Raw genomic sequence first — 54,734 nt, 5'->3', positions numbered from 1 at the left:
ATCGCCATCACCATGCTCTCCGCGGTGGTGTGGGCCCACCACATGTTCGCCACCGGGGCCGTCCTGCTGCCCTTCTTCTCGGTGATGTCGTTCCTCATCGCGGTGCCCACGGGAGTGAAGTTCTTCAACTGGATCGGCACGATGATCCGCGGCTCGCTGTCCTTCGAGACACCCATGCTGTGGTCGCTCGGCTTCCTCGTGACGTTCCTGCTCGGCGGCATGAGCGGGGTGCTCATCGCCTCGCCGCCCCTGGACTTCCACCTGACGGACTCGTACTTCATCGTCGCCCACCTGCACTACGTGCTGTTCGGCACGGTCGTGTTCGCCATGTTCGCGGGCTTCTACTTCTGGTGGCCCAAGTTCACCGGCAAACTCCTCGACGAACGCCTCGGGAAGATTCACTTCTGGACGCTCTTCGTCGGCTTCCAGACCACGTTCCTCGTCCAGCACTGGCTCGGTGAACGGGGCATGCCGCGCCGCTACGCCGACTACCTCGCCGCGGACGGATTCACCGCCCTCAACACCATCAGCTCCATCGGCGCCTTCCTGCTGGGCCTGTCCACCCTGCCGTTCCTCTACAACGTCTGGCGCACCCGCCAGTACGGCACCCGGGTGGAGCACGACGACCCCTGGGGCTACGGCCGCTCCCTCGAATGGGCCACCTCCTGCCCGCCCCCGCGTCACAACTTCACGGCACTGCCCCGGGTGCGCTCCGAGTCCCCGGCGTTCGACCTGCACCACCCGGACATCACCCGACACGACCAGAGGCACGTGCAGTGAGGACCGAAGCCCGTCTGTTCACCGGTGTCGCGCTCTTCTTCGCCGCCACCGCCGCGCTCTACGGCTGGTGGTCGGCCGAACCGGCCGGCACCGCCGCCCTGACCATCGCCTTCCTGATGGCCTCGCTCGTCGCCTTCTTCTTCCGCGTGCAGCACCGCAAGCGCGGGCCGCGGGCCCAGGACCTCGACGACGCCGAGGTCGCCGACTCCGCGGGCCCGCTGGACTTCTTCCCGCCGCACAGCCCCTGGCCGATCACGATCGCGCTGGGCGCCGTCGTCCTCGCGCTCGGCATCGTCTTCGGCCTGTGGCTCGCCCTGATCGGCTTCGGCGTGCTCGCCCTCGCCGTCTTCGGACTGGTCTTCCAGTACGCCGGCCGGGGCGCTCAGCGCCCCAGCTCGCCCGACGAGGACGGCTCCCGTTCCGGCTCCTCGACGTCGACCCGGTCCCCGTAGTACCACTCGCTGAGCGTCGCCCGCAGCCGCCCGACGTGCGGCGCCTCCGCGTCGGGCGCGGTCCGCGCCAGCGGCTCGGGCTCCTTTCGCGACCGGAGCACGTACCGCTCCTCGGCGCCGAGCGGCTCATGGCTCTCGGCGTAGCCTCCCGCGAGGGTCTGCCGCAGCTCACCCGTCTCCTCGCCCTCGGCCAGCCGTTCGTGCTCCGACTCCTGCATCGCCAGGCAGACCCGCTTGGTCACCATGAAGGAGAGCGGCGGCAGCACCACGAGGGAGATCCGGAAGACCCACGTCAGCAGGTTCAGGGAGACGTCGAAGGTGTGGGCGAGGATGTCGTTGCCGCCCGCGAGGAGCAGCACCGCGTAGAAGACGATCCCGGCGACCCCCAGACCGGTCCGCACCGGCTTGTCCCGGGGCCGGTCGCACAGATGGTGCTCCTCGTGGTCGCCCGTCACCCACCGTTCGAAGAACGGGTACGCGTACAGCACGGCGAACAGGACTCCCGGCAGCACCACAGCGGGGACGAGGACGTTCCACATCACGGTGTGCCCGGCCACCGCCGTCTCGAAGGGCGGCATCAGGCGCAGCGAACCCTCCAGGAAGCCGACGTACCAGTCCGGCTGCGAGCCCGTCGAGACGACGTCGGTGCGGTAGGGGCCGTACGCCCAGATGGGGTTGATCTGCGCCACCGCCGCGAGCACCGTCAGGACCCCGGACACCATGAAGAACAGGCCGGCCGAATTCGCCGCGAACTGGGGGAACATCGGCTTGCCGACGGCGTTGCGCTCGGTGCGGCCCCGGCCCGCCCACTGGGTGTGCTTCAGGTAGAAGACCAGTACGAGGTGGAGGGTGACCAGCGCCAGCAGCAGTCCCGGGACCAGCAGGATGTGCACCGAGTACAGCCGTGGGATGAAATCGTGGCCGGGATACTCGCCGCCGAACACGAACATGCTGATGTACGTCCCCACCACGGGGATGGACAGCATGATGCCCTGCGCGATGCGCAGTCCCGTACCGGACAGCAGGTCGTCGGGGAGCGAGTAGCCGGCGAAGCCCTCGGCGAGCGCCAGCACGAACAGGGTGACGCCGATCAGCCAGTTGACCTCACGCGGACGGCGGAACGCGCCGGTGAAGAAGACCCGCAGCAGATGCACCCCGATGGCCGACAGGAACACCAGGGCCGCCCAGTGGTGCAGCTGGCGGATCAGCAGTCCGCCGCGCACGTCGAAACTGATGTCGAGGGTCGAGCGGTACGCCTCCGTCATGCTCATTCCGAGCAGCGGCTCGTACGAACCGTCGTAGACGACCTCCGTCATCGACGGATGGAAGAAGAGGGTCAGCCAGACCCCGGTCAGCAGCAGGACGACGAAGCTGTAGAGGGCGATCTCGCCCAGCAGGAACGACCAGTGCTCGGGGAAGGCCTTGCGCAGCAGCCCCCCGCCCTCGGACACGGGCAGCCGCCCGTCGGCCCAGTTGACGGCGCGTCCGGCCGCGTCACGGGCCCGCGCGCCGGCGCGGGCCCTTCTTCTCTTCAACAGCACGGCGCATGGGTTCCCCGGCGTCCGTACCGGAAACTACCCGTGTGCGACGGCCGCGCTACGCACCGTCCCCTTCGCCCTGCCCCTGCCGGCTCCCGCACCAGAGCCCGGGCACGGCCGTGGTGGACGTGCCCGGGCCCCTCGAGCCGTACGGGATCCCGCGGAGCCGGACGCCGGACGGGTCAGCGGGCGCCGCCCGGACCGCCACCGCCGAAGGAACCGCTGGTGCCCTCGCCCCAGCGCGGCCGGTCCTGGCCGGACGCGGTGCGGCTGCCCTGGTGCCGGAGCTCGTGCGGCAGCGTGCGGTCGTCGCCCCTCGGCATCTCCTCGGGCTCCCGGTTCTCGCGGACCTCACGGACCGGTCCGCCGTCCGGCATACGGGGCTGCTCCTCCGGGAGGGGCGGCGGCGGCTCCTTGCGCTTCATCCGGCTTCCGAAGACGAAGGCACCGATCAGTACCGCCACCACCACGACGGCCGCGATCACCAGCCAGACACCGGCGGCACCGGAGCCCGCGGCCATGTCCATGCTTGCGCTAGTCATGGAGCGCGGGTACCCCCGGCGGGCCCGGTCAACCAGCTCGGCCCGACCGTGCCGCTCGCGTCCGCGAACGATTGGCCTTCCGGATCGCGTCGAGCAGTTCCGCCTTGGACATCCGGGACCGGCCCGCCACGTCCAGCCGCTTGGCGACCTCGTAGAGGTGTTCCTTCGACGCCTTCTCGTCGACGCCCTCGCCGCTGCGCCCGCCCTGCTGCCGGGGACGGCCCGACCGCGGGTCGGAGGGGCCCTTGCGGCCGCCCTCCTTGCGCTCCCAGTGGTCGCCGACCTTCTCGTACGTGTGCTTGAGCGCCCCGTACGCCACCCGGTGGGCGCGTTCCCCCTCGCCGTACTCCTCGACGGCCGAGTCATGGGCCTTGATCCAGGTCCGCCGGGCTCCCTCGGGGGACCGTTCCAGGGTCGACGGCAGTTCCTGTCGTCCCGGCATGTCGTGCACCTCCGCGCGTCGTCGGTCCTCTCGCCGTGCGTCGCCGGGTGCCCGGCCGCAGTCGGCGAAAACGGGCCACAGCCCTTGGGAACACGGGCCTCGGCGGGTTTGGTGCCGACCACGGCGGCAACCCGCGCGGTGTGACATCGACGACGACTTCCCAAGAGGAACTGTTCCGTTTCCTGGAGGACCGGTTCGCATGTGCACAGGCCTGCACCGAGTGCGCGCGGGCGTGCGCGCTGCGGGCGAGTCTGGTGGACCCGGACGGGACCGAGTACCAGGAACTCGTGCGGCGCAAGGGCATCATGTGCGCGGAGGTGTGCGACGCGACCTGCCGTGTGCTGTCCGAGCAGAACCAGGTGGACGAGACCGCGATACGCCTCCAGCTGGAGTGGTGCATGCAGGTGTGCCTGGAGGGCGCGCACGTCTTCGACAAGCAGCCGGGCGCCGAGGACAGTGCCGAGGCGTGCCGCGCCTGTGCGCGTGCCTGCGGAGAGTTCCTCGCCACGCTGCGTTGAGGTGCCGGGCGGCAGGCCCCGTGCCGTGGGACGCCCCGCCCGGGCCTCCGCACGCCCCCTGACGGGCCGCGGCCTGCCGCAGCCCGCGCCGATCACCCCGGCACCCTGGTCGGCCGCCACGAGGTCGCCGCCGCCCGCGAGCGTGCCCTCGGTCCCGACCATGCCGGCACCCTCGCGAGCCGCGACGACGAGGCGCACTGCCTGGAACGGCTCGGCCGGGGTCCGGCGGCGCCGGAGCCGTACCGCAGGGTGGCGGTGCTCCGACGGGCCGGTGCCGGCTGAGCCGGCTGCCGCTGAAGCGGCCCTGCGCACGGCGAACGACGTCGGCAGCCGGGCCAGGCGCCCCCGGCCACCTGGCACGCCGGTCCGGGCACGCCGCGCGTCCGCCGCCCGCGCGCCGGCCGGTCATTCCGGTGGGTCGGCGCCCTTGAGCCGGCTGCCGCTGAAGCGGCCCTGCGCACGGTGAACGACGTCGGCAGCCGGGCCAGGCGCCCCCGGCCACCTGGCACGCCGGTCCGGACGCGCCGCGCGCTCGCCGCCCGCGCGCCGGCCGGTCATTCCGGTGGGTCGGCGCCCCCTGAGCCGGCTGCCGCTGAAGCGGCCCTGCGCACGGCGAACGACGCCGGCAGCCGGGCACGGCACCCCGGCATCCGGCGCGGCCCCGCTTCCGGCCGGACGGCGCGGCACGCGCGCCGTCCGGCGGTCGGTCCCCTGATCCACCTCTGGCCGCCCGCCTCAGCCTCGTGCTACCAAGAGCCATGACACCGTCCCGCACATCCGGTACCTACGACGTCGTCATCGTCGGCGGCGGTCACAACGGGCTGGTCGCCGCCGCCTATCTGGCCCGCGCCGGGCGCTCCGTGCTGGTGCTGGAGCGGCTCGGCCGCACCGGGGGCGCCGCCGTGTCCACGCGGCCGTTCGCCGGGGTCGACGCGCGGGTGTCCCGGTACTCGTACCTGGTCAGCCTGCTGCCCCGGAAGATCGTGCGGGACCTCGGCCTGGACTTCCGGGTGCGCGGCCGCACCGTCTCCTCGTACACGCCGGCCCACCGGGACGGCCGGCCCACCGGGCTGCTCGTCGGCGGGGGCGAGCGGCGCACCCGGGAGTCGTTCGCCGCGCTCACCGGCTCGGAACGGGAGTACGGGGCCTGGCAGAGGTTCTACGGCATGACCGGCCGCGTCGCGCAGCGGGTCTTCCCGACCCTCACCGAGCCGCTGCCCACCCGGGAGGAGCTGCGCCGCCGGATCGACGACGAGGGCGCCTGGCGAGCCCTGTTCGAGGAGCCCGTCGGTGTCGCGATCGAGGAGCACTTCGCGGACGACCTGGTGCGGGGGGTGGTCCTCACCGACGCGCTGATCGGCACCTTCGCCGACGCCCACGACCCCGGCCTGGGCCAGAACCGCTGCTTCCTCTACCACGTGATCGGCGGCGGCACCGGAGCCTGGGACGTGCCGGTCGGCGGCATGGGCGCCCTCACCGACGCGCTGGCCGGAGCGGCCCGCGCCGCGGGCGCCGTGCTCGCCACCGGGCACGAGGCGGTACGGGTGGACACCGACGGGAGAACGGCCGAGGTCGCCTACCGGTCGGCCGACGGCGAGGCCGTGGCCGCCGCGCGTCACGTCCTGGTGAACGCCTCCCCGCGGGAGCTGGCGGCCCTGACCGGCCAGGCTCCGCCCCCGCCCGCCGAGGGCGCCCAGCTCAAGGTCAACATGCTGCTGAAGCGCCTGCCGGCGCTGCGCGACCCCGCGGTCGACCCGAGCGAGGCCTTCGCGGGGACCTTCCACATCGCGGAGGGTTACGAACATCTGGCCACCGCTTACGCCCGGGCCGCGGCCGGTGACCTGCCCGCCGCCCCGCCCTCCGAGATCTACTGCCACTCGCTGACCGACCCCACGATCCTCGCCCCCGGCCTCGCCGAGCGTGGCCTGCACACCCTCACCCTGTTCGGGCTCCACACCCCCGCCCGCCTCTTCGTCCGCGACAACGACGCCGTCCGCGAGGAACTGCTGAAGTCGACCCTCGCCCAGCTCGACGCCCACCTGGCCGAGCCCCTCGCGGACTGCCTGGCGACCGACGCCGACGGGCGGCCCTGCATCGAGGCCAAGTCGCCGCTGGACCTCGACCACGACCTCCGGCTGCCCGGCGGCCACATCTTCCACCGCGAGCTGTCCTGGCCCCACGCCGCCGAGGGCACCGGCCGCTGGGGAGTGGAGACGGGCCAGGCCAACGTCCTGCTCTGCGGGGCGGGGGCGGTACGCGGGGGAGGGGTCAGCGGGGTGCCGGGACACAACGCCGCGATGGCCGTGCTGGAGCAGACCGGGGGGTGAGCGGCGCATGCGCCGGGCCGGTCTGGGTACCGCGACATAACAGACATTCCGTACGCGAGACCAGCACGACAAGGAGCCCGTCATGGCGGACCTCAGCCCCATCGACCTGCAGAAGGCCCTCAGCGGCATGGACTATCCGGCGGACAAGAAGTCGCTCGTCGACTGCGCCCGCAAGAACAAGGCCGACGACAAGGTCGTCAGCCGCCTCGACGGCCTCAAGGAGAACAGCTTCGACGGGCCGAACGAGGTGCAGAAGGCCGTCTTCAACGGCTGACGGCCCTGCCCGCGGCCTGCCCTAGTCGGCCGACGGCGTCCACCCGGCCGTTTCGATCCGCGCCGCGTCCGCCGGGCGCGCGTCGTCGAACAGGACGTCGCCGGCCGCCTCCGCGCGCAACTCGTCGACGTACGCCCCCCGGCCCACGTAGAGCCGGTCGGTCGCGTACCGCCAGCGCAGGACGAGACCCCGGGCGGCCGGGAGGTCCGCCGTCAGGCGGTGCCACACGCGACCCGACCAGCCGCTGACCGTGCCCGCCGGACGCGGCTGCGGCGCCTCGCCGCCGCGCGTGGTCGTGAAGGGGACGGGCTGCCACGTGGTGCCGCCGTCCGTGGTGGCCTCCAGGGCGAGCACGTCCGCTCCCGGTTCGGTGTCCCACCACAGCGAGCAGTGCAGCCGCGCGTCCCCGGCTGAGGTGTCCAGCGCGGGCAGGGTGAGGGTCGCCGTCGCGGAACTCGCCGTCCCCGAGAACCAGGCGGTACGCCCGTGCGCCGGCCGGACGGGCACGGCGCGCGCCATGTTCGTGCCGGCCGCGACCCGGGGGGCCGAGCCCGAGCGCCAACTGCGCACCGGGTGCACGGAGTTGCCGAGCACCACCAGGAACGAGTCGGTCGTCGGGTCGAGCACCAGCGAGGTGCCCGTGAAACCGGTGTGCCCCGCGGTGCGCGGCGTGGCCATGGCACCCATGTACCAGTGCTGGTAGAGCTCGAAGCCGAGGCCGTGCTCGTCGCCGGGGAAGGCGGTGTTGAAGTCGGTGAACATCAGCTCCACCGACTCCGGCCGCAGGATGCGCGCCCGTCCGTAGGAGCCGCCGTTGAGCAGCGTACGGCCGAGCACCGCCAGATCCCAGGCCGAGGAGAACACGCCCGCGTGGCCGGCGACCCCGCCGAGGCTGAAGGCGTTCTCGTCGTGCACCTCGCCCCACACCAGCCCCCGGTCGAGGCCCGACCAGGGCCGGCGGGCGTCCTCCGTGGCCGCGATCTTCGGTCGCCAGGAGGCGGGCGGGTTGTAGCGGGTGCGGCGCAGACCGAGCGGCGCGGTGATCTCCTCGCGCAGCAGGACGTCCAGGGAGCGGCCCGTGATCTTCTCCAGCACGAACTGGAGCGAGATCATGTTCAGGTCCGAGTAGAGGTAGGCGGTGCCCGGCGGGCTGACGGGCGTCTCGTCGTAGACGAGCCGGACCTTCTCCTCGCGGGTCGGCGCGCTGTACAACGGGATCCAGGCCCGGAACCCGGAGGTGTGGGTGAGGAGCTGGCGGATGGTCACCGCTTGCTTGCCCGCGCGCCCGAAGTCCGGCAGGTACGAGGCGACCGGCGCCTCCAGTTCCAGTGCGCCCCGCTCCATCTGCTGCACGGCGAGGAGCGAGGTGAAGAGCTTGGAGATCGACGCCAGGTCGAACACCGTGTCCTCGGCCATCGGGATCTGCTGCCCGGCCGGGAACTCGACGCCGGTGTCGGTCTTCTCGTCGTACGCCCGGTAGCGCACCGCCATGCCGATCGGCTCGTGCAGCGCCACCGTGCCGCCGCGCCCGGCGAGCAGCACGGCGCCCGCGTACCACGGGTGCGCGGGGGAGGGGCCGAGGAACGCCTCGGCGTCCGTGACCAGTTGCCGCAGATGTCCGCGGAGCAGCCCGGCGCGCTCGGGCGAGCCGCGCCGGAGGGTGGGGCGGGGGGCCTTGTCCGCGACGGCCTCGGCGGGCCCGGCCGCGAACGGGGCGATCGCCAGCGCCCCGCCCAGCGCCAGGGCGCCGGCGCCCAGTTGCCGCCGTGTGAATCCGCTCGTGCCCTGACCGGCCATCGAAGAGCCTCCCGCCGCCGAAGCTGAAAGTATCTTTCCTGGATCGCCGTGCGGAGTGAAACTTTCCTGTCAGCGGCGGGTCGTGTCAATGGGGCGTGCGGGACGCACGGGCCGCGGCCCGCCGGTGGGTCACCGGACGGGCCGCGGGACGGTGCCGCTCAGCATTCGCGCACCCGGACCATCCGCGGCGCGGGCGACGACAGGACGTCCCGCTCGCACCAGCGGGACGTCACCCGTCTCTCCGCGGAGAAGAGCCGGGTCCGGTCCGCGTGTCAGTGTCATGACAGCGCAGGCCGCGGCGCCGCCCCCGCACGTCTTGACCCGCCCTCCGGACCGGCCGAGGATCAGCTCATGACGCCCGGACACCGCAGCACGGTCGACGGGGTGCTGCGGCGCAGCGCCCGACGCACCCCCGCGCGCGTCGCGGTGGAGTACCGCGACCGCTCCTGGACCTACGAGGAGCTCGACAGTGCGGTCTCCCGCGCGGCGAGCGTCCTGCGGGACCAGGGGCTCGCGCCCGGCGACCGGGTCGGCGCCTACGGGCACAACTCGGACGCCTACCTGATCGCCTTCCTCGCCTGCGCCCGCGCCGGACTCGTGCACGTCCCGGTCAACCAGAACCTCACCGGCGACGACCTCGCCTACCTCGTCCGCCAGTCCGGCAGCACACTCGTCCTCACCGACCCGGACCTCGCCGGCCGCCTCCCCGACGGCGTACGCACCCTGCCGCTGCGCGACGCCGACGGCAGCCTGCTCGACCGGCTGGCCGCGGCACCCGCGTACGACGGGCCCGAGCCGGACGGCGAGGACCTGGTGCAGCTGCTCTACACGTCGGGCACCACCGCGCTGCCGAAGGGCGCGATGATGACCCACCGGGCCCTGGTGCACGAGTACGTCAGTGCCATCACCGCCCTCGACCTGGGCGCCGGCGACCGTCCCGTGCACGCGCTGCCCCTCTACCACTCGGCGCAGACGCACGTCTTCCTGCTGCCCTACCTCGCCGTCGGCGCGACGAACATCGTCCTGGACGCACCGGACGGCGACCGCCTCTTCGACCTGATCGAAGCCGGCCGCGTGGACAGTCTGTTCGCGCCGCCCACGGTCTGGATCGGCCTCGCGAACCGGGCCGACTTCGCCACCCGCGGCCTCGACGGCCTGCGCAAGGCCTACTACGGCGCGTCGATCATGCCCGTGCCCGTCCTGGAGCGGCTGCGCGAGCGCCTGCCGCACCTCGCCTTCTACAACTGCTTCGGCCAGAGCGAGATCGGCCCCCTCGCCACCGTCCTCGGCCCCGACGAGCACGAGGGCCGCATGGACTCCTGCGGCCGGCCCGTCCTGTTCGTCGACGCCCGCGTGGTCGACGAGGACGGCAAGGACGTGCCCGACGGCACCCCCGGCGAAGTCGTCTACCGCTCCCCGCAGTTGTGCGAGGGCTACTGGGACAAGCCCGAGGAGACCGAGGCGGCCTTCCGCGGCGGCTGGTTCCACTCCGGCGACCTCGCGGTCCGGGACGCCGACGGCTACCTCACCATCGTCGACCGGGTGAAGGACGTCATCAACTCCGGCGGCGTCCTGGTCGCCTCCCGCCAGATCGAGGACGCCCTGTACACCCACGAGGCCGTCGCCGAGGCCGCCGTGATCGGCCTGCCCGACGCACGCTGGATCGAGGCCGTCACGGCCGTCGTCGTCCGCCGCGGCGAGGTCACGGAGGACGAACTGATCAGCCACGCCCGCGAGAAGCTGACCGCGTTCAAGGCACCCAAGCGCGTCCTGTTCGTGGACACCCTGCCCCGCAACGCCAGCGGCAAGATCCTCAAGAGGGAACTGCGGGACCGGTTCGCCGGTTCCTGACGCCGGCGAACCGGCAACCCCGTTGCGCCCACGGTGCCGGGCCGTCATGATCGGCGCCATGCCGACCTTCTCCGCGCACGACGGGACCGAACTCGCCTACCACCTGCGGGGTGACGGTGACCCGTTGGTCGTTCTGCCGGGCGGGCCCATGCGTGCCTCCGCCTACCTGGGCGACCTCGGCGGCCTGACGGCCCACCGCCGGCTCGTCCTCCTCGACCTGCGCGGCACGGGCGACTCCGCGGTGCCCGACGACCCCGCCACGTACCGCTGCGACCGGCTCGTGGACGACGTGGAGGCCCTCCGGGTCCACCTCGGACTGGAGCGCATGGACGTCCTCGCGCACTCCGCGGGCGGCAGCCTCGCCATGCTGTACGCCGCCCGCCACCCGGCACGCGTCCGGCGGCTCGTCCTGGTCACCGCCACGCCGTGGGCGCTGGGCATGCCGGCGACGGCCGAGGACCGGCTAGAGGCGGCGCTGCTGCGCAAGGACGAGCCCTGGTTCGACCAGGCGTTCGGGCCCTTCCGGGCCTGGTTGGCCGGCACCGGTGACTTCGACCCCGTGTTCGTCCCCTTCTTCCACGGCCGCTGGGACGACGCGAGGCGGGACCACGACGCACGCGGCGAGGAGGAGACCAACGAGGAGGCCGCCGAGGCCTGCCTGTCCCCGGACGCCTTCGACCCGCCCGCCACCCGTGCGGCCCTGGCCCGCTCGGCCGCACGGGTGCTCGTCCTCGCCGGTGAGCTCGACGGCGGCCCCCGCCCGGAGCTCGCCCGCCGCTGCGCCGACGTCTTCCCGCACGCCGAGGTCGCGGTCCAGCCGGACGCCGCGCACTACCCGTGGCTGGACGATCCCCGGTGGTTCGTGCGCCGGGTCGCCGCCTTCCTCGGGAACGGCTGAGGCGCGGGAGCGCGACGGGGTTCCCGCGGGACGCCCGGAGACCGAGGCGCCGGTCTTCCGGAAGGCACGCCCCGCATGGCCTGTCGGCGCTCCGACCCGATCGCTAGGCTGGCCCGCGGACGACGAAACCGGGAGGAGCACGGACGTGGCCGAGAGCACCACCCAACAGCGCCCGCTCATGGGCTGGGACAAGCCGGAGCTGGACCTCAGCAACGCGCAGTGGCAGTCCAGCAGCCGAGGGCTGGGGGATGTCCAGATCGCCTTCGTCGAGGGGTTCATCGCCATGCGGAACAGCGGCAGCCCGCAGAGCCCCTCCCTGATCTTCACCCCGGCGGAGTGGGGTGCGTTCGTGTCGGGAGCGCGGGAGGGGGAGTTCGACCTCACCTGACCCCGGCGCGGAATGCCGGGGGCCGGACACCGTCCGGCCGATCCGGGGTTGTTCCGCCCCATTTTCCGGACACGCGACCGTGAGCGCCCCGTCGCGGCCGACGCCTGAGCGAGGCTGACGCCACGAGGGGGAGGTCGTCCTTCCGGAGGTGAGGAACCCATGAGCACCCTGCCGGTCATCGCGGCGGTCGACGGTTCGCAGGACAGCCTGCGCGCACTGGACTGGGCCGTCGACGCGGCCCGCGGGCGCGCGGCGCCCCTGCGGGTGGTGCACGTGCGGCAGTACGCCTCCTGGGCGCAGGGCGACGTCCTGGTCGCCGGCCCCCCGGACACCGGAGAGGACCCGGTCATCGAGGAGGCCCGGGCCCGTCTGCGGGACCGGGCCGACGCGCCGGTGACGGAGTACCTCGGCATGGAGGGCGTACCGGGCGCCGTGCTGCCCGAGCTGGGCGCCGACGCCCAGCTGCTGGTGCTCGGTTCCCGCGGCCGCGGCGGATTCGCCAGCCTGCTGCTCGGCTCCAACAGCATGGCCGCCGCCCGCGACGCCGAGTGCCCCGTCGTCGTGGTGCCCCGCCCCGGCCGCGAGGTGCACGGCGAGCCACCGGCCGAGCCCGGCCCGCGCGTGGTCGTCGGCCTCCACGTGGACAGCCCCGACGACGCGGTGCTGTCCTTCGCCTTCACCGAGGCCGCGCGGCGCGGCGCCCGGCTCCAGGTGGTCGTCGCCTATCCGTGGCCGGTGCAGACCTGGGCCGCCGCCGGCCAGATGATGCCCCTGGTGATCGACGAGGTCTCCGTCGAGAGCGAGACCCGCGTCCTCGCCGACGGCCTCCTCGCGCCCTACCGGGGACGCCACCACGACGTCCGCGCCGATGCGTTCGTCGTGGCCGGTGACGCGGCGGGACACCTCGTCGCCGCCTCCCGGGACGCCGAACTGGTCGTCGTCGGCCGACACCGCCGGCGCCTGCTGGCCCCCGCCCGCATGATGGGCTCGGTCACCCACGCCGTCCTGCTGCACGCGGCGTCCCCCGTCGCGGTGGTGCCGCCCGCCCCGCCGGAGGAGTGAGCCGCGGTCGGCCGCCCGGGGGGAAACCGGACGCGATCGTCACCGGCACCCCGCGGCCCGGACACCCGCCCGCACTCCGTCCAGGGGGTCCGGCCACGTACCATGGCGGCATGTCGTTCCTCCGCCGCCGCAGCGCCACGCCCGCCGGGCCCGACTTCGACGTACTGGCCATGGACCCCGGCGACTGGCCCGGGAACCTGGGCGCCGGACTGCTCCCCGCGCCCGACGGCAGCTGCCAGGGCGTCTTTCTGCGCTACGACCTGTTCGGCGGGCGCGGCCCCGCGATGATCATCGGCAATCTGCCGGAGGGCTCCCCGGCCCGCGACGTCCCCGAGGGCGAGATCCCCTTCGAGGTGGCCCAGCTGCTGCTGGCGCTGGAGAACGACGAGGAGATCACCGTCGTCGGCAGCGAGGACGTGCCGGTCATGCAGGGCGACAACCTGCTGATCGTGCGCCGCCTCAAGCTCTCCGAGAGCCGGATCTCCTGCGTGCAGTTCGACCGCAGCGACAACGTCCTGGTGACCATCGCCGCCTGGGACCGGCCCATCACCGACGACCTGTACGCCCTGCTGAAGCCGCTCCCGGCGGAGCTTTTCCAGCAGGGCTGAACCGGCCGCTACCGCGCGGTCGTGAGCGTGACGTCCGCGGCCCGCACGTACGCGACCCGGTGACCGTACTGGATCTCGTAGTACCGGTCCTCGCCGGTCACCACCCGGTGGGACGCCTCGTCGAAGGTGACCGCGTAGTAGTACTCGCCGGGCACCTCGTCCCCCACCACGTACGCCTGCCCCTTCGGCAGCGTGTACCGCAGCGGTGACACGGCCTGGACGGGGACGTCCGCCGGGTAGGCGCCCTTCTCCGGGTAAGCACGCCCGTACACCGGGACGCTCTCCAGACCGGCGCGCGGGGTGACCAGCCGGCCCGATGCCGGTACCGCCGCCGGCTCCTTCTTCGGACTGTGGAACCAGGCCTTCTGCCCCAGGTACCAGATGGCCGTCCAGTCCCCCCACCGGTCGGCCACCGCGAACTGCTGGCCCGTGGAGACCCGGGAGGACAGGTCGTTCACCCCGGTCGTCGGGGTGGTGCCGAGACCCACGTCCTTGATCAGGGGCGCGTTCACGTCGTGGTCGGTGTACAGCCGCACCTCGCTGGAACCGTGGTCCGCGCACGGCGCGCCCGCGGTCTCGCAGCCGGTGTACCCGGGACGGTTCGTGTCGTAGTCGGGGCGGATCGTCACCAGCTGCGCCTTCTTGCCGGCGGTCGGCGTGATCGGCCGGCCCAGCAGCTGGAAGTAGTGCCGCCAGTCCCAGTACGGGCCCGGGTCGGTGTGCATGCCGGGAACGGTCGAGGTGGTCGGGCCGGGCACGTTGTCGTGGCCCAGGACGTGCTGCCGGTCCAGCGGGATGTCGTACTTCGCGGCCAGGTACTTCACCAGCCGCGCCGACGACCGGTACATCGCCTCCGTGTACCAGGCGTCCGGGTCCGCGAGGAAGCCCTCGTGCTCCAGGCCGACCGAGTTCGCGTTGACGTACCAGTTACCCGCGTGCCAGGCCACGTCCTTGGCCTTCACATGCTGCGCGATGTGGCCGTCGGTGGAGCGCAGCGTGTAGTTCCAGGAGACGTAGGTCGGGTCCTGCACCATGTTCAGGACCCCGTTCCAGGTCCCCTCCGTGTCGTGCACGACGATGTACCGGATGCGCTGGGAGGCGGGGCGGCCGCCCAGGTCGTGGTTGCCGTAGTCGCCGTCGCCGAACTCCTCGTACGGTGCCGGGATCCACTCGCAGGACACCGACGCCGGGCACTCGGTGCCGGCGGCCGAGGCGGCGCGCAGGCCGGTGTGCGCCAGTTGGGCGGTGTCGGGCGCCACACCGGGGCGGGCGGCCAGGGCGATCCGCTGTCCGGTGTCGGTGGTCCGCCGCTCACCGGCGCGGATCACCCCGTACACGTCGTCGGCGTAGGCCGCCGCCGTGGCGGAGTCGTCGGCGCCCGAGAAGCGGGCCACCGCCCCGTACCAGTCCGCGGGGTCGTCGCTGAGCGGCTCGCCCAGCTCACGCTGGGCGGCGGCCAGCAGTGCGGCACCGCCCGACACGTTCGCGGCCGGGTCGGTGCGCAGGGCGTCCGGGCTCAGCCCGGTCAGTTCGGCCGCCCTCGGCAGCGTGGTCAGCCGGGCCGGCAGCTCCGTGTCCGCCGGAACACTCGCCTCCCGCGGTCGCAGCGGGGCACGGGCGTCGTCGCCGCGCGGGTCCTCGCCGCTCCCACCGTGGTGCGAGGCGCCGGCCAGTGCGGTGCGGGCGTCGGTGAGGTGCATGGGGCCGTAGCCGCCGGTCACGCTGGGCGCGCCGCGGTGCGTGTCCCAGCGGGACTGGAGGTAGGAGACGCCGAGCAGGACCGACTGCGGCACGTGGTACTCGGCCGCGGCGGCGGCGAACGCCCGCTGGAGGTCGTCGGGCGCGGGCGGCGCGGCCGTCCCGGCGGCGGACGGTGCCGCGCCGAGCAGCGGCAGCAGCAGCGCCGCCGCGGCCAGGGCACCTGCCGTCGTACGGACGCGTCTGCCGCGGGCGGGCTCGGGGACGGGGGCGGATCCTCGCAAAGCGGCCTCCTGTGACGGTCGGGCGTAGCGGGGCGTGCGGGACCGGGTGTGAGGTCAGTCGTACCCGGCGGTCCGACGATCCGTCAATCATGCCGACACGGAGGCGATTTCCCACGTCAGCCGGGCTCCGGCGAGTTTCGTGGCGGCGGTCGGCGGGCCTGCGGGGCGTCAGTGGCGTACACCAATGGCCCTCTGCGCAGGGCGCGGACACACGAAAACCGCGGTGCCGCCCTCCAGGGGCGACACCGCGGATTCCCGTCCTCGTCAGCGCGTGCCGACCGCCGCGCGCACGGCCCGCCGGGCCATCTGACAGTCGTCGTGGAGCCGCCGCAGCAGCAGCCGCTGCTCCTCCCCGGAGGGCACGCCCCCCGAGTGAGCCGCTGCCGGGGCCACCGGACCCGCCTCCTGCATCGACCGCTGCACGGCCGTCTCGTACGTACGGATCTCCCGGGTCAGCACGAGCATCAGGTTCACCAGGAACGCGTCGCGTGCCGCGGGCCCCTGCGCCTGGGCGATCTGACTGATCTGCCGGCGGGCCACCGGGGCGTCACCGAGCACCGCCCACAGGGTCGCCAGGTCGTAACCCGGCAGGTACCAGCCCGCGTGCTCCCAGTCGACCAGCACCGGACCGGCCGGTGACATCAGGATGTTGGACAGCAGCGCGTCACCGTGGCAGAACTGGCCCATGCCCTGGCGCCCGGCCGCGTGGGCGATGCCGTGCAACAGCTTCTGCAGGTCGCCCAGGTCCCGGTCGGTGAGCAGGCCGAGCTCGTGGTACCGGGAGATCCGTGCCGCGTAGTCCAGCGGGGCGTCGAACGTCCCGGCCGGCGGCCGCCAGGCGTTCAGCCGGCAGACCGCGCCGAGCGCCGCCCTGATGTCGGTCCGCGGCGGCGCCTCCAGCGGGTGCCGCTGCAGTGCCGCGGGCCGCCCCGGCATCCGCTCGATCACCAGCGTGCCGTTGTCCGGATCCGCCGCGATCAGTCTCGGCACCCGCACCGGCGGGCGGTGCCGGACGAACGAGCGGTATGCCGCTATCTCGTGCCGGATCCGCTCGGCCCACGCGGGGGAGAGGTCCAGTAAACACTTGGCGACCGCCGTGCTGCGCCCGGTGGTGCCGACCAGGAGGACGGACCGCCCGCTGCGGCGCAGCACCTGCACCGGGGCGAACTCCGGGCAGATCCGGTGCACGGAGGCGATCGCCGTGCGCAGCTGGGCGCCCTGGGCACCGGACAGGTCGATTCTGCCGCTGAGCGGTTGCGTGCCGGCTCCCGCGCCGCGCCGCGCCCTGCCGGCACCGAGCACCGGGGCCGCCGGACGCGCGGGGGCGAGATAAGGGCCGCCGCCCGCCGCCGGGCGGGGGTGGAGCGATCGCTGCGGGGCGGACACGGAGGACGATGCTGCGTACATGGGCTGGACAGATCCCTTCGTGTGCCTGCTGTGCCTGCCTGGAGGCGTGCCCGCCGGAACGGGCGCGCCCTCCGAAAAGCCTTCGCGCTACCCGCCCGGCCGCCGGGGGCCACCCTGGGGAGTACCCCCGCGGCGACCGGGTCGAGGTGGCGCATTCCTACCTGACACCCGGCCGCCCGTGGCACACCATCTGGCGCACCCTGGCGAACGGTGGCGAATAGTCGCCCGGCAACCCGCACCGGGCTACTGTCAACTCAGCCGAGAACCTGGGGGCTTGACGTGAGCGGAGAACCCAACACCCGTCTGACGGACCTGTTCGGCCTGGCCGGCTGGTCCAAGGGCGAGCTCGCGAGGCTGGTCAACCGGCAGGCGGCGGCCATGGGCCACCCCCAGCTGGCGACCGACACCTCGCGGGTGCGGCGGTGGATCGACATGGGAGAGATCCCGCGCGATCCGGTGCCGCGGGTGCTGGCGGTTCTGTTCACCGAGCGTCTCGGCCGTGTCGTGACCATCGAGGACCTCGGTCTGGTCCGGCACGGGCGCGCGGGGAAACGGCAGGGCGGCGGGAGCGAGGAACATCCCGACGGAGTGCCGTGGGCGCCCGAGCGGACTGCGGCGGTCCTCACCGAATTCACGGGAATGGACCTCATGCTCAACCGACGCGGCTTGGTGGGCGCGGGCGCCGCGCTCGCCGCGGGCTCCGCACTCAGCAGCGCCATGCACGACTGGCTGCACACCGACCCTGCCCTGGCTGCCGACGCACCCCACTTCACCGATCCCCTGCACGCCGACCCCGTCGGGTACGACCGCTACGAGGCCGCCCCCATCGGGTCGCAGGAGATCGAGGAACTGGAGCGCTCGGTGGAGGTGTTCCGCGCCTGGGACGCCGCCCGGGGCGGTGGTCTCCAGCGCAAGGCGGTGGTGGGCCAGCTCAACGAGGTGGGCGGCATCCTCGCCTACCATCATCCGCCCCACCTGCAAAGGCGCCTGTGGGGCGTGGCCGCCAACCTGGCCGTACTCGCGGGCTGGATGTCGCACGACGTCGGCCTGGAGCCCACGGCCCAGAAGTACTTCGTCATCGCCGCCCATGCCGCGAGAGAGGGCGGTGACCGGCCCCGGGCCGGCGAGGCTCTGTCCCGGGCGGCCCGCCAGATGGTGCACCTGGGCCGGCCCGACGACGCGCTGGACCTGATGAAGCTCGCCCAGTCCGGCTCCGGCGAGCAGGTACTGCCCCGCACCATGGCGATGTTCCACACCATCGAGGCGTGGGCGCAGGCTTCCATGGGCAAGGGCCAGGCGATGCGCCGCACCCTCGGGCGGGCGGAGGACCTGTTCGTCTCCGACAAGAGCGACGTGCCGCCGCCGAGTTGGATGCAGTTGTTCAACGAGGCGGACCTGTACGGCATGCAGGCCTTGGCCTACCGCACGCTCGCGGAGTTCGAGCCGGACGCCGCGGCGCACGCCCAGCACTACGCGGACAAGGCGCTGGCGCTGCGGGTCGACGCACAGGAGCGGTCGAAGATCTTCGACCATCTCTCCATGGCGTCCGCCTGTTTCATCGCCGACGATCCGGAGCAGGCGGCCGGGTACGCGCGCCTGGCGCTGGTGTCGATGGGGTCCAACTCCTCGCGCCGCACCTGGGACCGGCTGCGCCAGATGTACCGGCTCACCGCCCAGTACGCCGGCTATCCGAAGATCCAGGAACTGCGGGAGGAGATCGAACTCGCCCTGCCCAAGGGGAAGTCGTCCAAGGGCAGGGGGAGGGGCGGGAACACCGCTCAGGCGTAGCGGACGGCGCGTTCGCTACGCCGGCACCCGGACGACCAGCACGCAGGTGTCGTCCAGCCCGCCGGACGGGCCGGATCCACCGAGTGCCTCCGTGACGGCCCGTAGACCGTCCCGCGCCGAGCGCGCCCCGGTCAGCAGGGGAGCCAGGGCGAGGAGGCGGTGCACGGCCGTCGGCTCGGACCCGTCCGTGTGCAGGAGCAGCAGGTCGCCGGCCTCGAGCGTCGTCGTGGCGCTCCCGTCCAGCTCGCGCCCCGTCCCGCCGCGGAACAGCAGCGGGGCGGGGCCTCCGGCGTGTGCCCACGTCAGGGTGCGGGTGAGGGGCCGGTAACCGCAGTACACCGCGGCGCGCACGGGCGGCAGGGTGGTGGTCTCCAGTAAGCGGGCGAGCCGGTCCGGCAGTTCGGAGGGTCGCGCGCCCGCCGTCGCCAGGCCACGCAGGGCGCTGATCACCATCGCCGGCGCCTGCGCCGGGGCGGTGTCCGGTCGCGCGAGGGCGCCGACGCTGAACAGCGTCCCGTCGTCGGTCAGGGGACACGCGTCGTACCAGCCGCCGCTGTCCGGCGTGCCGGCGGGTGCCGGCAGGTACCCGCCGGCCAGGTCCAGGCCGGGCCGCCCCTGCTCCGGGAACCGCAGGAGGGCGTGCCAGGGCGGTGGCACGGCCTCCTGCGGTTCTACCGCGGCCCGCTGCTCGATGGCCGCGTCCCGCGGGCGGCGGCAGAGCGAGTCACGGGTCTCGCTCACCACCCGCTGGCTGCGGCGCAGTTCGCTGACGTCCCGCAGTACCGCCCACATCGAGGCGGTGCTGCCGTCGGCGTCGAGCACGGGCTCGCCCATCATGTGCACGGTCCGTACGGTGCCGTCGGGGCGCACGACGCGGAACTCCCCGTCGATGGGCCGGGCGTCCACGAGACAGTCCGTGACCATCGCGGTCAGCTTCGACCGGTCCTCGGTGACCACCAGGGACGGCAGTTCGTCGAGGCTGAGGGGGGCGGCGGCCGGGTCGAGACCGAGGATCCGGAAGAGCTCGCCGGACCAGTCGGCCTCGTCGGTCAGCAGGTTCCATTCTGCGCTGCCGACCCGGCTGAGCAGCGAACCGGACCGTGGCGCGGGGGCCGGCCCGTCCCGCAACTGCGCCAAGTGCTCGTCGAGATCGCTGAGCTGGTGCAGTGCCAGGTCGTACAGCGCCCGCTGCCAGCGGTCCCGGGGGTCCGCCGCGTCGTGCCGGGTGTCCCGTCGCACGGCGTCCACGTCGCCCCGCAGCCGCCGCGCCTGCGAAATCAGTGCCTCGACCGAGCCGCGTCCCGGTGGCTGGGCGGCTGGGCGGTCCGCGGAGAGATGGGACGACATGACGCACTCCGATGTGCAGACGGTACGACCTGGGCGGATCCGAGGGGTGGCGGAAGGACCGTTACGACTGTTGCACAGCCCGCGACGCCCTGTAAGGGATTCGGCGACACACGATACGGTGGTGCTTCCGGCATATGCCAGCGTCTTCCCGGAGTGACTTCCGCGCGCGGACGACGTACGCCCGCCGGCCCGTCAAGTCGTAGCGCTTCTACGCGACTTGAGGTCCACCGGCGCCCAGGGGCGTCGTCGCCCAGGCGTTCGTCGGACACCCGTTCTAGGTCGGTGTGTGCAGTGCCGGACGCGGCGCCGGTTCGACCGTGGTCCGCACCCCCGTCTCCAGGGCCCGGACTCCCGCCTCGGCGACCACGGAGGCCGCGTATCCGTCCCAGGCGCTCGCGCCGGTGACCCGCCCGCGCCGGGTGGCGTCGACCCACTCCTGCACCTCGCGGTCGTAGGCGTCCGCGAAGCGTACGAGGTAGTCCTGCGGCACCTCCTCCCGGGCGCCGCCCGCCGCGGTCACCACCATGGTGTGCGCCTCGCCGATCCGCGCGCTGCCCGCCTCGCAGACGGCCTCGCAGCGGACCTCGTAGCCGAAGCCGCAGTTGACGAACACCTCCACGTCGACCAGCGCGCCCCGATCGGTCTCGAAGAGCACGAACTGCGGGTCGAGCAGCCCCTCGGGCGCGCCCGAGGACGGCCGGGGCCGCAGCACGGTCACCGCGGTCAGTTCCTGGCCCAGCAGCCAGCGGGCGGCGTCGATCTCGTGCGAGACCGAGCTGTTGACCAGCATCGCGGAGGTGAAGTGCGGCGGGGAGGACACGTTGCGGTGCACGCAGTGCAGCATCAGCGGACGGCCCAGCCGGCCGCCGTCCAGCAGGGACTTCAGCCGCAGGTACTCAGGGTCGTGGCGCCGCATGAAACCGATCTGCGCCAGCCTGCGGCCGAGCCGCGCCTCCGCCTCCACCACGCGCAGCGCGCCCGCGGAGTCGGGCACCATCGGCTTCTCGCACAGCACCGGCAGGCCGCGCGCGAAGGCGGCCAGCAGGGCCTCCTCGTGCGCCTCGCCGGGCGAGGCGATCAGCACGGCCTCGACACCGGGCGCGTCGAGAACGGCCTCGGCATCGCCGTGCACGGTGACCCCGTCGATCCCGGCCGCGGCGTCCCGCGCCCGCTCGACGTCGGGGTCCGCCACGGCGGCGACCCTGGCACCGCTCACCACGGCGTCGAGGCGCCGTATGTGATCGGCGCCCATGTGTCCCGCGCCCAGGACCGCGACCCCCAGAAGTCCGCTCACGCTCCGCCCGCTCCTTCCCTGTCCGCCGTGCATCCGCCGGGGCGGATGCGTGTACGGCGAACAGGGTTTCACGGCCGTCAAGGCCCCGCGGCGGGTGTCAGTACCGCAGCACCCCGGCGATGCCCTCCACGTCGACCAGCGCACCGTCCGGCACGAACTGGACGTCGGCGCCGGTGTCCAGGCACTGCTCGACGATCTCGTCCACGATGTCCTCGCGGGCGTCGAGATCGCCGCTGTCCGCCGGCATCAGGTGTTCGCCGTCGTCCCGCATCGTCACCCGGAAGTTCTCCTCGACGGCGAGCAGCCGGACGCGCCCGGTGTGCGCGCTCTCCCACAGCTCGTCGACGCCCGCCGCGAAGTCCTTGCGCCCCCGGGCCGCCTCCAGCTCCCGGGCCACGGCCTCGACGGAGCCGCGGGCCTCCGCGTCCAGGACCGGCCGGACCGCCTGCCACACGGCTTCCGCGGTGCCGTGGGCGAGGCCGCCGTGCGGCACGGTCACGGCGTCCGCCGCGACCCCGCCGGCCTCCGCGAGAAGGGACAGCGCGGCCTCCGGTCCGGTGATGTACAGCGGCCGGGGGTGCGCGCGCATCACCTTGTCCATCGCGGTGCCGGCCTCGCGCAGGAACCGCACGGTCCGCTCGTCGCGGAAGGCGCTGGGCGAGCCGCCGGTCCGCTCCTGGCGCTCGGGGTCGAAGTTCTCCAGCGGCCGGTCCATCGGGAAGCCGCCGGTGCGCTCCTCGACGACCCGGTCCCCGCCGCCGTTCCACAGCGCGACGCGGTCCGCGGCGACCGACAGCACCCAGAACGGCCGCTCGGAGGCCTGCGCGGCGACGAGGTTGCGGGTCAGGAAGGTGTCCGAGAGCACCACGCGCTCGGGCACGGAACGGGCCAGTGTCCAGACCTGGTGCTCCCCGGGGGCGGCGAAGATCGCCAGTCCGTCCTCGGCGTGCGTCAGATCGACTTCGGCGAGGGCCCGGTCCAGTTCCCGGGCGACCTCGAGGCGGCGTTCCCGGGTGACGGCGGGATCCTCCTCCAGCTGCTTCTTGGCCTCGGCGACCGCATTGCGCAGCCGGACCGAGTCCTGGGCGTTGTCCGGTTCGCGGCGGTGTGTCGGCGTCAGCACGGACACCGCCGGATACGGGCGGGGCCGACGTAGCGCGGCAAGGGTTGCGGGACTCAGATCGTGCTCCATGTCAGCACCATAGAGCGGTTGGACGTATCGGGCATTCGGAGCAATCGGCACACCGTCGGGGTGCCCTCGCCCCTGCCCCGTCACCGGCGGCTCAGTCCTCCTCGTCCTCGGCCCCGCAGGAGCTGCCGTCGGGCGGCAGGGAGCCGTAGAGGAGGAAGTCGTCGACCTTGCGGTGCACGCAGTCGGAGGACGCGTAACCGGTGTGCCCCTCGCCCTTGTTGTCGAGCACCACCGCCGACGGGCCGAGCCGCTCGGCCGTCTCCACGGTCCAGCGGTACGGCGTCGCCGGGTCACCGCGGGTGCCGACCAGCAGCATCTTCGCCGTGTGGACGTCCTTCACGTCCTCGCGGATGTAGTCGGTGCCCTTGGGGCGGCCGTAACACATCAACACCTGGGTGAGCCGGTACCGCCCGAAGACCGGTGAGGCGTCCTCGTACCGCTCGCGCAGCGGTCCCAGGGACCGGGCGACCTGCTCGGCGGTCGGACGGTCGGGATCGTCCGCGCAGTTGACGGCCATCAGGGCGGCCGGGAGGTTGTCCATGGGGACGTCCTCCTCGTCGGTGAGGCCGCCGCCGTCCCGGCCGCCCGGACCGCGGACGGGGAAGGTGACGCCTCCGGACACGAAGCCCTCCAGGCCGCGGGTGTCGCCGTCCTCCAGCAGCTGCGCGAGGGCGCGCTCCAGCGAGGGCCACAGCTCCTTGCTGTAGAGGGCCTGCCCGACGGCGCCCACCATGTCCTGCCCGGAGAACGCCTCGCCGAAGGCGGTCGGCACCGGGTCCGCGTCGAGCGAGCCGACGAGCTGCACGACCTGGCGCCGGGCGTCGCGGGCGTCCTGCCCGAACGGGCAGGCGATGTCCTCGACGCACCAGTCGAGGAAGTTCTCCAGCGCGGTCTGCTGCCCCCGGGCACTGGCCAGCCCCTGTTCGGCCAGCGGCTCCGTCAGCGTGTCCACGCCGTCCAGGACCACCCGGCCCACCTTGCCGGGGAACTGCGCGGCGTACACCGCGCCCAGCCGCGTGCCGTAGGAGAAACCCAGGTAGTTGAGCCGTCCGTCGCCGAGTGCCGCACGCATCACGTCCATGTCGCGGGCGGCGTTCACCGTGCCTATGTGGGGCAGCACGGGACCCGAGTGCTTCGCGCACTCGGCAGCCGCGTCGCGGAGCTCGGAGAGCACGGACCGCGGGTCGCCCGTCCCCTCCTCCCCGTCCGTCGCATCGATGATCTTGCCGATCGCGGGACCGCAGGTGACCGGGGAGGACCGGCCGACGCCGCGGGGATCGAACGTCACCACGTCGTAGCCGTTCGTCAGGTGCATGAAGTCCTTGCCCCCGGCGGCGAGTTCGCTGACGCCGGAACCGCCCGGCCCGCCGAAGTTCAGCAGCACCGAGCCCCGCGAGTCGCCGGTCGCCCGGTACCGGGCGAGGGCCAGGTCGAGGGTGCCGCTCCCGGGGCGGTCGTAGTCCAGGGGGACGGTGACCTTCCCGCACTGCAGGTCCTTCGGTACCTCCATGCCCTCGCAGGCCGACCATCTGATCTTCTGGTCGTAGAACCGGGACAGGCCGGACCCGGTGTCGTCCGCGGTCGCCGCGGACAGCCCCGCCCCGAGCAGGGCCAGCCCGAGCGCTCCGGTGGCCGCGCATCGTCCGACCGACGGCCGAGTCGACAGCTTGACCAGCATCGATGCCTCCCGGGACGCCCCGTCGCGGACCGGTCGTCGGCGTCCTCGAACACCATAAACGGGCCTCGCATCCGGCGCCTCCGGGCGCTTTCGCCGGACCCGCGCGGGTCTGCGCGGGCGTGCGGACACCATGCCGCTCGTTCGACAAACCGCCCACTCGATGGGGTGAAAGGCGGATAAGCCATAACTCGGATGGTGCGCCCGCGTTTTAACCGGTGCGGGCGAGCGCCCGCGACATTGTCTGGAAGGCAGGGAACCTCATGAGAAGGGTTACCCGAAACGGTGTGTTCGCTGTCGCCGCCTCCGGCGCGCTGGCCGTGACGATGCCGGCGTACGCGGCGTTCGCGTCCGACGGTGCCGTGGCGAACGGCTCCGCGGCCGGCTCGCCCGGAGTGATCTCCGGTAACACCGTCCAGGTCCCCGTGGACGTCCCGGTCAACGTGTGCGGGAACACGGTGAACGTGGTCGGGCTCCTCAATCCGGCCGTGGGCAACAGCTGCGCCAACACCGGCACGGGCGCCGCGGCGCACGAGAGGACGGACGCACCGTCGGGCACCTCCGGCGGCGGTGCCGTCGCCGAGGGTGAGGCCAAGGGGTCGCCGGGCGTGCTCTCCGGCAACGGCGTGCAGCTGCCGGTCCACGTCCCGGTGAACGTCAGCGGCAACAGCGTGAACGTGGTCGGCATCGGCAATCCGGCCGTCGGCAACGAGTCGGTGAACACCTCCGACGACCGCCCCGAGGAACCGCGGAACCCGGAGAGGCCGGCGCCCTCCGCACCCCCCGTGGAGCGCGCGCACCCCCAGCCGTCCCCGCACACGGCACCGCCGCAGGCCGTGCAGTCCCTCGCCCACACGGGTGCGGACGCGGCCCTGCCCACCCTCGCGGGGGGTGCCGCGCTCGTCCTGGGCGGAGCGGTTCTCTACCGGCGTTTCCGCCCGGGAGCCGGAAGCTGACCGAGGCGTGACTCCGTCCCGGTCTCCGGCCGGCGGGGTGTGCCACGGCGCCCACCCCGCCGGGACGAGGCGGCCGGCACGGCTCGGTGGCCGCGTCGCCTCCCTCGGCCGTCCCGGCCCCCGACACCCCCGTCACGCCGGGGGTGTCGGGGGTGTCGTGCCGCTCAGGAGCCGCCCGCGTGGAACCGGTGGTGCAGCGCCCGTACCTCCTGCGCCAACTCGGGCACGGGGCCCTCGGTCGCCACGCCGGGCGCCACCTCGCCGATCGGCAGGGTCCGGACCGGCGGGGCGGGCACGCCCAGTTCCTCCAGCCAGGCGCCGAGCTGCTCCGACGAGGCGACGTACACGATGCGCCCGAGGCCCACCCAGGCGTGCGCGGCCGCGCACATCGGGCAGTGCTCGCCGGACGTGTACACCGTGGCCGCGGCCCGCTCCTCGGGGGTGAGGCGGGCGGCCGACCAGCGTGCGAGCTCGAACTCCGGGTGCCGGGTGCGATCACCCGACGCCACCCGGTTGCGGTCCTCGGCCAGCACCGTGCCGTCCCCACCCACCAGGACGGATCCGAACGGTTCGTCCCCCGCCTCCAGCGCCTCGGCTGCCAGCTCCACACAGCGGCGCAGATGGCGCAGTTCGGCGTCCTTCACGACCATGGCGTACGGCCCTCCTCGCGTGGTGATCCTCGACGGGCACCCTACGTTCCGCGCGACCACCCGCCCTCTCGGCGACGCGTCACGGCGACCGCAGAGCCGCCGCCCGCGATCGCGCCCCCGCCCCCTCACGGTCCACTCTTGCTATGACTAATCGCTGGAGTTAGAGTCTCTAACGTTAGTGAGAGCACGTTGCGCATGCCGCGCTTCTCGCCGCAGTGACGTGATCGAGAGAAGGGGACCGCCGTGTCCGCAGCCATATCGCAGCCTTCCGCCACGCACACCGTCCTGGGTTCCGGCCCCGCCGGTACCGCGCTCGCCCGTGAACTGGTGCGCAGGGGGCACCGCCCCGTGCGGCTGGTCGACCGCGGCGGTGGCGGTCCCGCCTTCGACGGGATCGAGCGGTTCGCCGCCGACGTGAGCACGGCCGACGGCGCCCGGGCCGCCGTGGGGGACGCGTGCGTCGTGTACCACTGCGTCAACGTCGGCTACCACCTCCAGGTCGAGGTGATGCCCCGCGTCCAGGAGGCGGTGCTCACCGCGGTCGAGGCGGCGGGCGCCCGCCTGGTCGTGCTCGACACGCTCTACCCGTACGGCGAGACCGGGGGAGCGGTGATGACCGAGGACAGTCCCTGGCGGGCGACCAGCCGCAAGGGGCGGATGCGTGCCGTGCTCGACGAGCGCTACCTCTGCGCGCACCGCGCCGGCCGCGTCCGCGTGGCCCTCGGCCGCTCCGCCGACTTCGTCGGCCCCGGTGTGCTCAACTCGTCGCTCGGGGCGACCGTGTTCCCCGGCGCGCTCACCGGTGGGGAGGTGCTCGGGCTCGGCGACATCGACCTGCCCCACAGCTACACCGCCGTCCAGGATGTGGCCGCCGGTCTCGCGACGCTCGGTGAGCACCCGGAGGGTGACGGGCGCGTCTGGCACCTGCCCACCGCGCCCGCCGTCAGCACCCGCGAGGTCCACACGATGATCGAGAGGCGCGTCGGCCGGCCGCTGGACGTCGTGATCCTCGAAGAGGCCCGGCCCTTCGGGCCGTTCGACGAGCAGTTCATGGCCGAGTACGCGGAGATGTTCTACCAGCACACGGAGCCGCAGATCATGGACTCCTCCGCCTTCGAGCGGACCTTCGGGACGGCGGCGACGCCGCTCGCGGACACGGTGGACGCCACGCTGGCCTGGTACGGGGGCCGGCTCTCCGGCCGGTGAGGACGGACGGGCGCGGCGCGCCGGTTCCGGCGCGCCGCGTCGAACTGTCGGGCCCGTCCTTCCTCGCCAGGCCTCGCGGATCTACCGCCTTCGGGCGCTCCTTGCCGCCGTGGCGGCGCAGACCGTGCCCAGGGCCAGGGTCAGGGCGCCGATGACGATGTTGTTCCAGATGACGCCCGCGTCCGGATCCGTGCCGACGATCCACGGCGAGATGATCATCCATATACCCATGGCGCACATGGCCCCGCTGAGGCCGTACATGCGCTCGGGGGCCCGGGTGAACCCCAGGGCGAGCAGGCCGATGGCGATTCCGATGATCAGATTGTGGGCGACGAGCGCGGGCTGACTCGTGGTGAAGTGGACTATCCACGGGGACACGGCACAGTACAGGCCGAGCAGGAACACCGGCCCGTCCACGAGTGCCACATCACGACCGCCGAGCATGCGGTCGTAGCGCGCCTGCATCTCCGGTGCGTCGGGGTGGCTGGTGATGTCACTTCTGGAGTGCGAGACGTTGGCCATGAGTCGTCTCCTTCGACTAGCCGGGCCGACCGCGTTGACGCGGTGCGGTAGCGCCGTACATGTCCCATTCTGCTCTTATTTCGCCCTTATGTGTAGCGGTGGGTGGCCCGTACATGTCTCCCTCGATCGCGGGCATCCGCAGGACTACGCGAGCGATCGACCGATGTGAGGAAGTGGGAGGTGGCGGCCGTCATGGGCGCGAAGGTGTTGGAGCGGTTTCCGGCAGGATCCCCGCGCGGGTCGTGGCCGGCGGAGGAGTACGCGGCGCGACGCCGCGCGGAGGGGGAACCCGCCACCGTCGTGATGGACCTGGAGGCGGACGCCTTCCTGGTGGTGGTCCCCGCCCGTGACGAGGGCAGGGAACCGGCGGGCGCCCGATAGTCCGCGCCGGCGACGGCGGAGTGCTGAGCCGGGCCGACGGCCGTCATCGGCGGCCGGCGCCCCGGCGCGGCGCCGGTGAATCGCACCGCGCCGCACCCGAGGCCGCGGGCGGCCATGCCCGTCCCGTCGTTCCCCGCCAGCCGTTCGGCTCCGTGGAAGAGAGCGCAGCGGGCATCCATCACGTCCGGTACCTCTTGGAGACGTGCCGCCTCCGCGAGGCGGTCCTCGGCGCGCCACCCGGTCGGCAGGGACGGCGGCGTCACACCAACCCGGCCTGAAGCAGGCCGGGTTGAACTGGTCTACACCCTTGACTGGTACAGACCAAAGCGGTTGAGTATGCCTCCACACCCCCCACCACGGCCGCCCCCGCGCCCGGCCGGTCGGACCGGTACGCGCGGACAAGGCCAAGCTCACCCCTGCCCTTGTCACGGGGAGCGGCCGTGCTCCGCAAAGGAGGCAGACCCGTGCCGAGACGCCGTATCTCCGCCGTCGTGACCGCACTCGCCCTCGCGGGCGCCGTACCCGTCTTCCTGCCGGCCACCGAAGCGTCCGCCGCCGCCTGTTCGAGCTACCCGAACTGGACGGCGGGCAGGTCCTACAACACCGGCGACATCGTCCGCTACACCGACGGCAAGGCCTACATCGCCGAGCACGCCAACCCGGGCTACGACCCGGTCATCAGCACGTGGTACTGGGAGCCGTACGGCTGCGACGGCGGCTCGCAGACGCCGGTCGGCACCTTCGTGGTCAGCGAGGCCCAGTTCAACCAGATGTTCCCGGGGCGGAGTTCCTTCTACACCTACAGCGGCCTCACCGCCGCACTCGGCGCCTACCCGGGCTTCGCCAACACCGGCAGCGACACGACGAAGAAGCAGGAGGCCGCCGCCTTCCTCGCCAACGTCAGCCACGAGACCGGCGGTCTGGTGCACGTCGTCGAACAGAACACCGCCAACTACCCTCACTACTGCGACTGGAGCCAGCCGTACGGCTGCCCGGCCGGCCAGGCCGCCTACTACGGACGCGGCCCGATCCAGCTCAGCTGGAACTTCAACTACAAGGCCGCGGGCGACGCGCTCGGCATCGACCTGCTCAACAACCCCTGGCTCGTGCAGAACGACGCGGCCGTCGCCTGGAAGACCGGCCTGTGGTATTGGAACACCCAGTCCGGACCGGGCACCATGACCCCGCACAACGCCATGGTGGGCGGGGCCGGCTTCGGCCAGACCATCCGCTCCATCAACGGCTCCCTGGAGTGCGACGGCAGGAACCCCGCGCAGGTCCAGAGCCGGGTCACCACGTACCAGCGGTTCAGCCAGATCCTCGGCGTCTCACCGGGCGGCAACCTGTACTGCTGAGCCCGGACGGGTCCTGTGCGAGACTCCGTCGATGACCTCGGAAACGATCACCGCGGAGTCCGCGGGCACCTGGCACCTCGGCGACCTGCCCGTCCGTCGCGTCGGCTTCGGAGCGATGCGGCTGACGGGCAGCGCCGCCTTCCATCTCGGCACGCCGAGCGACCGAGCGCGGTCCCTCGCCGTCCTGCGCCGGGCGATCGATCTCGGCGTGAACCACATCGACACCGCCGCCTTCTACTTCTCGTCCCTGCGCTCCGCCAACGAACTGATCAACAGCGCGCTGGCGCCGTACCCGGACGACCTCGTGATCGTCACCAAGGTCGGTCCGTACCGCGACTGGTCGGGGGAGTGGGGCACCTCCGCCCGCCCCGAGGACCTGCGGGCCCACGTCGAGGAGAACCTGCGCCAGCTCGGCCGCGACCACCTGGACGTCGTGAATCTGCGCCGCATGCGGCAGGACTCCGTCGCCGAACACTTCGGCGCCCTCGCCGAACTGCGCGAGGCGGGCCTGATCCGCCACCTCGGCCTCTCCGACGTCGAGCCCCGCCACGTCGCCGAGGCGCAGGCCATCGCGCCCGTGGTGTGCGTCCAGAACCGCTTCGGCCTCGGCTTCCACGACCCCGCCACCGACGAACTCCTCGCCCTGTGCCGGGAACAGGGCATCGCGTTCGTCCCCTTCTACGCCATCGCCGGCGAGGCCGGTCCCCGGGGCGCCGGCACCGCCCACGAGGACGAGGTCCGCGCCGTCGCCCGGGCCCACGGCGCGAGCCCCGCGCAGGTCAGGATCGCCTGGACGCTGCACCAGGGGCCGAACGTCCTCGCCATACCCGGCACCGGTGACCCCGCGCACCTCGCCGAGAACGTGGCCGCGGGCGCGCTGCGCCTGACCGAGGCCGAACTCGCGCGGCTCGACGGAGCCCGCACCGGCTGACGCGCCCCCGCCGACACCGGCCCGGACCCGCCCGGCGTACACCGGGTGGGTCCGGGCCGGCGGGGCGGAGACTGGCGTCCGGCAAGTTTTACGTATAACCTCACCCGTCAATCGCCCGTCGCCCTCCCGTCCCGAAAGGCCGCGATGAGACGCATCGCCCTGGTCACCCTCGTCGTCGACGACTACGACGAGGCGATCCGCTTCTACACCGAGGCGCTCGGATTCCGGCTCGCCGAGGACGCGCCCCGGCCGGACGGCTCCCGCTGGGTCGTCGTCGAACCCGGTGCCCCCGGACAGGGCGCCGCACTGCTGCTGGCCCGCGCCAAGGGCGAAGCCCAGCGCGCCCGGATCGGCGACCAGACGGGCGGGCGCGTCGGTCTCTTCCTGCACACCGACGACTTCGCCCGCGACCACGCCCGGATGACCGCCGCCGGCGTGACCTTCCTGGAGGACCCCCGGCACGAGCCCTACGGCTCCGTCGCCGTCTTCCAGGACCTGTACGGCAACCGCTGGGACCTGCTCCAGCCCGCCGCCTGACCCGACCCGACCTTCCGCACAGATCCGCCGAGGAACCGCCGCACATGTCATCTACGCGCATAGACACCGAGACGCTCCGCCGCCTGCCCAAGGCGGTGCTGCACGACCACCTCGACGGCGGCCTGCGCCCCGCGACCGTGGTGGAGCTGGCCGAGTCCGTCGGCCACACCCTGCCCACCACCGACCCCGACGAGCTGGCCGCCTGGTACTACGAGGCCGCCAACTCCGGTGACCTGGTGCGCTACATCGCCACCTTCGAGCACACCCTCGCCGTCATGCAGAACCGCGAGGGCCTGCTGCGCACCGCCGAGGAGTACGTCCTCGACCTCGCCGCCGACGGCGTCGTCTACGGCGAGGTCCGCTACGCCCCGGAACTGATGACGAACGGCGGGCTGAGCCTCGCCGAGGTCGTGGAGACGGTCCAGGAGGGCCTGGCCGCGGGCATGACCAAGGCCGCCGCTGCGGGTACGCCGGTGCGCGTCGGGACCCTGCTGTGCGGTATGCGGATGTTCGACCGCACCCGCGCGACCGCCGACCTCGCGGTCGCGTTCCGTGACGCGGGCGTCGTCGGCTTCGACATCGCCGGGGCCGAGGACGGCTTCCCGCCCGCCGACCACCTCGACGCCTTCGAGCACCTGCGCCGCGAGAACGTCCCGTTCACCATCCACGCCGGTGAGGCCCACGGGCTGCCCAGCATCCACCAGGCCCTCCAGGTGTGCGGCGCCCAGCGCATCGGTCACGGCGTGCGCATCACCGACGACATCCCCGACCTCGCGGCCGGCAAGCTCGGCCGCCTCGCCGCCTGGGTCCGCGACCGCCGCATCGCCCTGGAGATGTGCCCGACCTCCAACCTCCAGACCGGCGCCGCCACCTCCATCGCCGAGCACCCGATCACGGCGCTCAAGGACCTCGGTTTCCGCGTCACGCTCAACACCGACAACCGCCTCGTCTCGGGCACGACGATGACCCGGGAGATGTCCCTCCTCGTCGAGCACGCGGGCTGGACGGCGAAGGACCTGCGCACGGTCACGGTGAACGCCCTCAAGAGCGCCTTCATCCCGTTCGACGAGCGCACGGCCCTGATCGAGGACGTCGTCCTGCCGGGTTACGAAGCGGTGCTCTGAACGAGCCCGCGCACATAGGCGGCCTGTCCGACGTGCTGGAGATCGTCGGACAGGACGCTGACCAGCCGCACGCCCAGCGTGACCGGCGGGTCCCAGTTGTCGTCGACGACCCGCTCCAGGTCCTTGGCGGCCACGGAGCGCAGGGCCCCGAGCGTCTGCTCGTGCACGGCGTCGTGGTAGCCGGTCAGCAGGTCGGCCGAGTCGACCCGCACCTTCGCGACCTTCGCCGAGCTGTGACCGTAGCCGGTGTCGCGGCGGGGCAGGTCCAGCCCGAACCGCTTCTCCCAGTCCTGCGTCAGCCACACCTGGTCGAGCCCGAAGGCGTCCGCGATGTGGTCGTCCTGCACCCGGGTGAGGTGCCAGACCAGCCAGGCGACGGAGTTGGCGCCGTCGGCGGGGCGGGTGTTCAGGCCGTCGGGGTCCAGACCCTCGACGGCGGCGTGGACTTCTTCCTGGATGCGGCCGTAGCCCTCGATGAGGATGTCCTTCGCATGCATGGGTCCACCATCGCGCAGTCCGCCCTCACGCGCTCCCCGATTCCAGCAACCCCATCAGCGCGCGGGCCGCGGGGCTGGTCGCCTCGGCCGGTGGCAGCAGGGCGATGGTCTCGTACGCCGTGTGGCCGGAGTCCTTGAGCGGCAGCGAGGTCAGTGAGGCCCGCTTGTGCCGGAAGTGGCGCGGGACGACGGCGATGCCGAGGTTCTCGTCGAGCAGGTCGAGCAGCCCGTGCACGTCGTTCACCTCCAGGGCGACGGTCCGCCGTACGCCCGCCGCGGCGAAGGCCGCGTCGGTCACGCGGCGCGGGCCCCAGTCCGGGTGGAAGTCGACGAAGACCTCGTCGGCGAGATCGCCCGGAGCCAGCACCGCTCCGTTCCTCGCGAGGCGGTGGCCGGGGTGGCACAGGACGGTCATCGGCTCGCCGGCCAGCGAGACGGAACGCAGCTGCTCCGTGTCCGCCTGCGTCCGGTAGGCGAAGGCCAGGTCGAGCCGCCCGGCCGCGACCTCCTCCGCCAGCTCGCCCGAGCCCGCCTGCCGCAGCCGGATCTCGACGTCCGGATGCCGGCGCCGGAACGCGGCCAGCAGGCCCGCCACCGGCACCCCGGCGATGCACTGCTCGGTGCCCAGCGACAGCGTGCCGCGCAGCACGCCCTGCACCGCGGCGACCGCCTCGTGGGCCGACCGCACCTGTGCCAGGATGCGCTGCGCCTCACCGAGCAGCGCCCGCCCGGCCTCCGTGAGCGTCACCCTGCGGGTGGTGCGCACGAACAGCGGCGCCCGCAGCTCCCGCTCCAGCGCCCGGATGGACGCCGACAGGCCGGACTGGGACACCAGCAGCCGTTCGGCCGCACGGGTGAAGTGCTGGTCCTCGGCGACCGCCACGAAGTGCTGGAGATGGCGCAGTTCCATGATTGAGAAGCGTAGCCGCTGAATACCATCGGATTCTTCTGTTGGACCACTGCCCGCAGGTCACGACAGAGTGGGGTGCGGTTCCGCCCAAGCCCCGTACCTCGGGGGCCAACCCCTCTGGAGTCGCGTTGTACACCGCACACCCCGACCGCTACGCGGACATGCCCTACCGGCGCACCGGACGCAGCGGCCTGAAGCTCCCCGCGCTCTCGCTCGGCCTGTGGCACAACTTCGGCCCGGACCGCCCCGTCGAGACCCAGCGCGCCATCCTGCGCCGCGCCTTCGACCTCGGTGTCACCCACTTCGACCTGGCCAACAACTACGGCCCGCCGCCCGGCTCGGCCGAGTCCGCCCTCGGCGAGGCCCTGAAGGCCGACTTCGCCCCGTACCGCGACGAGCTGATCGTCTCCACCAAGGCCGGCTACCTGATGTGGCCCGGCCCGTACGGCGAGTGGGGCTCGCGCAAGTACCTGCTGTCCTCCCTCGACCAGAGCCTGACCCGCATGGGACTGGACTACGTCGACATCTTCTACTCGCACCGCCCCGACCCGGAGACTCCCCTGGAGGAGACGATGGGCGCCCTGCACACGGCCGTCCAGCAGGGCAAGGCGCTCTACGTCGGCGTCTCCAACTACTCGGCGGAGCAGACCCGTGAGGCCGCCCGCATCCTCGCCGAGCTGGGCACCCCGCTGCTCATCCACCAGCCGCGGTACTCCATGCTCGACCGGCGTCCCGAGACCAGCGGCCTCCTGGACACCCTCGACGAGCTGAAGACCGGCTCCATCGCCTACTCCCCGCTGGAGCAGGGCTTGCTCACCGGCCGCTACCTCGACGGCATCCCCGAGGACTCGCGCGCCGCGAGCGACAGCCCCTTCCTGAACTCCGACGCGCTCACCGAGGAACTGGTCGGCAAGCTGCGTGCCCTGGACGAGATCGCGAAGTCCCGCGGTCAGTCCCTGGCGCAGATGGCCCTTGCCTGGGTGCTGCGCGAGGGCCGGGTGACCTCGGCCCTCGTCGGCGCGAGCAGCCCGGGCCAGCTGGAGGACAGCGTCTCGGCCATCGGGAACCTCGCCTTCGACGCCGGTGAACTCGCCCGGATCGACGCCATCGTCTCCTGACGCGTCACCCGTGCGACACGGTCACGTCTCCAGCCGTTCCGCCAGCCGGACCGTGACCGTGTCGCCCTCCTCCTTGCCGATGGCCCGGCGGACGTCCGCCTTCACCGGCAGCTTGTGCGTGCCGTCGCCCAGCGCCATGAAGGAGCTGCGGAAGGCGTGCCCGTCGATCGTGCCGCGGACCTTGACCAGGCCGCGAGTGCCGAAGAACTCGGCGGACTCCGGCCAGACGAGGTACGTCCAGCCGCCCTTGCTCGGGCTCTTGCGCAGGACGGCCGTGAACTCCTCGTCCAGCTCCCGTTCGGTGGACATGGTTCCTCCGCTCCCGGGGGCCCGGCGCCCCGCTCTCCGGTAGACCCCCGGGAGCCGCGGAACTCATCGCCGGCGTGCCCTCACGCCCCCGCGGGCACCCGGTCCAGGAAGCCGTAGACGGCACGGATCCGCCCCTCGCCGTCCAGCGTGATCACGTCGGACCCGGCCACGGGCGCCGAGCCTTCCCCGGCGGGGTCACCCGCGGCCTCGCTCACCAGCTCCCAGGAGAAGCGGGCCGTGTCGTGGTGCCCGTCGACGGCGCCGGACAGCCGGAAGACGAACCCCGGGAACTGCTCGTGGGCCGCCGTGATCACCGCGGTGATCTGCTCGTGGCCGCGCACGTCGGCGAGGGGGTCGGTGTAGCCGCCGTCCGCCGTCCAGGCCGCGGCGACCGCCTCGGCCCGGGCCTCCGGTCCGGCGTTCCACGCTGCGAAGTAGCGGGTGACGGCGTCCTCGTGACGGTGCGTGGGTGCGGACATGGCGATCAGCCTCCATCGAGGGGTATGTGCTGGTCAGGGGCCGGATCCGGTCTCGGTGACCCGGTACCGCAACCATGCCCGCACCCGGCGGGGCCCGTCGATTACCCCGGAGGTCATGGCGGCGGCCCCGGTCGCGTGTCACGTTTCGGCCAACAGGTGCCGTGAATATGCCAGGAGACTGGCCGGAAATTCATGGTGACAGTGGTTCAGCAGTGAACATACTCACCCTTAGGGCATCTCACACCACGCGACAGCGCCCTCACGCACCGCACACGAGCCGCACGGACGTCAAGCCCGACCGGCAGGCGGGCCGGGCGACGGGGGAGGGGAGCAGTGCACGACGAGTTCCTGTGCCATGTCACCGCCTACGGTGTCTGCGACGGCCGGCGCGTCGGCGTGCCCCTGGGCACCTACCGGGCTCCCACCCTCGCCCTCGCCCTGTGGTGGCTGCGCGACCGCGCCTCCTGGATCGCCATGCGCCTGGACCCGCAGCCCGACTCCCCGCACTTACCGCGCGGCGCCCTGACCCCGGTCGCCGACGACGCTCCCGACGTACCGCGCGTCCTGCGTCTGTGGTGCGCGGACGTCGTCCAGCAGGAACTGGTCGCCGACGAGCTGGCCGCCGGGCGTCTGGTGCGCATCGCCACCAGCGACGAGACCACCGAGTACGAGCTGCTGGCCGAATCCGTCGACGCGCTGCGCATGCAGCGGGCCGCCCCGCCCCTGGTCGTCCCAGTCGCCTGAGCCATACCGCACACACCCGGCCCGATCCCGGCCTGAGCCTGCCCGTGCCGCGTACACCGGCCGATCCCCGGCCCGGGCCCGTCCGTGCCGCGTACACCCGGGTCCGATCTTCGGCCCGATCCAGCCCCTGCCGCGTACGCCCGGCCCTGTTTCCCGGCCCGGGCCGTCCGTGCCGCGCGCACCCGCCCGGACTCTAGACCGAGCCTGTCCTGGCCGTGCCGCCGCGGCCGCGCACCCCTCGTGCGAGCAGCGCGCCGAGAAACCCGGTGACCAGGCCCCACAGCAGGGCGAGGCCGACCGCGCCCCACAGCCGCGGGCGCAGGAACAACCGCCCGGACAGCCCGCCGCCCAGGTCGCCGATGCCGAGCACCGACAGGCCGTAGTACGCGGAGATCCGGCCCACCGCGCAGATCATCAGCACCGTGAGCGCCAGCGCGACCGCCATGTGCACCGCGAGCCGCCAGGCCGGGGTCCCGGCCGGGGAGCGGGCCGCGGCCAGACCCCCGGCGGCCAGGAGCAGCACCGCGGCCGCGACCAGGAGCCACCACATCCGCCCGTCCTGCTCGCCGAGCGTGCCCAGGTTCACCGTCGAGACGTCCGGCGTGCGCAGCACCTCGTCGAGCACCTGCGGCATCGGCAGTCCGAACGGCCCCTCCACCCGGCCGTTCCAGGTGGCGCCGAGTCCGACGGTGAGGGCCGGCCACGCCAGGTTCGGCAGACCCAGCAGCAGCACGGCGAACGTGTCCGCCGGGTGCCCGCGCGTCCCGGCCACGACCAGGCCGACGACGGCACCGACGACGACGTACGCGAGCAGCAGCGCCACCATCGCGTACGCCACCGGCCGCACCGACGCCCCCAAGCGCAGCAGCGGCCCCGGCAGCGGCGCCCCGCGCGACACCAGCAGGGCCAGCACCAGCACACCCGCCAGCCAGAGCAGCCCGAACAGCACGGTCAGCGGCACGTCGGTGGTGAAGCCGATCCGCGGGGTGATGCCGAACAGGTCCCCGAGGTCGTCGAGCAGCCCCTCCCCGAGCGGCACCTCGAAGGTCTGCCGCGAGGCGAAGGCCAGACCGAGCAGGGCGAGCAGCCACAGCGCGGCGATGCGGGCCGCCCAGCCCGCCAGCTCCCCGGCACCGGCGACCGCCCGGTGCCGCAGCGGCCGCAGGAACCCCGCGCCGATCACCAGCGCCCCGGCCAGGGTGACGGACAGCGGCATCACCGTCAGCCCCGCGTCGGTGCCGGCGAAATCCCCGGCCTCCCCGGACAGCTCCAGTGAACCGCCCACGGCCGCGACGACCGTGGCCGTGACGACCCTGGGAAAGGCGTTGTCGGGCAGGTCCGTCGCGCCGGCCGCCCACAGCCCGAACGCGGCCACGGCTCCCATGGCGACCAGCCCGGCCAGCACCGTGCCGAGGGCCTGCGCCCAGCCGTGACGGGCCGCTGCCGGGCCGGAGGAGGTTCGCGCGCTCACGCGGCCACGCTAAGCAGCGCCCGCCCGCCGCGCTCTCCCGACGGGGCCGTCCGCGTCGGCGGCGCCCCGCGACCCCGCCGTCCGGGCTCAGCCCGCCCGGACGACGAGCGCGTGGTCGCCGAGGCCCGTCATGCGGCCCGCCGACAGCTCGCCCCGCGTGGTGAACAGCGCCAGGACGCGGCCGCTCCGCGGATCGAACGCCACGTCCAGCACGGTGCCGTGCTCGACGCCCATCTCGGTCAGGACACGCCGGCCCAGCAGATCGTGCCCCGGCGGCACCACGTCGGGCGCGGTCACCGGACCGACCCGGACGGCCCCGGGGCCGACCGAGCGCACCGCCTCCCAGCCCAGCACGGTCTCCCCGCGCAGGCGGCCGGCGCGGAACCGCAGGTGACTGACCACGCCGGAGGAGGCGTCGACCGTCAGGGACGTCACGGCACCCAGCTTCCGGTCCCCGTCCGCGCTCAGCACGGGCAGCCCCCGCACCTCGGTGAACAGCATCACGGCAGCGAGCCCCTCCAGCTGCCGGGCACACCGCCGAGCAGAGCCGTGAAGCCGGACAGGTCGTCGGCCACGTGCCGCACGGCGTCCACGGGGAGGACCAGCGACCGCCCGGCGACCGTCAGCGTCTCGCCCCGCGCCACGTACACCCTGCGCCGGTGGCGGGCCGGGCCCGGCACGAACCGTCTGCTCGCCGCGACCCGGAAGCCGACGACCCGCCCGCCGGTGCCGCCCTCCACCACGACGTCCAGCACGGTGCCGACCTCGGTGCCCGCGTCCGTCAGCACGGCGGCCCCCAGCAGCCGGGCGCGCAGCGTCTCCCGGTGCAGCATGAGCAGCGCGGTGCTCACCAGGCCCCGCCGGTCGCGGACCATCACCGCGTCGTGGCCGAGCGCGTACACCGCCGACCACGGAAGACCCTCCTTCATCGGACCGGACAGGCCCCGGCCGCTCAGCGTGAAACCCGTGATCCGCCCGGCCGCGGAGTCGAAGACGGTGTCCTTGACGTGGGCGACGGCGTCCCCGCCCAAGGTGACCACCGGCCGGGTGGTGAGACTGCGCGCGCCCATCAATTCGTTCATCGCACACCTTTCCCGTAACCTCCGGGTTCCCCGGGTGACTGTGACGATTCCCGCACTGCGAGGAGAGGTGGACTGCAACGCCGAACCCGGGGTACGAGGACTCGTGCAGTAGCGTCCGGCCAGTCCGGCTTCCGAGAGAGAAACGCATGACCGAATATCTGGACGGGGCAGTGATACCGACTGGCTTCGACGTACCCGTGGAACCGCTGCGGCGGGCGGCTCACTACACCGGTGAGCCCGGATGCATCGCGCAGGCGCGTCACCTCGCCTCGCTCTTCCTCGACCAGCTCAGGACCGAGTGGTGCGCCACGATCGGCCGGCGGGCCGACGGTGCGGTGCTCCTGGTCGTGAGCGAACTGGTCACCAACGCCGACCGGCACAGCCAGGGGCCGTACATCCTGGAGCTGGAGGGCACGGACGCCTCCGTGACGGTGACCGTCTACGACAGCAGCGGAGCGGTGCCCCGGCGCTTCCCCCGTGATCCCGAGCGCGTCGGCCGGCACGGACTCGAGATCGTCCACGCCCTCGCCGAGACGGTCGTCGTCGAGCGGGTGCCGGTCGGCAAGCGGGTGCGCGCCGTGCTGCGCCTCACCGACGAATAGGACGAGGGCGCGCTGCCCCACCGGCAGAGCAGAGGCCGGCACAACCGAAGACCGCACGAAGAACCCCGGGGTCGGTGTGATCAACCCCGGGGCGGTGTCGTCGTCGGTGTCAGGCGCAGCCCAGCTCGCCCAGCATGCCCTCGCGCAGCCGGGCGATGATCCGCTTGATCAGCCGGGACACGTGCATCTGCGAGCAGCCGAGCTGTTCGCCGATCTCCGCCTGGGTGGCCTCCTCCACGAAACGCATGTGGATGATCTGCCGGTCGCGCTCGCTGAGCTCGGCCATCAGCGGGGCGAGGGAGTGGAAGTCCTCGACGAGGCGCAGCCCGTCCTCCTCCACACCGATGAAGTCGGCCAGCACCGACTCGCCGCCCTCGGGGCCGTCCCCGGTCAGCGCGGCGTCCAGCGACGAGGAGTTGTAGCCGTTGGACGCGATCTGCCCCTCGACCACCTCCCGCTCGCTGATGTTCATCAGCGTGGCGAGCTCGGCGACGGTGGGCTCGCGGTCCAGCCGGCTCGACAGCTCCTCACGGGCCTTGGCCAGCTCCACGCGCAGCTCCTGCAGCCGCCGCGGCACGTGCACCGCCCAGGTGGTGTCGCGGAAGAAGCGCTTGATCTCGCCGACGATGTACGGCAGCGCGAAGGAGGTGAACTCGACCTCGCGCGACAGCTCGAACCGGTCGATGGCCTTGATCAGGCCGATCATGCCGGTCTGGACGATGTCCTCCATGTCGTCGCCACGGCCGCGGAACCGGCCGGCGGCGAACCGCACGAGCGACATGTTCATCTCGATGAGCGTGTTGCGCGCGTACTGGTACTCGTGCGTGCCCTCTTCTAGCTCCGTCAGGCGCTGGAAGAACTGCCGGGACAGCTGCCGTGCGTCACGCGGGGCCACGGCGCGCGGGTCCACGACACCCGGCAGTGACCCGTCGTCCGTCCCGCTCTCGGTGGTCTTCCCGACGACCTGCGCTTCCGGCCGGATCACGGCGGTCTCCATTACCTCTCCCACGAAAGTCACGGTCTGGGCGTCTCCCCAGGGGCTCACCGTTGGCGGGTACCCGGGTCACGCGCGTACATGCCACCCGATTTCACGGGTGGCGCGAATGCGGTGACCGCGGCGTCCTCGCGGGGTGGTGTCTCCGCCCCCAGACTATGCCGGTGAACGGCGGGCGGCATCCGGGCGTGCCCCGGGCGGCGGACCGTCCCTGCGGCGGATTCCCCTGTGGGCGCAATGCCGCCCCCTTCCCTCCGGCCACCGGACTCCTAGGCTGTAGCCGTGACCAGCCACGTGCCGAACGAAGCCCGCGTCATTCCCCTGCGCCCGCCGGCCGCGCGCCCGCAGGACCGTCCCGCCGTCAGAGAGCCCCTGTGGCGCGATCTGGTCGGCGACGTCCTGCGGCGTGAGCGCCTGGCCCAGGAACGCACCCTGAAGGACGTCGCGGAGGCCGCGCGTATCTCGATGCCGTACTTGTCGGAGGTGGAACGCGGCCGGAAGGAGGCCTCGTCGGAGGTCCTCGCCGCCGCCGCGGGCGCCCTCGGGATGGGCCTGGGCGACCTGCTGGCGCGGGCCCAGGGCGAGCTGGTCCGCGTCACCGCGCGGCACACCGGCGGCAGCCGCGGCCGCGGTGCCTCCGGCGCCCGGTACGACGGGATGTGCCTGGCCGCCTGACGGGGCGTCCACGCCGTCCGGCCCGGCGTCCCGGGACGGCCGTCACGGTCGTCCAGGGACACCGGGCCGGCGTCTCGCACCCCCGGCGCTCACACCCTCGCCAGGCGCCGGCCGAGCACCTCGTCGGCCAGCCCGTAGGCCACGGCCTCCTGGGCCGTGAACACCTTGTCGCGGTCCATGTCCGCGCGCAGCGTCGCCGGGTCGTGCCGCGTGTGCCGGGCCAGGACCTCCTCGACCTGGGAGCGGATCCGCACCATCTCCTTGGCCTGCAGGGCCAGATCGGAGACCGTGCCCTGTCGTCCGCCGCTGGCCGGCTGCCCGAGCAGCACCCGCGAGTGCTCCAGCACGAACCGGCGCCCGTCGTCCCCGCCGGCCAGCAGCACGGCCGCCGTGGAGGCCGCCTGCCCGACGCAGAACGTCGAGATCGGCGCCTGGACGAACGTCATCGTGTCGTAGATCGCCATCAGCGACGTGAACGAGCCGCCGGGGGAGTTGATGTAGATCGCGATCTCGCTCTCCGGGGCCGACGACTCCAGATGGAGCAGCTGCGCGATGACGACGTTGGCGACGCCGTCGTCGATCTCGGTGCCCAGGAAGATGATCCGCTCCGACAGCAGCCGGCTGAACACGTCGTAGGAACGCTCGCCCTGCGGGGTGCGCTCGACGACGCTGGGAATCGTGTAGCTGCCCATCACTGCAACCCCATCCTGCGTCGCGAAGCGGCCGGGCGGACGTCCGCGAGGGACTCCACGACCCGGTCGACCATGCCGTACTCCCTGGCCTCCTCGGCCGTGAACCAGCGGTCGCGGTCGCCGTCCCGGGAGATCGTCTCCGGGCTCTGGCCGGTGTGCTCGGCGGTGATCCGCTCGATGGTCCGCTTGGTGAACTCCAGGTTGTCCGCCTGGATCTCGATGTCGGCCGTGGTGCCGCCGATGCCCGCCGACGGCTGGTGCATCATGACCCGCGCGTTCGGCAGGGCGTAGCGCTTGCCCGCCGTGCCGACGCTGAGCAGGAACTGACCCATGCTGGCGGCGAACCCCATGGCGAGCGTCGAGACGTCGTTGGGGATCAGACGCATCGTGTCGTAGATGGCGAGCCCCGCGTGCACGGAGCCGCCGGGGCTGTTGATGTACAGGCTGATGTCGGTGCGCGGGTCCTCCGCCGAGAGGATCAGCAGCTGGGCGCAGACCCGGTTGGCGGAGACCTCGTCGACCTGCGTGCCCAGCAGCACGATGCGCTGCGCGAGCAGTTGCGCGGCCAGGTGGTCGTCGAACCGGGTGGGAGGGGTGTCGCCCTCCTCCGCGCGGGGCGGCACGGCCGGCGCCGGACCGGTGGTGAGTGGGGACATCGGCACTCCTTGTCGATGTGTCGAACGGTCGAGTCGTCGAGTCGTCGAGCGGTCGGATCGTCGAGCGGTCGAGCGGTCGAGCGGTCGAGCGGTCGAGTCGTCGGGGAAGTCGGCAGCGGCCGGTGGGCCGCGGTCCCTCCACTCTCGGCCGGGGGCCCGTCCCCGCGGGGATTTCTCTGCCCGCGGCAGATTCGCCGTGAGCAGAGCGCTCACGCGGCCGGCGCGGGGCGGCCGCGGAAACGTCCCGCGCGGACACCGATGAGTTCCCGGCCCCGCGCCGGTCGACAGTGGTGACCGCGTTCGACGCACGCACCCGGGAGGTATGCATGACCACCGACGGATTCACCACGTGTCTCTGGTTCGACGGCAAGGCGCAGGAGGCCGCCGAGTTCTACGTCTCGGTCTTCAAGAACTCGGCCGTCGGCGCCGTCACCCACTATCCCGAGGGCGCGCCCGGCGCCGCCGGCACCGTCCTGACCGTCGACTTCACGGCCAACGGCCAAAGGTTCGTCGCCCTGAACGGCGGCCCCCAGTTCACCTTCAACGAGGCCGTCTCCTTCCAGGTCATGTGCGAGAGCCAGGAGGAGGTCGACCACTACTGGGCGAAGCTCGTCGAGGGCGGCGGCGAGCACGGGCCGTGCGGCTGGCTCAAGGACCGGTTCGGAGTGTCGTGGCAGGTCGTGCCCGTCCGGCTCGAGGAGATGTTCCGCGACGAGGACCCGGCCAGGGCCACGCGCGCCTTCAAGGCGATGATGTCGATGGGCAAGCTCGACATCGCCGAGCTGGAGAAGGCGTACGCGGGACAGTGAGACCGCGCCGCCGCGCCGGGCGCGGCGGCCCCCATCCGGCCCGTCCAGGACCGCGGCGCTCGGCGCGCGCGTCCGGGCCGCGATGACTAGCGTGAGGAAACGGACCTTTCGTACCGTCCTCATCACCACCATCCGGCACATTCACCATGCGGAGGCGGCAGTCATGGCCGTGCAACCCGAGGGAGCCCCCTGTTGGGCCGACGCGATGTTCAGTGACGTCGAGGGGGCCAAGAGCTTCTACGGCGACGTCCTCGGCTGGACCTTCGGCGAGTCGTCGTCGGAGTACGGCAACTACACCCAGTGCTACGCGGACGGCAAGGCGGTCGCCGCGGTGGTTCCGCCACCGCCCGGCCAGGACGACCGGTCCCAGTGGTGCCTCTACTTCGCCTCCCCGGACGCCGCCGCGACCGCCGGCCGGATCCGCGAGGCCGGCGGCGAGCTCCTGATGGAGCCGATGCAGGTCGGCGACTTCGGCACCATGTGCCTGGCCCGGGACCCGAGCGGCGTCGTGTTCGGCGTCTGGCAGGGCGGCAGGCACGAGGGGTTCGAAGCGATGGCCGAACCCGGCGCGTACTGCTGGGCCGAGGTCTTCACCCGTGAACCCGGCGCGTCGGACGCGTTCTTCCCCGCCGTCTTCTCCTACAAGGCGAAGCAGATGGAGGACGAGCACGTGGACTTCCGCCTGTTCGAGCTGGGCGACCGCCCCGTCCTGGGCCGGATGCGGATGACGGAGGACTTCCCGCCCGAGGTGACGCCCTACATCAACGTCTACTTCACCGTCACCGACTGCGACGACGCCGTGGCCCGTGCCACCAAGCTCGGCGGGGTCCTGCGCTTCGGCCCCATGGACACCCCGTTCGGCCGCTTCGCGGCGCTCAGCGACCCGCAGGGCGCGAGCTTCTCCGTGATCGACATCACGAGGACCGAGGGAGAGATGCCGAACCTCACGCCCGTCTCCTGAGGGCCGTCGGGGCACCCGGCCGGACCATGGCATGATCGGGGCCATGCGTGAACGTGTGGTGGCCGCGTGCGACGGGGCTTCGAAGGGGAACCCGGGCCCGGCAGGCTGGGCCTGGGTGGTGGCCGACGCGTCGGAGGTGCCGGCCCGCTGGGAGGCGGGGCCGCTCGGCCGGGCCACCAACAACGTCGCCGAACTGACGGCGCTGGAACGCCTGCTGGCGTCGACCGACCCGGACGTGCCGCTGGAGGTCCGCATGGACTCCCAGTACGCCATGAAGGCCGTCACCACCTGGCTGCCCGGCTGGAAGCGCAACGGCTGGAAGACCGCCGCCGGCAAGCCGGTCGCCAACCAGGAACTGGTCGTGCGGATCGACGAGCTGCTCGACGGCCGCTCGGTCGAGTTCCGCTACGTGCCCGCCCACCAGGTCGACGGCGACAGGCTCAACGACTTCGCCGACCGCGCCGCCAGCCAGGCGGCCACCGTCCAGGAGCCCGCGGGCAGCGGCCTCGGTTCACCCGAGCCGCCGCCCGCGCCGGACGTCCCGGCGGCGAGGAAGGCACCGCGCCGCGCACCGGGCACGGCCCGCAAGAGCGGTGCCGCCTCCGCGCGCACCATCAAGGCGAAGTTCCCCGGGCGCTGCGTGTGCGGCCGTTCGTACGCCGCCGGGGAACCGATCGCCAAGAACGACCAGGGCTGGGGTCACCCGGAGTGCCGCACGGCGGCGGCCGGGTAGCCCTCGCCCGACGCGGTCACTCGACGGTGCCGCGCCAGCCGCCGGTCTCCCGGCCGCGGTTCTCGATGAACCGCTTGAACCGCTCCAGGTCGCCCTTGGTCTGCCGCTGCACGACCCCGAGCTTGTCACCGACCTTCTCGATGACGCCTTCCGGCTGGAACTCCATCCGGAGCATCACCTTGGTGCGGTCGTCGTCCAGGCGGTGGAAGGTGACCGCACCGGCCTGCCGGGCCTCGCCGGACACCGTGGTCCACGCGACCCGCTCGTCCGGGACCTGCTCGGTGATCTCCGCGTCGAACTCGCGGTGGACGCCGTCCACGCTCGTCACCCAGTGCGTGAGGGTGTCACCGCGCTGTTCGATGCGCTCCACCCCGTTCATGAACTCGGGGAACGACTCGAACTGGGTCCACTGGTTGTAGGCGGTACGGACCGGGACGCCGACCTCGATGGACTCCTCGACCTGCGACACGCTGTCTCTCCTCCTTCGGTTCGTCGGACGGAGCCGCGCGGGTACCCGACGGCCGTCCGGCGAATCACCCCTGTCGCGGGACCTGCCGGGCCGGCGCGGCCGAGGGGCGGGGGATGACAGACTGGCGGCATGGACGAGCGCACTTTCGACAGGTCGGACCAGCACGCGTCGGTGATCGGCCTCGGCACCTGGCAACTGGGTGCCGACTGGGGAGACGTCGACGACAAGGAGGCCCTCGCGGTACTGGAGGCGGCGGCCGAATCGGGCGTGACCTTCTTCGACACCGCCGACGTCTACGGCGACGGCCGCAGCGAGGAGACCATCGCGACCTTCCTGCGCGGCAGGCCGGACCTGCACGTGCTGGTCGCCACGAAGATGGGCCGGCGCGTCGAGCAGATCCCGCAGAACTACGTCCTCGGCAACTTCCGGGAGTGGAACGACCGTTCCCGGCGCAACCTGGGCGTCGACATCCTCGACCTGGTGCAGCTGCACTGCCCGCCGACCGCGGTGTACTCCTCCGACGAGGTGTTCGACGCCCTGGACACCCTCGTCGAGGAGGAGCGCGTCAAGGCGTACGGCGTCAGCGTGGAGACCTGCGAGGAGGCGCTGACCGCCATCGCCCGGCCGAACGTGGCGAGCGTGCAGATCATCCTCAACCCGTTCCGGATGAAGCCCCTGCGCGAGGTCCTGCCGGCCGCCCGGGAGGCCGGTGTCGGCATCATCGCCCGGGTGCCGCTGGCCTCCGGCCTGCTCTCCGGCAAGTACACCAAGGACACGGTCTTCGCCGCGAACGACCACCGCAGCTTCAACCGGCACGGAGAGGCGTTCGACCAGGGCGAGACCTTCTCCGGCGTCGACTTCGCCACCGGTGTGGAGGCCGCCGCCGAGTTCGCCGCCCTCGCGCCCGAGGGGTACACCCCGGCCCAGCTGGCGCTGCGCTGGATCGTCCAGCAGCCCGGCGTGACCACCGTCATCCCCGGTGCCCGCTCGCCCGAACAGGCCCGCGCCAACACGGACGCCGCCCGGCTGCCCGAGCTGACCGAGGGGACGCTCTCGGCGGTCCGCGACCTCTACGACCGCCGCATCAAGGAGCAGGTCGAGGGCCGCTGGTAGTCCGCGCCTGCCGCCTCGCGGCAGCACGCGCGGCACAGTTCACGGCACGTCTCACGGCTCCAGGAGCAGCTGGCGTTCCCGCTCCTGGTCGCCGGAGGCGGCACCCTCGTCCCGCGTCGAGAAGGCCCCGCTCAGCGTCCTGCTCGCCGCCTCGACGGCCTGCGGGGTGCCCTGCACGGTGACCGTCACCGGCGCCGACAGGCCGGCACCCGCCCGCGGTGGTGCCGCGTCCGCCTCCGGGGAGGGCGGGGAGCTGAAGGTGGCCGTGCGGATCGTCGCCCGCTCGTCGGCGGGCAGGTCGTCGGGCGCGCCGAAGGCACCCTCCAGGGCGCGCACGACCGCCCGCGCGTCGTCGATGCCGCCACCGCTGAGTGTCACGGTGAGCTGAGTGTCGGACATGCTTCGTCATCCTCCTGTGCCTCGGTGCGGGTCCCGCTCGTGTAACCGCGCCCCGAACGCCCAAACCGGACGCGTCGTCGGCACCGCGTCTGACCGCGGGGAACAAGGGAAGAGGGAAGAGGGCCAGGAGCGACGCAACGGGAGGAACAGTGGCGGACAGGGATGCGGACACCACGGGGCACCCGGGCCGGCGCCGCGGACGCGACGAGACCGAGGAAGAGCGCGCGGACCGGATGTGGACGGACCTGATCCAGGAGGTCCGCGTCGCGCAGATGGGCGTGCAGATCCTCTTCGGCTTCCTTCTCACCGTCGTGTTCACCCCGAAGTACGACGGCCTGTCGGACGCGAACCGGACGATCTACCTGGTGACGGTCGTTCTCGGGGCCGTGACGACCGGCGCCCTGATCGGACCGGTGTCCCTGCACCGTCTCGTCTCCGGACGGCGTGTGAAACCGGAGGCGGTGCGGTGGGCCTCCCGGCTGACGCTGCTCGGCCTGGTGCTGCTGCTCGCCACCACGACCGCGTCGCTCCTGCTCATCCTGCGCGTCGCGACCCACGACGGCTTCGTGCCCTACCTGGTCACCGGCGTGGTGTTCTGGTACCTGCTGTGCTGGTTCGGCATACCCCTGTGGACCCGGCACCGTCACACGTCGCGCTGACGGCGCGGCCCCTCCCGGAGGGCCGCGCCGCCGGTCCGTTCAGCCGTCGGCCATGAGCTCCGCCAGGAAGTCGTCGACGTGCACCTCTTCCGCGCCCGGACGGACCACTGCGTGGGTCTCGCGCAGGAACGCGGCCACCGCCGCCGCCCACACGAAGACCACCGCGCGGTGACGTTCTCCGTCGGGCCGGTAGTCGCCGAGGAACTCCATGCGCAGTTCCTCCCACATGCCCCGCGACTCGGGGCGCAGCCGCACGTCGCCCACGCCGACCGGACGGGCCAGCCCGTCGCCCACCATCTCCCGGTCCAGCGTCCAGCGGGCCAGCACACGGCCGTCGTGGCTGAACAGCACGGTGAGCGCGAACGGGTCGGCCGGGTCGTAGCTCAGATGGGCGAGCACCGGGAAACGGTCGGCGTCGCCCGTCTGGAGCTGCACGACCAGGGTCTTGTGCACGAGGGATGTCACGGCAGGGGCCTCCGGGAGAACAGACGTAGGGCCCTCTAGTACCCCGATCCCGAGCAAGATGCTCCGGCAACCGGGTGATTGCCTCCCGGATCCCCCCGGCGTCAGGATCCCAGGGCGTCGCGCAGGGCCGGCAGCAGGGTCTTCTCCGACCAGTCCAGGAAGGCCGGCTGGGACTCGCCGCCGATCTGCACCAGGGCGATCTCGGTGAAACCGGCGTCCGCGTACGGGCGCACCGCCTCGACGAAGGCGTCGGGGTCGTCACCGCAGGGGATCGACTCCGCGACGTCCTCCGGTGTGACGAACTGGGTCGCCGCGTCGAACGAATCCGGGTGCGGCAGCTCGGAGTTGACCTTCCAGCCGCTGCCGAACCAGCGGAACTGGGAGTGGGCGCGCTCGATCGCCGCGTCGCGGTCCGGGTCGTAGCAGACCGGCAGCTGGCCGACGCGCGGCTTGCCCCGGCCGCCGTGCCGGTCGAACGCCTCCACCAGGTCCGCCTTGGGTTCGGTGGCGATCACCAGGTCGGCGAGCTCGCCCGCCAGCTTGCAGGAGCGCTCCCCGGAGACGGCGATGCCGATGGGCGGCGGGCTGTCCGGCAGGTCCCACAGCCGGGCCGACTCGACGTCGAAGTGCGTGCCGCGGTGGTTGACGTGACCGCCCTCGAACAGCGCCTTGATGATCTCCACGGCCTCCTGGAACATCTCGTGGCGCACGTCGACGGACGGCCAGCCGCCGCCCACCACGTGCTCGTTGAGGTTCTCGCCCGAGCCGAGCCCCAGCCGGAACCGGCCCTCCGACAGCAGCGCGAGCGTCGCCGCCTTCTGCGCCACGACCGCCGGATGGTAGCGGAACGTCGGACATGTCACGTACGTCATCAACGGGATGCGGGACGTCGCCTGGGCCGCTGCGCCCAGCACGCTCCAGGCGTAGGGCGCGTGGCCCTGCGAGCGCAGCCACGGGAAGTAGTGGTCCGAGGTCACCGAGAAGTCGAAGCCCACCTGCTCGGCCCGCACCACGTGGTCCACGAGGTCACGGGGGCCGGCCTGCTCGGTCATCATCGTGTATCCGATTTGCACCATGGGGGACGAGTCCCCGTCCGTGCGGAGCGAAAACGGACGCGCGCCGGGTCCGGGTGCCCCTGGTCAGCCGGTTCCCTCCCGGAACGTCGCGAGGAAGGCGGCGAGCGCCCGGTCGTTCGCGGCGTCGTCCCACTCCGCGGCCGGGGTCGTCCAGCGCAGCGAGAAGCTGCGCCCGCCGCCCAGCAGGAAACCGCGCCCGAACGTGCGCACCCGGACGCCGTCGTCCCGGGCGAGCCACTCCATGTCGGCCGCCTCACGGCCCCGGTACGTCGTCGCGCGGATCCCTCCGACCCTGCGGTACCCGCCCGCCCGTTCGAGGCCGGGTTCGACGTCGTCGCGCCAGACCGCGACGGGGTCCGCTCCCGCCCGCTCGCTGTGCGTGACCGCGAGGGTCCGCGGGTCGCCGGGAGCCCCGAAGACGACCCGGTAGGCCCCGCCCGGCGCGCGCGAGGTGTCCAACCGGGCCCAGTTCTCGGGGAGGGCCACGGAGAAGCCCTCCGGTGCCTCGTAGCGGCGGAACCCCGCGGGGACGGCGGCGCCGGGCTCCGAGGGGGACGGTGTCGCGCTCGGCCGGGGAGCGGGGGAGGAGGGCGCGGTGCCGCCGGTGGGCGGTGCGACGGGGGACGACGGGCGCTGCCGTGCGCCGGTGCCGGTGTCGCCGCCCGTTCCGGGCAGCGCGTGGGTGGCGGCGAGGACGGCGGCCGTGACGGTCACCCCGGCCAGCGCGGTCCCGGCAAGCGCCCGACGGCTCCACCGGCGCCCGGTACGGCGGACGCCGGCGCGCGCGCCGTCCGGCCGGGGAACCGGGGGCGCCGCCGCCTCCGGGCCCTCGGACAGCACCCGGAGGAGGGCCTCGCGGACCGCCGGGCGGCTCAGCCGCTCCCGGGAGTTCCCGCGCAGCAGCCCCTGCACCACCTCGGTGAGCGGCCCGGCCCGCAACGGGGTGCGCAACGGCAGCCGGTCCACGCCCTTCAGGGTGGCCTCGGGCCGGCCCCGGTCACGGAACGCCGGACGGCCCTCGACCATCGCGTAGAGGATCGCGCCCAGCGTCCACAGGTCCGCCGCCGGCCCGATCCGCTCGTCACGAGCCTGCTCGGGGGCGGCGTACGAGGGCGCGGTGAGCCGCGGGGCGAGGGTGGCGCCGGCCAGTCCGAAGCCGGTGACGACGACGGCGCCCTCCTCCCGCACGAACACCTGCCCCGGGCTGAGCTCGCCGTGCGTGATGCCCCGCTCGTGCGCCGCCTCCAGCACGTCCAGCAGTTCCAGCCCCACGCGTGCCGCCCGCGCGTGGTCGAACGCGCCCTGTTCGGCGAGGAGTTCACCGAGCGGCGTACCGCCGGCCCACTCGGTGACCGTCCACAGGGCGCCGTGCTCCACGACCGCGTCGACCACCGCGGCCACCCGGTCCGGGCAGAGCGTGCGCATGGTCTCGCCGGCCCGCACGACCCGGCCGGTCACCCGGCGGGTGCCCTCGTCCGCGGCGTCCCGCGGGAGGCCGACCTGTGCGACCAGGCACGGGCGGCCCGTCCCGGCGTCCTCCCCGGACCAGCAGACGCGGTTCGTCTCCCGGTGGACGACCTCGAACAGGCGGTACCGCCCGGCGACCAGGTCGTGCCCGGAGACATGCGCCCTGCCCATGGCCATCCCCTCGCTCGCACCGCCGGCGGTCCGTTCGCCCAGGGATACGGTGAGCGGGCCCGGGTGCGTTCAACGCGGGCGCGACGTACCCCACGGACTTCCGGGCGCGTCTCGCGGGGAACGCCCGTGTCAGCGCAGCCCGAAGCGGTCCGCCCAGGCCGTCATGTCGCCGACCGTGGCGTTGCCCCCGCAGACCACCAGCCCGATCCGGGCACCGCCGCCCACCCGCTCGACCACCCGCCGGGCCGCGGGCAGCAGACAGCCGGCGGCCGGCTCGGTCCACACCTTCGCGTGCTCGGCGAGTTCCAGCGACCCCTGGACGGTCTCCCGGTCGGACACCACGAGCACGTCGGTGACCAGCGCGGACACATGGTCGTACGTCAACTGCGAGACGGACGGGGCGCTGAGCGTGGTGACGACCGAGGACAGCGGGACCGGCAGCGGGCCGCCCGCCGCCCGCGCCCGGGACATGGCCTCGGCGCCCTCCGTCTCCACGCCCCAGATCCGCACGTCCGGACGGCGGGCCCGCAACGCCGCCGCCACGCCCGCGATCAGCCCGCCGCCACCGATGCTCACGACCACGTCGGTGAGCTCCCCGGCGTCCTGCGCGAACTCCAGCCCCACGGTGCCCTGACCCGCGATCACCACGGGGTCGTCGAACGGGTGGACGAGCGTCAGCCCCTCCTCCCGCAACCGCGTCACGAGCGCGAAGGCACTGTCCATGCCGTCGGTGAGCCGCACCAGCGCCCCCGCCTCCTCGGCGGTCTCCACCGAACGCGCGGGCGCCGTGCGCGGCATCACCACCGTGGCCTTCACGTCGAGTGCGGCGGCCATGACCGCCACGGCGATGCCGTGATTGCCGCCGCTGACCGCCACGACCCCCGCGGCCCGCTCGGCCTCGGTCAGCGACAGCAGCTTCGCGGTCGCTCCGCGCGCCTTGAACGACCCGGTGCGCTGCAACAGCTCCAGCTTGGCGGTGACCGGGGCCCCCAGCAGCGCGGTCAGTCCCGGGCTCGGCACCGTGGGGGTGCGTACGACATGGCCGGCGATCCGTTCGGCCGCGGCTTCGATCTCCGTGATCCCGATCAAGGCAGTCATCCTTCCGGCGCGGGTGGTGATCCACACCGTCCCGCAGCCTTTCGCGCGACGTGCCCGAGGTCAACAGGGTTGCCTGGCGGGGCCGGGGTCGTGCGGCGACGTCGCGGGGCAGCGGGTGGGCGTCCGTGTCCGCACGGGTGAGGGCCGGTCAGCCGCCGAAGAGCTGGGTCCAGTACATGCCCGCCCGGCCACCGCCGGCCAGGCCGACCCCGATGTGGGTGAAGCCGGCGCCGAGGATGTTGGCGCGGTGACCGGGGCTGTTCATCCAGCCCTCCACCACCTCGGCGGCGGAGCGCTGGCCGCAGGCTATGTTCTCGCCGACCGTGCGCCGCGTGGCGCCCGCCGCGGCGGCCCGGTCCCAGGGCCTGCCGCCGTCGGGGTCGGTGTGCGAGTAGAAGTCCCGGGCCACCATGTCCGCGCTGTGCGCCTGCGCGGCCGTGGCGAGCCGGGGGTCGGGGGCCAGCTCGGGCAGACCGGCCCGGGCCCGCTCCCCGTTGGTCAGGCGGACGACCTCGCCCGTCGCCCGGTCGAGGCCGGCCGGTGTCAGCGGCACCGCCCACAGGGCCGTCCAGTACGTGTCGCCCGAGGGCCCGCCGACGGCACGGCCCCAGCCGGCGTGCGTGAAGGCGGCCTCGTGCAGGGTGCGCCGCGACCTCTCGGTGCGCAGGCAGTGGTCGACGAACTCCTCGGGCGTGCGCGGACCCGAGACCAGGTGCTCCCCGACGGTGACGTACGCGAATCCGGCCAGCACGACGCGCTGGTGGACCGAGACGCCGTCGCGGGTCTCCACGCTCAGCGCGCCCCCCGCCGCCATGGCACCGGCGTGCGCGCGGGCCGCGGAGATCAGGCGCGGGTCGGCCGAGACGGGCCGGCGACCGGCCGTCGCCCGGGAGGAGTTGACCAGAGCGAGGAAGGCGTCCGAGGCGGCGGGCGGCGGCGCGGCGGCGTCCGGCTCCTGGTCGTCGTCCACGACCTCCACCCCGAAGTCCCGGGCGAGACCGGCCAGTCCGTCCGCGTACCCCTGGCCGAGGGCGCGGAGCTTCCAGCCGTCACCGCGCCGGTACAGCTCCGCGAGCAGCAGCACGGTCTCCCGGCGTGGGCGCGGCGGGGAGAACCGGGCGAGCGTCCGCCCGGCGGCGTCGGCCACCTCCAGGGTGGGCGAGGGCGAGTCGCTCAGGAGCGCGCCGGGCGCGGCGGGACTGACGGCCACCGTCACCCGGGTGGCGCCGGCGCGCAGCCGCCGCGGATCGACGGTGAGCGTGTCGCCCTGCAGCCGGGCCCCGGGGGCCACGGGCTGGTTGTAGAAGACGAAGTCCTCGTCACCGCCCACCCTGCCGCCGTCGTCCGTGATGAGGGCCGACACGTCGAAACCGCCCGGCACCCGCACGCTCACGGGGCCGCCCGGCAGGGGAATGTTGCCACCGGGGACCAACTCGCTCATCCTGTGCCGCCCTGTGTCGTGGTCCGCCATGGGGATCGGGGGTGCCCGGACAACGTCCCCCGGTCGGCCGGGGTTCCCGGCGCGCCCGGCCGGGAGGTCAGCCCGGCGCGCTCGGCTCCGCCGCGACCAGCCCCTGCCGGTAGGCGACCGCGACCGCCTCCGTACGGCTCGACGCGCCCAGCTTGGCGAGGATGTTGGACACGTGGACGCTCGCCGTCTTGGCGCTGATGAACAGTTCCTCGCCGATCTGCCGGTTGCTGTGCCCGCGGGCGAGGAGGCGCAGCACGTCCTGCTCGCGGGGCGTCAGCGCCGCGGCACCCGCTGCGGCGGACGGCGCCGCGTCCGTGAGGCGGCCGCGGCGGGCCAGGTCGTCGAGCCGCTCGCGCAGCAGCGTGGCACCGAGCCGGTCGGCCTCCCGGCGTACGGCGTCGGCCTCGGCGGCCGCCTCCTCGCGCCGGTCGGACGCCAGCAGGGCCTCGGCCAGCCGCAGCCTGCACCTCGCGCGTTCGTAGGGGTCGCCGTGCACGAAGGCGGCCACCGTCCGCTCCCAGGGCGCCGGGTCGGGCGCGGCGGCGGTGATCCGGGACCACTCGGCCTCCGCCCGCGCCAGCCAAGCCTGCCCCTCCGGGCCCTGGGGGAGGGCGTCGAAGCCGTGCTCGGCGGACCAGCGGGCATCGGCGAGCAGTTCGGCCGCGGTGTCCGTCCAGCGGGCCACCCCCGTCCCGTCCCCGGTCCGGCGCAGCTCGGCCACGCGGTCGGCGACCGCGGACAGCGCGAGGGCCGCGAGCCGGACGGTCACGGCGGGCCGGGTGCCCGCCTCGGTGAGCGCCTCGACGGTGGACCGCATCCACCGCACGGCCTCCTCCGCGTCCCCGCGCAGCGCCGCCGCGTCGGTCAGCACGAGCCCGCCGACCATCCGCGTCATCCAGTCGAACGGCCCCTCCATCAGGGCCCGGGCCCGCTCGGCGGCCCCGAAGTCGCCCCGCGCCAGCGCCACGTACAGTGCGGGACCGAGGGTGTGACCGCCCACGGCCGGCCGCACCCGGGCCTGCTCGTCGGACTCGCGCAGCACCTCGTCCCAGTGGCCCAGCGTGTACCGCACGAGCAGCCGCAGATACCGCATCTCCCGCGGGTACGGCGAGGACAGCAGCCCGGAACGGCGGGCCCGGTCGAGCCCCTCCGTCGCCCAGTGCAGGCACGCCTCCAGGTCGCCTTCTTCGAAGCCGCCGATGGCGAGATTGAACAGCGCGCGCAGCTCCACGGGCGCGTTGCCCGCCCGCCGCGCCAGCTCGCGGGCCGCCAGCAGCCGCTCCCGGCCCGCCGGGGTGGCCCGGTTGCCGCCCTCCAGACCCGTCAGCGAGATCAGCAGGTCGGCGCGGGCGTCGGCGACCCCCAGGTCCTCCGCGACCCGCAGGGCCCGGTGGGCGACCCGCAGCGCGGTCTCGTTCTCCCCGACCTGGCGGGCCGCCGTCACATGCGTGGCCGCGGCCCACACCCACGTCGGCGACGGGGGCTCGGCGGGGATCAGCTCCAGCGCCTCGCTGCTGTGCGCGTACGCGGCGGACAGGTTGTCGACGCTCAGCAGGTTCCCGGCGAGGGTGTAGCGGACCCGGGCGGCCAGCTCCAGGTCCGTGTCCTGGCCGAGGCCCGCGAGCGCGGACCGGGTCAGGGAGACCGCGCGATGCAGCTCACCGGCGTGCGCGGCGGCGGCGGAGGCGCGCAGTGTCAGCGTCACCGCATCGGGGCCGGCGGGGCGTGCGGCGGCGTCGACCGCCGACCACAGGTCCAGGACCGCCTCGAGGTGCCGCAGCTCCTCGGCC

The 54,734-nt window shown here is 73.2% G+C and carries 57 protein-coding genes and 1 pseudogene (2 of these 58 running past the window's edge); 28 read left to right on the top strand and 30 right to left on the bottom strand.

The window, feature by feature from the left end; genetic code table 11:
* Both ctaD and ACGF3H_RS31685 read left to right on the top strand, forming a co-directional pair.
* A protein-coding gene (ctaD, locus tag ACGF3H_RS31690; protein WP_362491595.1) for a cytochrome c oxidase subunit I crosses the window boundary here: on the top strand, positions 1-780 show its 3' portion. Its footprint begins 897 nt before the window's first position; only the last 780 of its 1,677 coding nucleotides appear in the window; its start codon lies off the left edge, out of view; the stop codon is at positions 778-780.
* Positions 777-1,232, top strand: a complete 456-nt coding sequence (locus tag ACGF3H_RS31685; protein WP_362491598.1) for a cytochrome c oxidase subunit 4 — start codon at positions 777-779, stop codon at positions 1,230-1,232. Before ctaD ends, ACGF3H_RS31685 begins: the two co-directional genes overlap by 4 nt.
* On the opposite strand, the gene ACGF3H_RS31680 is transcribed toward ACGF3H_RS31685, so the two are convergent.
* From ACGF3H_RS31680 to ACGF3H_RS31670, 3 genes are all read right to left on the bottom strand, one after another.
* Complete coding sequence (locus tag ACGF3H_RS31680) at positions 1,163-2,773, bottom strand: ubiquinol-cytochrome c reductase cytochrome b subunit (protein WP_362491601.1); 1,611 nt, start codon at positions 2,771-2,773, stop codon at positions 1,163-1,165. The genes ACGF3H_RS31685 and ACGF3H_RS31680 overlap by 70 nt on opposite strands.
* A 179-nt stretch (positions 2,774-2,952) precedes the next feature.
* A complete protein-coding gene (locus ACGF3H_RS31675; protein ID WP_362491604.1) occupies positions 2,953-3,312 on the bottom strand; it encodes a DUF6479 family protein in 360 nt (119 codons plus the stop codon).
* 28 nt (positions 3,313-3,340) lie between these two features.
* Positions 3,341-3,754, bottom strand: coding sequence for a ChaB family protein (locus tag ACGF3H_RS31670; protein WP_362491607.1), 414 nt, complete (start codon positions 3,752-3,754; stop codon positions 3,341-3,343).
* 140 nt (positions 3,755-3,894) lie between these two features.
* Between ACGF3H_RS31670 and ACGF3H_RS31665 the strand changes: the two genes are divergently transcribed.
* The 4 genes and pseudogenes from ACGF3H_RS31665 (at position 3,895) to ACGF3H_RS31650 (ending at position 6,873) form a co-directional block, all read left to right on the top strand.
* Positions 3,895-4,272, top strand: coding sequence for a four-helix bundle copper-binding protein (locus ACGF3H_RS31665; protein ID WP_362491610.1), 378 nt, complete (start codon positions 3,895-3,897; stop codon positions 4,270-4,272).
* 90 nt (positions 4,273-4,362) lie between these two features.
* Positions 4,363-4,554 (top strand): annotated as a pseudogene (locus tag ACGF3H_RS31660) (hypothetical protein); the annotation flags it as partial.
* A gap of 476 nt (positions 4,555-5,030) precedes the next feature.
* The gene (locus ACGF3H_RS31655) at positions 5,031-6,599 is read left to right on the top strand and encodes an NAD(P)/FAD-dependent oxidoreductase (protein WP_362491613.1); all 1,569 of its coding nucleotides are present in this window, start codon (positions 5,031-5,033) and stop codon (positions 6,597-6,599) included.
* A gap of 82 nt (positions 6,600-6,681) precedes the next feature.
* Complete coding sequence (locus ACGF3H_RS31650; RefSeq protein ID WP_055420399.1) at positions 6,682-6,873, top strand: DUF2795 domain-containing protein; 192 nt, start codon at positions 6,682-6,684, stop codon at positions 6,871-6,873.
* Between the two features lie 21 nt (positions 6,874-6,894).
* Here ACGF3H_RS31650 and ACGF3H_RS31645 read toward each other — a convergent pair whose 3' ends face one another.
* Positions 6,895-8,670 carry a serine hydrolase gene (locus ACGF3H_RS31645; RefSeq protein ID WP_362491615.1) on the bottom strand — a complete coding sequence of 592 codons (1,776 nt, stop codon included), beginning with the start codon at positions 8,668-8,670 and terminating at the stop codon, positions 6,895-6,897.
* 351 nt (positions 8,671-9,021) lie between these two features.
* On the opposite strand from ACGF3H_RS31645, the gene ACGF3H_RS31640 reads away from it, so the two are divergent.
* The 5 genes from ACGF3H_RS31640 (at position 9,022) to ACGF3H_RS31620 (ending at position 13,477) form a co-directional block, all read left to right on the top strand.
* A complete protein-coding gene (locus tag ACGF3H_RS31640; protein ID WP_362491618.1) occupies positions 9,022-10,521 on the top strand; it encodes an acyl-CoA synthetase in 1,500 nt (499 codons plus the stop codon).
* A gap of 58 nt (positions 10,522-10,579) precedes the next feature.
* A complete protein-coding gene (locus tag ACGF3H_RS31635; RefSeq protein WP_362491621.1) occupies positions 10,580-11,419 on the top strand; it encodes an alpha/beta hydrolase in 840 nt (279 codons plus the stop codon).
* Between the two features lie 145 nt (positions 11,420-11,564).
* Positions 11,565-11,807 (top strand): DUF397 domain-containing protein, encoded by a 243-nt coding sequence (locus ACGF3H_RS31630; RefSeq protein WP_007446660.1) that lies wholly within the window; start codon positions 11,565-11,567, stop codon positions 11,805-11,807.
* 159 nt (positions 11,808-11,966) lie between these two features.
* Complete coding sequence (locus tag ACGF3H_RS31625; protein WP_362491625.1) at positions 11,967-12,869, top strand: universal stress protein; 903 nt, start codon at positions 11,967-11,969, stop codon at positions 12,867-12,869.
* 110 nt (positions 12,870-12,979) lie between these two features.
* Complete coding sequence (locus ACGF3H_RS31620) at positions 12,980-13,477, top strand: hypothetical protein (RefSeq protein WP_362491627.1); 498 nt, start codon at positions 12,980-12,982, stop codon at positions 13,475-13,477.
* An 8-nt stretch (positions 13,478-13,485) separates the two neighbouring features.
* Here the strand turns inward: ACGF3H_RS31620 and ACGF3H_RS31615 are convergent, their stop codons facing one another.
* Together ACGF3H_RS31615 and ACGF3H_RS31610 are read right to left on the bottom strand one after the other, a co-directional pair.
* Positions 13,486-15,459 (bottom strand): N-acetylmuramoyl-L-alanine amidase, encoded by a 1,974-nt coding sequence (locus ACGF3H_RS31615; protein WP_362491630.1) that lies wholly within the window; start codon positions 15,457-15,459, stop codon positions 13,486-13,488.
* A 264-nt stretch (positions 15,460-15,723) separates the two neighbouring features.
* The gene (locus ACGF3H_RS31610; RefSeq protein WP_362491632.1) at positions 15,724-16,866 is read right to left on the bottom strand and encodes an aminoglycoside phosphotransferase family protein; all 1,143 of its coding nucleotides are present in this window, start codon (positions 16,864-16,866) and stop codon (positions 15,724-15,726) included.
* 279 nt (positions 16,867-17,145) lie between these two features.
* On the opposite strand from ACGF3H_RS31610, the gene ACGF3H_RS31605 reads away from it, so the two are divergent.
* Entirely contained in the window at positions 17,146-18,654 is a 1,509-nt protein-coding gene (locus ACGF3H_RS31605) for a hypothetical protein (protein ID WP_362491634.1), read from the top strand.
* Positions 18,655-18,669: 15 nt separating this feature from the next.
* Here ACGF3H_RS31605 and ACGF3H_RS31600 read toward each other — a convergent pair whose 3' ends face one another.
* From ACGF3H_RS31600 to ACGF3H_RS31585, 4 genes are all read right to left on the bottom strand, one after another.
* Positions 18,670-20,001 carry a SpoIIE family protein phosphatase gene (locus ACGF3H_RS31600; protein WP_362491637.1) on the bottom strand — a complete coding sequence of 444 codons (1,332 nt, stop codon included), beginning with the start codon at positions 19,999-20,001 and terminating at the stop codon, positions 18,670-18,672.
* A gap of 274 nt (positions 20,002-20,275) precedes the next feature.
* On the bottom strand, positions 20,276-21,295 hold the full coding sequence (locus ACGF3H_RS31595; RefSeq protein WP_362491639.1) for a Gfo/Idh/MocA family oxidoreductase: 1,020 nt from the start codon (positions 21,293-21,295) through the stop codon (positions 20,276-20,278).
* 97 nt (positions 21,296-21,392) lie between these two features.
* Positions 21,393-22,487: a chemotaxis protein gene (locus ACGF3H_RS31590; protein WP_362491641.1), complete on the bottom strand. Its 1,095-nt coding sequence runs from the start codon at positions 22,485-22,487 to the stop codon at positions 21,393-21,395.
* A gap of 91 nt (positions 22,488-22,578) precedes the next feature.
* Entirely contained in the window at positions 22,579-24,165 is a 1,587-nt protein-coding gene (locus ACGF3H_RS31585) for an alpha/beta hydrolase (RefSeq protein WP_362491644.1), read from the bottom strand.
* Between the two features lie 260 nt (positions 24,166-24,425).
* Between ACGF3H_RS31585 and ACGF3H_RS31580 the strand changes: the two genes are divergently transcribed.
* Positions 24,426-25,118 (top strand): chaplin, encoded by a 693-nt coding sequence (locus ACGF3H_RS31580; protein ID WP_362491646.1) that lies wholly within the window; start codon positions 24,426-24,428, stop codon positions 25,116-25,118.
* A 164-nt stretch (positions 25,119-25,282) separates the two neighbouring features.
* On the opposite strand, the gene ACGF3H_RS31575 is transcribed toward ACGF3H_RS31580, so the two are convergent.
* A complete protein-coding gene (locus ACGF3H_RS31575; RefSeq protein WP_362491649.1) occupies positions 25,283-25,768 on the bottom strand; it encodes a nucleoside deaminase in 486 nt (161 codons plus the stop codon).
* 243 nt (positions 25,769-26,011) lie between these two features.
* On the opposite strand from ACGF3H_RS31575, the gene ACGF3H_RS31570 reads away from it, so the two are divergent.
* The gene (locus ACGF3H_RS31570) at positions 26,012-26,974 is read left to right on the top strand and encodes an NAD-dependent epimerase/dehydratase family protein (RefSeq protein WP_362491652.1); all 963 of its coding nucleotides are present in this window, start codon (positions 26,012-26,014) and stop codon (positions 26,972-26,974) included.
* 81 nt (positions 26,975-27,055) lie between these two features.
* Here ACGF3H_RS31570 and ACGF3H_RS31565 read toward each other — a convergent pair whose 3' ends face one another.
* Positions 27,056-27,496, bottom strand: a complete 441-nt coding sequence (locus ACGF3H_RS31565) for an SPW repeat protein (RefSeq protein ID WP_362491654.1) — start codon at positions 27,494-27,496, stop codon at positions 27,056-27,058.
* Positions 27,497-27,688: 192 nt separating this feature from the next.
* Between ACGF3H_RS31565 and ACGF3H_RS31560 the strand changes: the two genes are divergently transcribed.
* From ACGF3H_RS31560 to ACGF3H_RS31540, 5 genes are all read left to right on the top strand, one after another.
* Positions 27,689-27,877, top strand: a complete 189-nt coding sequence (locus ACGF3H_RS31560) for a hypothetical protein (protein ID WP_362491657.1) — start codon at positions 27,689-27,691, stop codon at positions 27,875-27,877.
* Between the two features lie 464 nt (positions 27,878-28,341).
* The gene (locus ACGF3H_RS31555) at positions 28,342-29,232 is read left to right on the top strand and encodes a glycoside hydrolase family 19 protein (RefSeq protein WP_362491658.1); all 891 of its coding nucleotides are present in this window, start codon (positions 28,342-28,344) and stop codon (positions 29,230-29,232) included.
* A gap of 31 nt (positions 29,233-29,263) precedes the next feature.
* Positions 29,264-30,163, top strand: coding sequence for an oxidoreductase (locus tag ACGF3H_RS31550; RefSeq protein WP_362491660.1), 900 nt, complete (start codon positions 29,264-29,266; stop codon positions 30,161-30,163).
* 144 nt (positions 30,164-30,307) lie between these two features.
* Positions 30,308-30,700: a VOC family protein gene (locus tag ACGF3H_RS31545; protein ID WP_362491663.1), complete on the top strand. Its 393-nt coding sequence runs from the start codon at positions 30,308-30,310 to the stop codon at positions 30,698-30,700.
* 44 nt (positions 30,701-30,744) lie between these two features.
* Positions 30,745-31,824, top strand: a complete 1,080-nt coding sequence (locus tag ACGF3H_RS31540) for an adenosine deaminase (protein ID WP_362491666.1) — start codon at positions 30,745-30,747, stop codon at positions 31,822-31,824.
* On the opposite strand, the gene ACGF3H_RS31535 is transcribed toward ACGF3H_RS31540, so the two are convergent.
* Together ACGF3H_RS31535 and ACGF3H_RS31530 are read right to left on the bottom strand one after the other, a co-directional pair.
* On the bottom strand, positions 31,806-32,321 hold the full coding sequence (locus ACGF3H_RS31535; protein WP_362491669.1) for a DinB family protein: 516 nt from the start codon (positions 32,319-32,321) through the stop codon (positions 31,806-31,808). The two genes, ACGF3H_RS31540 and ACGF3H_RS31535, sit on opposite strands and share 19 nt — an antisense overlap.
* Before the next feature lie 25 nt (positions 32,322-32,346).
* The gene (locus ACGF3H_RS31530) at positions 32,347-33,231 is read right to left on the bottom strand and encodes a LysR substrate-binding domain-containing protein (protein ID WP_362491671.1); all 885 of its coding nucleotides are present in this window, start codon (positions 33,229-33,231) and stop codon (positions 32,347-32,349) included.
* A 128-nt stretch (positions 33,232-33,359) separates the two neighbouring features.
* Here ACGF3H_RS31530 and mgrA point away from each other — a divergent pair, with 128 nt between their 5' ends.
* Positions 33,360-34,349, top strand: a complete 990-nt coding sequence (gene mgrA, locus ACGF3H_RS31525) for an L-glyceraldehyde 3-phosphate reductase (RefSeq protein WP_362491672.1) — start codon at positions 33,360-33,362, stop codon at positions 34,347-34,349.
* A 21-nt stretch (positions 34,350-34,370) separates the two neighbouring features.
* On the opposite strand, the gene ACGF3H_RS31520 is transcribed toward mgrA, so the two are convergent.
* Positions 34,371-34,658 (bottom strand): DUF1905 domain-containing protein, encoded by a 288-nt coding sequence (locus ACGF3H_RS31520; RefSeq protein ID WP_362491674.1) that lies wholly within the window; start codon positions 34,656-34,658, stop codon positions 34,371-34,373.
* An 80-nt stretch (positions 34,659-34,738) separates the two neighbouring features.
* Positions 34,739-35,137: a nuclear transport factor 2 family protein gene (locus ACGF3H_RS31515; RefSeq protein ID WP_362491677.1), complete on the bottom strand. Its 399-nt coding sequence runs from the start codon at positions 35,135-35,137 to the stop codon at positions 34,739-34,741.
* 333 nt (positions 35,138-35,470) lie between these two features.
* On the opposite strand from ACGF3H_RS31515, the gene ACGF3H_RS31510 reads away from it, so the two are divergent.
* Positions 35,471-35,881 carry a hypothetical protein gene (locus ACGF3H_RS31510; RefSeq protein WP_362491680.1) on the top strand — a complete coding sequence of 137 codons (411 nt, stop codon included), beginning with the start codon at positions 35,471-35,473 and terminating at the stop codon, positions 35,879-35,881.
* Positions 35,882-36,074: 193 nt separating this feature from the next.
* Here the strand turns inward: ACGF3H_RS31510 and ACGF3H_RS31505 are convergent, their stop codons facing one another.
* From ACGF3H_RS31505 to ACGF3H_RS31495, 3 genes are all read right to left on the bottom strand, one after another.
* Positions 36,075-37,352: a streptophobe family protein gene (locus ACGF3H_RS31505; RefSeq protein ID WP_362491683.1), complete on the bottom strand. Its 1,278-nt coding sequence runs from the start codon at positions 37,350-37,352 to the stop codon at positions 36,075-36,077.
* A gap of 87 nt (positions 37,353-37,439) precedes the next feature.
* The gene (locus tag ACGF3H_RS31500) at positions 37,440-37,856 is read right to left on the bottom strand and encodes a PRC-barrel domain-containing protein (RefSeq protein ID WP_362491684.1); all 417 of its coding nucleotides are present in this window, start codon (positions 37,854-37,856) and stop codon (positions 37,440-37,442) included.
* On the bottom strand, positions 37,853-38,434 hold the full coding sequence (locus tag ACGF3H_RS31495; protein WP_362491687.1) for a PRC-barrel domain-containing protein: 582 nt from the start codon (positions 38,432-38,434) through the stop codon (positions 37,853-37,855). Before ACGF3H_RS31495 ends, ACGF3H_RS31500 begins: the two co-directional genes overlap by 4 nt.
* Before the next feature lie 146 nt (positions 38,435-38,580).
* Here ACGF3H_RS31495 and ACGF3H_RS31490 point away from each other — a divergent pair, with 146 nt between their 5' ends.
* Positions 38,581-39,036, top strand: a complete 456-nt coding sequence (locus ACGF3H_RS31490) for an ATP-binding protein (RefSeq protein WP_362491690.1) — start codon at positions 38,581-38,583, stop codon at positions 39,034-39,036.
* A 109-nt stretch (positions 39,037-39,145) separates the two neighbouring features.
* On the opposite strand, the gene ACGF3H_RS31485 is transcribed toward ACGF3H_RS31490, so the two are convergent.
* Positions 39,146-40,033: an RNA polymerase sigma factor SigF gene (locus ACGF3H_RS31485; RefSeq protein WP_362491786.1), complete on the bottom strand. Its 888-nt coding sequence runs from the start codon at positions 40,031-40,033 to the stop codon at positions 39,146-39,148.
* A 279-nt stretch (positions 40,034-40,312) separates the two neighbouring features.
* Here ACGF3H_RS31485 and ACGF3H_RS31480 point away from each other — a divergent pair, with 279 nt between their 5' ends.
* Positions 40,313-40,705 (top strand): helix-turn-helix transcriptional regulator, encoded by a 393-nt coding sequence (locus ACGF3H_RS31480; RefSeq protein ID WP_362491692.1) that lies wholly within the window; start codon positions 40,313-40,315, stop codon positions 40,703-40,705.
* 89 nt (positions 40,706-40,794) lie between these two features.
* Here the strand turns inward: ACGF3H_RS31480 and ACGF3H_RS31475 are convergent, their stop codons facing one another.
* Together ACGF3H_RS31475 and ACGF3H_RS31470 are read right to left on the bottom strand one after the other, a co-directional pair.
* Complete coding sequence (locus tag ACGF3H_RS31475; RefSeq protein ID WP_362491694.1) at positions 40,795-41,397, bottom strand: ATP-dependent Clp protease proteolytic subunit; 603 nt, start codon at positions 41,395-41,397, stop codon at positions 40,795-40,797.
* The gene (locus ACGF3H_RS31470; protein WP_362491697.1) at positions 41,397-42,053 is read right to left on the bottom strand and encodes an ATP-dependent Clp protease proteolytic subunit; all 657 of its coding nucleotides are present in this window, start codon (positions 42,051-42,053) and stop codon (positions 41,397-41,399) included. The genes ACGF3H_RS31475 and ACGF3H_RS31470 overlap by 1 nt, the downstream gene beginning before the upstream one ends.
* A 326-nt stretch (positions 42,054-42,379) precedes the next feature.
* Here ACGF3H_RS31470 and ACGF3H_RS31465 point away from each other — a divergent pair, with 326 nt between their 5' ends.
* The 3 genes from ACGF3H_RS31465 to ACGF3H_RS31455 all read left to right on the top strand — a co-directional run bounded on the left by ACGF3H_RS31465 (position 42,380) and on the right by ACGF3H_RS31455 (position 44,556).
* Positions 42,380-42,862 (top strand): VOC family protein, encoded by a 483-nt coding sequence (locus tag ACGF3H_RS31465; protein ID WP_362491699.1) that lies wholly within the window; start codon positions 42,380-42,382, stop codon positions 42,860-42,862.
* A 163-nt stretch (positions 42,863-43,025) separates the two neighbouring features.
* A complete protein-coding gene (locus ACGF3H_RS31460) occupies positions 43,026-43,823 on the top strand; it encodes a VOC family protein (RefSeq protein ID WP_362491701.1) in 798 nt (265 codons plus the stop codon).
* A gap of 31 nt (positions 43,824-43,854) precedes the next feature.
* Positions 43,855-44,556, top strand: coding sequence for a ribonuclease H (locus tag ACGF3H_RS31455; RefSeq protein ID WP_362491704.1), 702 nt, complete (start codon positions 43,855-43,857; stop codon positions 44,554-44,556).
* A 16-nt stretch (positions 44,557-44,572) separates the two neighbouring features.
* Here ACGF3H_RS31455 and ACGF3H_RS31450 read toward each other — a convergent pair whose 3' ends face one another.
* Positions 44,573-45,025 carry an SRPBCC family protein gene (locus ACGF3H_RS31450; protein WP_362491707.1) on the bottom strand — a complete coding sequence of 151 codons (453 nt, stop codon included), beginning with the start codon at positions 45,023-45,025 and terminating at the stop codon, positions 44,573-44,575.
* A 129-nt stretch (positions 45,026-45,154) separates the two neighbouring features.
* On the opposite strand from ACGF3H_RS31450, the gene ACGF3H_RS31445 reads away from it, so the two are divergent.
* Positions 45,155-46,138, top strand: a complete 984-nt coding sequence (locus ACGF3H_RS31445) for an aldo/keto reductase (RefSeq protein ID WP_362491709.1) — start codon at positions 45,155-45,157, stop codon at positions 46,136-46,138.
* A gap of 51 nt (positions 46,139-46,189) precedes the next feature.
* On the opposite strand, the gene ACGF3H_RS31440 is transcribed toward ACGF3H_RS31445, so the two are convergent.
* The gene (locus tag ACGF3H_RS31440) at positions 46,190-46,537 is read right to left on the bottom strand and encodes a hypothetical protein (RefSeq protein WP_362491712.1); all 348 of its coding nucleotides are present in this window, start codon (positions 46,535-46,537) and stop codon (positions 46,190-46,192) included.
* A gap of 233 nt (positions 46,538-46,770) precedes the next feature.
* Here ACGF3H_RS31440 and ACGF3H_RS31435 point away from each other — a divergent pair, with 233 nt between their 5' ends.
* A complete protein-coding gene (locus tag ACGF3H_RS31435) occupies positions 46,771-47,196 on the top strand; it encodes a DUF6328 family protein (protein WP_362491788.1) in 426 nt (141 codons plus the stop codon).
* A gap of 39 nt (positions 47,197-47,235) precedes the next feature.
* Here ACGF3H_RS31435 and ACGF3H_RS31430 read toward each other — a convergent pair whose 3' ends face one another.
* The 6 genes from ACGF3H_RS31430 to ACGF3H_RS31405 all read right to left on the bottom strand — a co-directional run.
* Positions 47,236-47,661 carry an SsgA family sporulation/cell division regulator gene (locus ACGF3H_RS31430; protein ID WP_362491715.1) on the bottom strand — a complete coding sequence of 142 codons (426 nt, stop codon included), beginning with the start codon at positions 47,659-47,661 and terminating at the stop codon, positions 47,236-47,238.
* Between the two features lie 101 nt (positions 47,662-47,762).
* Positions 47,763-48,737 (bottom strand): LLM class F420-dependent oxidoreductase, encoded by a 975-nt coding sequence (locus ACGF3H_RS31425; protein ID WP_362491717.1) that lies wholly within the window; start codon positions 48,735-48,737, stop codon positions 47,763-47,765.
* Between the two features lie 63 nt (positions 48,738-48,800).
* A complete protein-coding gene (locus ACGF3H_RS31420) occupies positions 48,801-50,381 on the bottom strand; it encodes a protein kinase (RefSeq protein ID WP_362491719.1) in 1,581 nt (526 codons plus the stop codon).
* Positions 50,382-50,504: 123 nt separating this feature from the next.
* On the bottom strand, positions 50,505-51,464 hold the full coding sequence (locus ACGF3H_RS31415) for a threonine/serine dehydratase (protein ID WP_362491721.1): 960 nt from the start codon (positions 51,462-51,464) through the stop codon (positions 50,505-50,507).
* Between the two features lie 157 nt (positions 51,465-51,621).
* Positions 51,622-52,914 carry a CAP domain-containing protein gene (locus tag ACGF3H_RS31410; RefSeq protein ID WP_362491724.1) on the bottom strand — a complete coding sequence of 431 codons (1,293 nt, stop codon included), beginning with the start codon at positions 52,912-52,914 and terminating at the stop codon, positions 51,622-51,624.
* A gap of 97 nt (positions 52,915-53,011) precedes the next feature.
* Positions 53,012-54,734 carry the 3' portion of an AAA family ATPase gene (locus ACGF3H_RS31405; RefSeq protein ID WP_362491727.1) on the bottom strand. Its footprint extends 1,226 nt past the window's final position, so 1,723 of the gene's 2,949 nt are visible here — the last part of the coding sequence; its start codon lies beyond the right edge, outside the window; the stop codon is at positions 53,012-53,014.

This window comes from Streptomyces sp. NPDC048185, from assembly GCF_043202495.1.
Taxonomy (GTDB): domain Bacteria; phylum Actinomycetota; class Actinomycetes; order Streptomycetales; family Streptomycetaceae; genus Streptomyces.
This window is presented reverse-complemented; position numbering and strand designations above follow the sequence as displayed.

Bases quoted from the DNA above. Each gene is read 5' to 3' on its own strand.
- ACGF3H_RS31675 (WP_362491604.1), bottom strand. From the start codon at position 3,312: ATGACTAGCGCAAGCATGGACATGGCCGCGGGCTCCGGTGCCGCCGGT.
- ACGF3H_RS31670 (WP_362491607.1), bottom strand. From the start codon at position 3,754: ATGCCGGGACGACAGGAACTGCCGTCGACCCTGGAACGGTCCCCCGAG.
- ACGF3H_RS31655 (WP_362491613.1), top strand. From the start codon at position 5,031: ATGACACCGTCCCGCACATCCGGTACCTACGACGTCGTCATCGTCGGC.
- ACGF3H_RS31650 (WP_055420399.1), top strand. From the start codon at position 6,682: ATGGCGGACCTCAGCCCCATCGACCTGCAGAAGGCCCTCAGCGGCATG.
- ACGF3H_RS31645 (WP_362491615.1), bottom strand. From the start codon at position 8,670: ATGGCCGGTCAGGGCACGAGCGGATTCACACGGCGGCAACTGGGCGCC.
- ACGF3H_RS31640 (WP_362491618.1), top strand. From the start codon at position 9,022: ATGACGCCCGGACACCGCAGCACGGTCGACGGGGTGCTGCGGCGCAGC.
- ACGF3H_RS31635 (WP_362491621.1), top strand. From the start codon at position 10,580: ATGCCGACCTTCTCCGCGCACGACGGGACCGAACTCGCCTACCACCTG.
- ACGF3H_RS31625 (WP_362491625.1), top strand. From the start codon at position 11,967: ATGAGCACCCTGCCGGTCATCGCGGCGGTCGACGGTTCGCAGGACAGC.
- ACGF3H_RS31620 (WP_362491627.1), top strand. From the start codon at position 12,980: ATGTCGTTCCTCCGCCGCCGCAGCGCCACGCCCGCCGGGCCCGACTTC.
- ACGF3H_RS31610 (WP_362491632.1), bottom strand. From the start codon at position 16,866: ATGTACGCAGCATCGTCCTCCGTGTCCGCCCCGCAGCGATCGCTCCAC.
- ACGF3H_RS31600 (WP_362491637.1), bottom strand. From the start codon at position 20,001: ATGTCGTCCCATCTCTCCGCGGACCGCCCAGCCGCCCAGCCACCGGGA.
- ACGF3H_RS31590 (WP_362491641.1), bottom strand. From the start codon at position 22,487: ATGGAGCACGATCTGAGTCCCGCAACCCTTGCCGCGCTACGTCGGCCC.
- ACGF3H_RS31585 (WP_362491644.1), bottom strand. From the start codon at position 24,165: ATGCTGGTCAAGCTGTCGACTCGGCCGTCGGTCGGACGATGCGCGGCC.
- ACGF3H_RS31580 (WP_362491646.1), top strand. From the start codon at position 24,426: ATGAGAAGGGTTACCCGAAACGGTGTGTTCGCTGTCGCCGCCTCCGGC.
- ACGF3H_RS31575 (WP_362491649.1), bottom strand. From the start codon at position 25,768: ATGGTCGTGAAGGACGCCGAACTGCGCCATCTGCGCCGCTGTGTGGAG.
- ACGF3H_RS31565 (WP_362491654.1), bottom strand. From the start codon at position 27,496: ATGGCCAACGTCTCGCACTCCAGAAGTGACATCACCAGCCACCCCGAC.
- ACGF3H_RS31560 (WP_362491657.1), top strand. From the start codon at position 27,689: ATGGGCGCGAAGGTGTTGGAGCGGTTTCCGGCAGGATCCCCGCGCGGG.
- ACGF3H_RS31550 (WP_362491660.1), top strand. From the start codon at position 29,264: ATGACCTCGGAAACGATCACCGCGGAGTCCGCGGGCACCTGGCACCTC.
- ACGF3H_RS31545 (WP_362491663.1), top strand. From the start codon at position 30,308: ATGAGACGCATCGCCCTGGTCACCCTCGTCGTCGACGACTACGACGAG.
- ACGF3H_RS31540 (WP_362491666.1), top strand. From the start codon at position 30,745: ATGTCATCTACGCGCATAGACACCGAGACGCTCCGCCGCCTGCCCAAG.
- ACGF3H_RS31535 (WP_362491669.1), bottom strand. From the start codon at position 32,321: ATGCATGCGAAGGACATCCTCATCGAGGGCTACGGCCGCATCCAGGAA.
- ACGF3H_RS31530 (WP_362491671.1), bottom strand. From the start codon at position 33,231: ATGGAACTGCGCCATCTCCAGCACTTCGTGGCGGTCGCCGAGGACCAG.
- ACGF3H_RS31520 (WP_362491674.1), bottom strand. From the start codon at position 34,658: ATGTCCACCGAACGGGAGCTGGACGAGGAGTTCACGGCCGTCCTGCGC.
- ACGF3H_RS31515 (WP_362491677.1), bottom strand. From the start codon at position 35,137: ATGTCCGCACCCACGCACCGTCACGAGGACGCCGTCACCCGCTACTTC.
- ACGF3H_RS31495 (WP_362491687.1), bottom strand. From the start codon at position 38,434: ATGAACGAATTGATGGGCGCGCGCAGTCTCACCACCCGGCCGGTGGTC.
- ACGF3H_RS31490 (WP_362491690.1), top strand. From the start codon at position 38,581: ATGACCGAATATCTGGACGGGGCAGTGATACCGACTGGCTTCGACGTA.
- ACGF3H_RS31485 (WP_362491786.1), bottom strand. From the start codon at position 40,033: ATGGAGACCGCCGTGATCCGGCCGGAAGCGCAGGTCGTCGGGAAGACC.
- ACGF3H_RS31475 (WP_362491694.1), bottom strand. From the start codon at position 41,397: ATGGGCAGCTACACGATTCCCAGCGTCGTCGAGCGCACCCCGCAGGGC.
- ACGF3H_RS31470 (WP_362491697.1), bottom strand. From the start codon at position 42,053: ATGTCCCCACTCACCACCGGTCCGGCGCCGGCCGTGCCGCCCCGCGCG.
- ACGF3H_RS31465 (WP_362491699.1), top strand. From the start codon at position 42,380: ATGACCACCGACGGATTCACCACGTGTCTCTGGTTCGACGGCAAGGCG.
- ACGF3H_RS31460 (WP_362491701.1), top strand. From the start codon at position 43,026: ATGGCCGTGCAACCCGAGGGAGCCCCCTGTTGGGCCGACGCGATGTTC.
- ACGF3H_RS31455 (WP_362491704.1), top strand. From the start codon at position 43,855: ATGATCGGGGCCATGCGTGAACGTGTGGTGGCCGCGTGCGACGGGGCT.
- ACGF3H_RS31445 (WP_362491709.1), top strand. From the start codon at position 45,155: ATGGACGAGCGCACTTTCGACAGGTCGGACCAGCACGCGTCGGTGATC.
- ACGF3H_RS31440 (WP_362491712.1), bottom strand. From the start codon at position 46,537: ATGTCCGACACTCAGCTCACCGTGACACTCAGCGGTGGCGGCATCGAC.
- ACGF3H_RS31435 (WP_362491788.1), top strand. From the start codon at position 46,771: ATGTGGACGGACCTGATCCAGGAGGTCCGCGTCGCGCAGATGGGCGTG.
- ACGF3H_RS31425 (WP_362491717.1), bottom strand. From the start codon at position 48,737: ATGGTGCAAATCGGATACACGATGATGACCGAGCAGGCCGGCCCCCGT.
- ACGF3H_RS31420 (WP_362491719.1), bottom strand. From the start codon at position 50,381: ATGGCCATGGGCAGGGCGCATGTCTCCGGGCACGACCTGGTCGCCGGG.
- ACGF3H_RS31410 (WP_362491724.1), bottom strand. From the start codon at position 52,914: ATGAGCGAGTTGGTCCCCGGTGGCAACATTCCCCTGCCGGGCGGCCCC.